This is a genomic window from Streptomyces sp. JJ66 (genome assembly GCF_019303495.1).
Taxonomy (GTDB): Bacteria; Actinomycetota; Actinomycetes; order Streptomycetales; family Streptomycetaceae; genus Streptomyces.
Genome location: NZ_JAEVFI010000002.1, coordinates 33,898 through 89,648, shown reverse-complemented (window position 1 = coordinate 89,648; position 55,751 = coordinate 33,898). Strand labels below are relative to the sequence as shown.

The 55,751-nt window shown below is 73.1% G+C and carries 54 protein-coding genes and 1 tRNA gene (1 of these 55 running past the window's edge); 24 read left to right on the top strand and 31 right to left on the bottom strand.

Features of this window, described 5'->3' with window-relative positions:
• The 13 genes from JJV70_RS02415 to JJV70_RS02355 form a co-directional block, all read right to left on the bottom strand.
• Positions 1-212 carry the 5' portion of an RNA polymerase sigma factor gene (locus JJV70_RS02415; protein ID WP_219046169.1) on the bottom strand. Its footprint begins 925 nt before the window's first position, so only the first 212 of its 1,137 coding nucleotides appear in the window; its start codon is at positions 210-212; the stop codon falls past the left edge of the window.
• 201 nt (positions 213-413) lie between these two features.
• Positions 414-2,336, bottom strand: coding sequence for a DNA primase (gene dnaG, locus JJV70_RS02410; RefSeq protein WP_219045855.1), 1,923 nt, complete (start codon positions 2,334-2,336; stop codon positions 414-416).
• Positions 2,337-2,375: 39 nt separating this feature from the next.
• Entirely contained in the window at positions 2,376-2,969 is a 594-nt protein-coding gene (locus JJV70_RS02405) for a Uma2 family endonuclease (RefSeq protein ID WP_257573219.1), read from the bottom strand.
• Between the two features lie 106 nt (positions 2,970-3,075).
• Positions 3,076-3,618 (bottom strand): GNAT family N-acetyltransferase, encoded by a 543-nt coding sequence (locus JJV70_RS02400; RefSeq protein WP_219045852.1) that lies wholly within the window; start codon positions 3,616-3,618, stop codon positions 3,076-3,078.
• 78 nt (positions 3,619-3,696) lie between these two features.
• Positions 3,697-4,554, bottom strand: coding sequence for an FkbM family methyltransferase (locus JJV70_RS02395; protein WP_219045850.1), 858 nt, complete (start codon positions 4,552-4,554; stop codon positions 3,697-3,699).
• Positions 4,551-4,763, bottom strand: a complete 213-nt coding sequence (locus JJV70_RS02390) for a Trm112 family protein (RefSeq protein ID WP_219045848.1) — start codon at positions 4,761-4,763, stop codon at positions 4,551-4,553. The genes JJV70_RS02395 and JJV70_RS02390 overlap by 4 nt, the downstream gene beginning before the upstream one ends.
• Positions 4,753-5,763 (bottom strand): DMT family transporter, encoded by a 1,011-nt coding sequence (locus JJV70_RS02385; RefSeq protein ID WP_219045847.1) that lies wholly within the window; start codon positions 5,761-5,763, stop codon positions 4,753-4,755. Before JJV70_RS02385 ends, JJV70_RS02390 begins: the two co-directional genes overlap by 11 nt.
• A 2-nt stretch (positions 5,764-5,765) precedes the next feature.
• Positions 5,766-6,509, bottom strand: a complete 744-nt coding sequence (locus JJV70_RS02380; RefSeq protein WP_219045845.1) for a bifunctional 2-polyprenyl-6-hydroxyphenol methylase/3-demethylubiquinol 3-O-methyltransferase UbiG — start codon at positions 6,507-6,509, stop codon at positions 5,766-5,768.
• A gap of 112 nt (positions 6,510-6,621) precedes the next feature.
• On the bottom strand, positions 6,622-7,923 hold the full coding sequence (locus JJV70_RS02375) for a condensation protein (RefSeq protein WP_219045844.1): 1,302 nt from the start codon (positions 7,921-7,923) through the stop codon (positions 6,622-6,624).
• The gene (locus JJV70_RS02370) at positions 7,920-12,368 is read right to left on the bottom strand and encodes an alpha-(1->3)-arabinofuranosyltransferase family protein (RefSeq protein WP_219045842.1); all 4,449 of its coding nucleotides are present in this window, start codon (positions 12,366-12,368) and stop codon (positions 7,920-7,922) included. Before JJV70_RS02370 ends, JJV70_RS02375 begins: the two co-directional genes overlap by 4 nt.
• Positions 12,352-13,092: a bifunctional 2-polyprenyl-6-hydroxyphenol methylase/3-demethylubiquinol 3-O-methyltransferase UbiG gene (locus tag JJV70_RS02365; RefSeq protein ID WP_219046168.1), complete on the bottom strand. Its 741-nt coding sequence runs from the start codon at positions 13,090-13,092 to the stop codon at positions 12,352-12,354. The genes JJV70_RS02370 and JJV70_RS02365 overlap by 17 nt, the downstream gene beginning before the upstream one ends.
• A gap of 5 nt (positions 13,093-13,097) precedes the next feature.
• Entirely contained in the window at positions 13,098-14,357 is a 1,260-nt protein-coding gene (locus JJV70_RS02360; RefSeq protein WP_219045840.1) for a glycosyltransferase family 4 protein, read from the bottom strand.
• Between the two features lie 320 nt (positions 14,358-14,677).
• Complete coding sequence (locus JJV70_RS02355) at positions 14,678-15,625, bottom strand: DUF3068 domain-containing protein (protein WP_219045838.1); 948 nt, start codon at positions 15,623-15,625, stop codon at positions 14,678-14,680.
• A gap of 310 nt (positions 15,626-15,935) precedes the next feature.
• Between JJV70_RS02355 and JJV70_RS02350 the strand changes: the two genes are divergently transcribed.
• Positions 15,936-16,610, top strand: coding sequence for a hypothetical protein (locus JJV70_RS02350; protein WP_219046195.1), 675 nt, complete (start codon positions 15,936-15,938; stop codon positions 16,608-16,610).
• Positions 16,607-17,821, top strand: a complete 1,215-nt coding sequence (locus JJV70_RS02345) for a helix-turn-helix domain-containing protein (protein WP_219045836.1) — start codon at positions 16,607-16,609, stop codon at positions 17,819-17,821. The genes JJV70_RS02350 and JJV70_RS02345 overlap by 4 nt, the downstream gene beginning before the upstream one ends.
• Positions 17,822-17,913: 92 nt before the next feature.
• Here the strand turns inward: JJV70_RS02345 and JJV70_RS02340 are convergent, their stop codons facing one another.
• On the bottom strand, positions 17,914-18,369 hold the full coding sequence (locus tag JJV70_RS02340; protein ID WP_257573218.1) for a MarR family winged helix-turn-helix transcriptional regulator: 456 nt from the start codon (positions 18,367-18,369) through the stop codon (positions 17,914-17,916).
• A gap of 106 nt (positions 18,370-18,475) precedes the next feature.
• Here JJV70_RS02340 and JJV70_RS02335 point away from each other — a divergent pair, with 106 nt between their 5' ends.
• Both JJV70_RS02335 and JJV70_RS02330 read left to right on the top strand, forming a co-directional pair.
• Complete coding sequence (locus tag JJV70_RS02335) at positions 18,476-19,486, top strand: NADP-dependent oxidoreductase (RefSeq protein ID WP_219045834.1); 1,011 nt, start codon at positions 18,476-18,478, stop codon at positions 19,484-19,486.
• Positions 19,487-19,590: 104 nt separating this feature from the next.
• The gene (locus tag JJV70_RS02330) at positions 19,591-20,016 is read left to right on the top strand and encodes an organic hydroperoxide resistance protein (RefSeq protein WP_219045832.1); all 426 of its coding nucleotides are present in this window, start codon (positions 19,591-19,593) and stop codon (positions 20,014-20,016) included.
• A gap of 145 nt (positions 20,017-20,161) precedes the next feature.
• Here the strand turns inward: JJV70_RS02330 and JJV70_RS02325 are convergent, their stop codons facing one another.
• On the bottom strand, positions 20,162-21,049 hold the full coding sequence (locus tag JJV70_RS02325) for a GDSL-type esterase/lipase family protein (protein ID WP_219045830.1): 888 nt from the start codon (positions 21,047-21,049) through the stop codon (positions 20,162-20,164).
• Positions 21,050-21,391: 342 nt separating this feature from the next.
• On the opposite strand from JJV70_RS02325, the gene JJV70_RS02320 reads away from it, so the two are divergent.
• Complete coding sequence (locus tag JJV70_RS02320) at positions 21,392-21,886, top strand: DUF3145 domain-containing protein (protein WP_219045829.1); 495 nt, start codon at positions 21,392-21,394, stop codon at positions 21,884-21,886.
• A 90-nt stretch (positions 21,887-21,976) separates the two neighbouring features.
• On the opposite strand, the gene fabF is transcribed toward JJV70_RS02320, so the two are convergent.
• From fabF to JJV70_RS02295, 5 genes are all read right to left on the bottom strand, one after another.
• Entirely contained in the window at positions 21,977-23,242 is a 1,266-nt protein-coding gene (gene fabF, locus JJV70_RS02315; protein WP_219045827.1) for a beta-ketoacyl-ACP synthase II, read from the bottom strand.
• An 81-nt stretch (positions 23,243-23,323) separates the two neighbouring features.
• Positions 23,324-23,572, bottom strand: a complete 249-nt coding sequence (locus JJV70_RS02310; RefSeq protein ID WP_219045825.1) for an acyl carrier protein — start codon at positions 23,570-23,572, stop codon at positions 23,324-23,326.
• Between the two features lie 79 nt (positions 23,573-23,651).
• Positions 23,652-24,665, bottom strand: coding sequence for a ketoacyl-ACP synthase III (locus tag JJV70_RS02305; RefSeq protein WP_219045823.1), 1,014 nt, complete (start codon positions 24,663-24,665; stop codon positions 23,652-23,654).
• Between the two features lie 14 nt (positions 24,666-24,679).
• Positions 24,680-25,612: an ACP S-malonyltransferase gene (locus tag JJV70_RS02300; RefSeq protein WP_219045821.1), complete on the bottom strand. Its 933-nt coding sequence runs from the start codon at positions 25,610-25,612 to the stop codon at positions 24,680-24,682.
• A gap of 94 nt (positions 25,613-25,706) precedes the next feature.
• A complete protein-coding gene (locus tag JJV70_RS02295; protein ID WP_374227230.1) occupies positions 25,707-26,936 on the bottom strand; it encodes a PucR family transcriptional regulator in 1,230 nt (409 codons plus the stop codon).
• Between the two features lie 71 nt (positions 26,937-27,007).
• Between JJV70_RS02295 and JJV70_RS02290 the strand changes: the two genes are divergently transcribed.
• Positions 27,008-27,682: a pirin family protein gene (locus JJV70_RS02290; protein ID WP_219045819.1), complete on the top strand. Its 675-nt coding sequence runs from the start codon at positions 27,008-27,010 to the stop codon at positions 27,680-27,682.
• 50 nt (positions 27,683-27,732) lie between these two features.
• Here JJV70_RS02290 and JJV70_RS02285 read toward each other — a convergent pair whose 3' ends face one another.
• The gene (locus JJV70_RS02285) at positions 27,733-28,545 is read right to left on the bottom strand and encodes a serine hydrolase (protein ID WP_219045818.1); all 813 of its coding nucleotides are present in this window, start codon (positions 28,543-28,545) and stop codon (positions 27,733-27,735) included.
• A 70-nt stretch (positions 28,546-28,615) separates the two neighbouring features.
• Here JJV70_RS02285 and JJV70_RS02280 point away from each other — a divergent pair, with 70 nt between their 5' ends.
• Together JJV70_RS02280 and JJV70_RS02275 are read left to right on the top strand one after the other, a co-directional pair.
• Complete coding sequence (locus tag JJV70_RS02280; RefSeq protein ID WP_219045816.1) at positions 28,616-29,089, top strand: MerR family transcriptional regulator; 474 nt, start codon at positions 28,616-28,618, stop codon at positions 29,087-29,089.
• Positions 29,090-29,097: 8 nt separating this feature from the next.
• On the top strand, positions 29,098-30,144 hold the full coding sequence (locus tag JJV70_RS02275; protein WP_219045815.1) for an aldo/keto reductase: 1,047 nt from the start codon (positions 29,098-29,100) through the stop codon (positions 30,142-30,144).
• Positions 30,145-30,381: 237 nt separating this feature from the next.
• On the opposite strand, the gene JJV70_RS02270 is transcribed toward JJV70_RS02275, so the two are convergent.
• The 3 genes from JJV70_RS02270 to JJV70_RS02260 all read right to left on the bottom strand — a co-directional run bounded on the left by JJV70_RS02270 (position 30,382) and on the right by JJV70_RS02260 (position 33,344).
• Complete coding sequence (locus tag JJV70_RS02270; RefSeq protein WP_219045814.1) at positions 30,382-31,287, bottom strand: DUF4429 domain-containing protein; 906 nt, start codon at positions 31,285-31,287, stop codon at positions 30,382-30,384.
• A 475-nt stretch (positions 31,288-31,762) separates the two neighbouring features.
• Complete coding sequence (locus JJV70_RS02265) at positions 31,763-32,395, bottom strand: hypothetical protein (protein ID WP_219045813.1); 633 nt, start codon at positions 32,393-32,395, stop codon at positions 31,763-31,765.
• A gap of 25 nt (positions 32,396-32,420) precedes the next feature.
• On the bottom strand, positions 32,421-33,344 hold the full coding sequence (locus JJV70_RS02260) for an NAD(P)/FAD-dependent oxidoreductase (protein ID WP_219045812.1): 924 nt from the start codon (positions 33,342-33,344) through the stop codon (positions 32,421-32,423).
• Positions 33,345-33,441: 97 nt separating this feature from the next.
• Between JJV70_RS02260 and JJV70_RS02255 the strand changes: the two genes are divergently transcribed.
• The 3 genes from JJV70_RS02255 to JJV70_RS23450 all read left to right on the top strand — a co-directional run bounded on the left by JJV70_RS02255 (position 33,442) and on the right by JJV70_RS23450 (position 35,591).
• A complete protein-coding gene (locus tag JJV70_RS02255) occupies positions 33,442-34,140 on the top strand; it encodes a cyclopropane-fatty-acyl-phospholipid synthase family protein (protein ID WP_219045811.1) in 699 nt (232 codons plus the stop codon).
• A 43-nt stretch (positions 34,141-34,183) separates the two neighbouring features.
• Positions 34,184-34,792, top strand: coding sequence for a TetR/AcrR family transcriptional regulator (locus JJV70_RS02250; protein WP_219045810.1), 609 nt, complete (start codon positions 34,184-34,186; stop codon positions 34,790-34,792).
• Between the two features lie 247 nt (positions 34,793-35,039).
• Entirely contained in the window at positions 35,040-35,591 is a 552-nt protein-coding gene (locus JJV70_RS23450; RefSeq protein WP_374227229.1) for a peptidase inhibitor family I36 protein, read from the top strand.
• A 56-nt stretch (positions 35,592-35,647) separates the two neighbouring features.
• Here the strand turns inward: JJV70_RS23450 and aceE are convergent, their stop codons facing one another.
• A complete protein-coding gene (gene aceE, locus JJV70_RS02240; RefSeq protein WP_219045809.1) occupies positions 35,648-38,380 on the bottom strand; it encodes a pyruvate dehydrogenase (acetyl-transferring), homodimeric type in 2,733 nt (910 codons plus the stop codon).
• Positions 38,381-38,823: 443 nt separating this feature from the next.
• Between aceE and JJV70_RS02235 the strand changes: the two genes are divergently transcribed.
• The 5 genes from JJV70_RS02235 to JJV70_RS02215 all read left to right on the top strand — a co-directional run bounded on the left by JJV70_RS02235 (position 38,824) and on the right by JJV70_RS02215 (position 42,851).
• Entirely contained in the window at positions 38,824-39,264 is a 441-nt protein-coding gene (locus JJV70_RS02235; protein ID WP_219045808.1) for a DUF3052 domain-containing protein, read from the top strand.
• Between the two features lie 125 nt (positions 39,265-39,389).
• Entirely contained in the window at positions 39,390-39,848 is a 459-nt protein-coding gene (locus JJV70_RS02230) for a peroxiredoxin (protein ID WP_219045807.1), read from the top strand.
• Between the two features lie 124 nt (positions 39,849-39,972).
• Positions 39,973-40,548, top strand: coding sequence for a TerD family protein (locus tag JJV70_RS02225; protein ID WP_219045806.1), 576 nt, complete (start codon positions 39,973-39,975; stop codon positions 40,546-40,548).
• Positions 40,549-40,817: 269 nt separating this feature from the next.
• Positions 40,818-41,969 carry a DUF475 domain-containing protein gene (locus JJV70_RS02220; RefSeq protein WP_219045805.1) on the top strand — a complete coding sequence of 384 codons (1,152 nt, stop codon included), beginning with the start codon at positions 40,818-40,820 and terminating at the stop codon, positions 41,967-41,969.
• A 120-nt stretch (positions 41,970-42,089) separates the two neighbouring features.
• Positions 42,090-42,851, top strand: a complete 762-nt coding sequence (locus tag JJV70_RS02215; RefSeq protein WP_219045804.1) for a Tellurium resistance — start codon at positions 42,090-42,092, stop codon at positions 42,849-42,851.
• Positions 42,852-42,971: 120 nt separating this feature from the next.
• Here JJV70_RS02215 and JJV70_RS02210 read toward each other — a convergent pair whose 3' ends face one another.
• Positions 42,972-43,937 (bottom strand): TerD family protein, encoded by a 966-nt coding sequence (locus JJV70_RS02210; protein WP_219045803.1) that lies wholly within the window; start codon positions 43,935-43,937, stop codon positions 42,972-42,974.
• Positions 43,938-44,162: 225 nt separating this feature from the next.
• On the opposite strand from JJV70_RS02210, the gene JJV70_RS02205 reads away from it, so the two are divergent.
• Genes JJV70_RS02205 through JJV70_RS02195 form a run of 3 tightly spaced genes read left to right on the top strand, consistent with a single transcriptional unit; the run spans position 44,163 to position 48,678 of the window.
• Entirely contained in the window at positions 44,163-45,413 is a 1,251-nt protein-coding gene (locus JJV70_RS02205) for an HpcH/HpaI aldolase/citrate lyase family protein (protein ID WP_219045802.1), read from the top strand.
• Between the two features lie 56 nt (positions 45,414-45,469).
• A complete protein-coding gene (locus tag JJV70_RS02200) occupies positions 45,470-47,863 on the top strand; it encodes a phosphoribosyltransferase (RefSeq protein WP_219045801.1) in 2,394 nt (797 codons plus the stop codon).
• Positions 47,860-48,678: an HAD family hydrolase gene (locus JJV70_RS02195; protein WP_219045800.1), complete on the top strand. Its 819-nt coding sequence runs from the start codon at positions 47,860-47,862 to the stop codon at positions 48,676-48,678. The genes JJV70_RS02200 and JJV70_RS02195 overlap by 4 nt, the downstream gene beginning before the upstream one ends.
• A gap of 67 nt (positions 48,679-48,745) precedes the next feature.
• Here JJV70_RS02195 and JJV70_RS02190 read toward each other — a convergent pair whose 3' ends face one another.
• The 3 genes from JJV70_RS02190 to JJV70_RS02180 all read right to left on the bottom strand — a co-directional run bounded on the left by JJV70_RS02190 (position 48,746) and on the right by JJV70_RS02180 (position 51,153).
• A complete protein-coding gene (locus JJV70_RS02190; protein WP_308294646.1) occupies positions 48,746-49,324 on the bottom strand; it encodes a DUF4383 domain-containing protein in 579 nt (192 codons plus the stop codon).
• A 121-nt stretch (positions 49,325-49,445) separates the two neighbouring features.
• The gene (locus JJV70_RS02185; protein WP_219045798.1) at positions 49,446-49,673 is read right to left on the bottom strand and encodes a zinc ribbon domain-containing protein; all 228 of its coding nucleotides are present in this window, start codon (positions 49,671-49,673) and stop codon (positions 49,446-49,448) included.
• Between the two features lie 208 nt (positions 49,674-49,881).
• The gene (locus tag JJV70_RS02180; RefSeq protein WP_219045797.1) at positions 49,882-51,153 is read right to left on the bottom strand and encodes a hypothetical protein; all 1,272 of its coding nucleotides are present in this window, start codon (positions 51,151-51,153) and stop codon (positions 49,882-49,884) included.
• Positions 51,154-51,267: 114 nt separating this feature from the next.
• On the opposite strand from JJV70_RS02180, the gene JJV70_RS02175 reads away from it, so the two are divergent.
• Positions 51,268-51,510: a hypothetical protein gene (locus JJV70_RS02175; protein WP_219045796.1), complete on the top strand. Its 243-nt coding sequence runs from the start codon at positions 51,268-51,270 to the stop codon at positions 51,508-51,510.
• Positions 51,511-51,520: 10 nt separating this feature from the next.
• Here the strand turns inward: JJV70_RS02175 and JJV70_RS02170 are convergent, their stop codons facing one another.
• Together JJV70_RS02170 and JJV70_RS02165 are read right to left on the bottom strand one after the other, a co-directional pair.
• Complete coding sequence (locus tag JJV70_RS02170) at positions 51,521-52,009, bottom strand: hypothetical protein (protein ID WP_219045795.1); 489 nt, start codon at positions 52,007-52,009, stop codon at positions 51,521-51,523.
• A 13-nt stretch (positions 52,010-52,022) separates the two neighbouring features.
• Entirely contained in the window at positions 52,023-53,474 is a 1,452-nt protein-coding gene (locus tag JJV70_RS02165) for a helix-turn-helix domain-containing protein (protein WP_219045794.1), read from the bottom strand.
• Between the two features lie 161 nt (positions 53,475-53,635).
• Here JJV70_RS02165 and JJV70_RS02160 point away from each other — a divergent pair, with 161 nt between their 5' ends.
• The 4 genes from JJV70_RS02160 to JJV70_RS02145 all read left to right on the top strand — a co-directional run bounded on the left by JJV70_RS02160 (position 53,636) and on the right by JJV70_RS02145 (position 55,417).
• Entirely contained in the window at positions 53,636-54,202 is a 567-nt protein-coding gene (locus tag JJV70_RS02160) for a hypothetical protein (protein ID WP_219045793.1), read from the top strand.
• Positions 54,203-54,354: 152 nt separating this feature from the next.
• Positions 54,355-54,537 carry a hypothetical protein gene (locus tag JJV70_RS02155; protein ID WP_219045792.1) on the top strand — a complete coding sequence of 61 codons (183 nt, stop codon included), beginning with the start codon at positions 54,355-54,357 and terminating at the stop codon, positions 54,535-54,537.
• 160 nt (positions 54,538-54,697) lie between these two features.
• A tRNA-Val gene (locus JJV70_RS02150) sits at positions 54,698-54,769 on the top strand.
• Between the two features lie 390 nt (positions 54,770-55,159).
• Positions 55,160-55,417, top strand: coding sequence for a helix-turn-helix domain-containing protein (locus JJV70_RS02145; protein ID WP_219045791.1), 258 nt, complete (start codon positions 55,160-55,162; stop codon positions 55,415-55,417).
• The last annotated feature ends 334 nt before the right edge of the window (positions 55,418-55,751 follow it).

Here is a 55,751-nt window from a genome sequence, read left to right as displayed (position 1 = left end):
ACGCCCCCGCCGGAGGGCGCGGCGGGGGGTGGCCCGGCTGGTGCTTCCAGCCGCAGCGGCGGGGACAGGTCGAGCGGTGCGGGCGCTCCTTGCTCGGGGCGTGCGGCGGGCACCGGCACGTCACCGGAGAGGTCTGCCGTGGCCGGTGCGGGGGAGGGCGCGTTGATGAGAGACACAGTTCGGGTCTGCACGAGGGCGACCTCCAGGGTGATCGCTGCGGGTTCGCTCCGTGGTTGCGCCGTGCTCGTGAGTGTCCAGGGGACACCGGTCCCAGTGTGGGGTACGACACATGGCGCTCAGTAGGGGTGTGCGGCGAGTTTTTACCGCTCCGGCTACCCAACGCCTCAGCAGGACTACGGAAAGGAAGGAAACCGGTCGCTTGGCAGGGGCGGCAAGCGGGTGCGGGTGGCCGCCTACAGGGCGGCGGCGCCCTTCGCGCGCAGGGCCGTGGCGTACTGGTTCAGCACCCACAACTCCTGCCACACCGTGGCCGACTGCTCGTGCCGCCCCTGCGCGTCCAGCCGCCGTGCGCTGCCCTCCAGCTCCGCCACCCGGGCCCGCACCGCCGCCAGCCGGACGGCGACCAGCTGCTCGCCCGCGTAACTCGCGTCCGGCTCGCCGCCGCCCGGGTTGCGCGGCGACTCCACCGCCAGCTCCCGGATCAGCCTGCGCACACCGTCGTCCGGCGCCGCCTCCTGGACGCGGGTGAGGTACGCGCCGTCGGCGCCCTCGGTCCCGCCCGCGCGCTCGATGACGGTACGCACGACCGCGTACGGCTCGGCGGTGAACTCGTCCGCCCCGTAGGCGTCGAACACGGGGGCCACCAGGTCCGGGAACTGTAGCGCGAGCTTCAGCAGTTCCCGCTCCACCAGGTGGGCGGGGCTGCGCAGGTGTAGCGCCGGGCCGCGACGCCCCGGTGCGGCCGATGCGGGCGGCGTGGCGCCGCGACCGGCGGACGCGGGGGGCGGAGCCTGGGGCCGCCGGGTGCTGTCGCGGCCGCCGCTCCGCCGCTTCCACTGGGCCAGCTGCCCCACCCGGCGCACCACGAACTGGGTGTCCATGATCCCGAGCAGCCCCGCGAGCCGGACGGCGTACTCGTGCTGGAGCGAGCCGTCCTTCAGCTGGCCGACGATCGGTGCCGCCGCCTCCAGCGCGGCGGAGCGGCCCTCGGCGGTGTCCAGATCGTGCGCGTCCACCACCGAGCGCAGCGCGAACTCGAACAGGCGCGAGCGGCTGTCGATCAGCTCGCGCACCGCCGCGTCACCCTTGCTGATGCGCAGCTCGCACGGGTCCATCCCGCCGGGGCTGATCGCGATCGAGGTGCGCGCGGCGAACTTCTGGTCGTCCTCGAACGCCCGCAGCGCGGCCTTCTGCCCGGCCGCGTCCCCGTCGAAGGTGAAGATCACCTCGGTGCGGGAGTTGTCCATCAGCAGGCGGCGCAGGATCTTGATGTGGCCCTCGCCGAACGCGGTGCCGGACGTCGCGATGGCCGTCGTCACCCCGGCCAGGTGGCAGGCCATGACGTCCGTGTAGCCCTCGACGACGACGGCCCGGCCCTCCTTGGCGATGTCCCGCTTGGCCAGGTCGATCCCGTACAGCACCTGCGACTTGCGGTAGACCGGCGTCTCGGGGGTGTTCAGGTACTTCGGCCCGTTGTCGTCCTCGCGCAGCTTGCGGGCGCCGAAGCCGACGACCTCGCCGGTGATGTCGCGGATCGGCCACATCAGGCGGCCCCGGAACCGGTCGATCGGGCCGCGCCGCCCGTCCTGCGACAGCCCGGAGAGCACCAGCTCCTTGTCGGTGAAGCCGCGCCCGCGCAGGAACCGCGTCAGGTGGTCCCAGCCGGCCGGGGAGTAGCCGACGCCGAAGTGGTGGGCGGCGGCCTGGTCGAAGCCGCGCTCGTGCAGGAACCGCCGGGCGACCTCGGCCTCCGGCGCGTCCAGCTGCTCGGCGTAGAACTGCGCGGCCACCTTGTGCGCCTCCACCAGCCGCGTCCGCTCACCCTGCTGGCTGGCCCGCCCGTAGCCGCCCTCCTCGTACCGCAGGGTGATCCCGGCCTGCCCGGCGAGGCGTTCGATCGCCTCGGAGAACGAGAGGTGGTCCACCTTCCGCAGGAAGGCGATCGTGTCCCCGCCCTCCTGGCACCCGAAGCAGTGGAAGAGCCCCTTGCTGGGGCTCACGTGGAAGGACGGCGACTTCTCGTCGTGGAACGGGCACAGCCCCTTCAGGTTCCCGCCCCCGGCCGGGCGGAGCTGGAGGTATTCGGAGATGACGGCGTCGATGGGGACCGCGTCCCGCACCGCCTGCACGTCGTCGTCGTTGATCCTCCCAGCCACGCCCGCCAGTCTACGGCGCGCCGCCGCCCGCCCCGCCGCTCACCGTGCCCCCTCGGCCCGCGCGAAACCCGTGGTCTCCAGCTCGAACCCGAACGGCTCGGGCACGTACAGCGGCTCGCCGAACGAGACGGTGTGCCGCGAGCGGTACCCGTGCTCGGAGGGCTCCCAGAACGCGGTCGCCTGCCTCACCTGCATGTCCACCAGCAGGTAGACCGGAACGTGACGGCCGTAGGTCACCAGCTTGTCCCGCCAGTCCGCATCGCGAGTGGACCTGGACGTCAGTTCGGCCACCAGGGACAGGGCCTCACCATCGACGTGGCGCACCTCTTCGTCGAAGGCGTGCTCCTCCGCCACATACACGTCCGGGCCATAGGCCCTGCGGGCCGTGGGGAACGTGAACAGGAAAGGGGAGGTGTCGGCGATGTGCCCCTGCGGCGCGTGCTCTTGAAACCGCTGCCGGAGCAGTCGCATGGCGCGCATATAGGAGGGATGGGTCCAGGGTGACACGACGATCTTCCCCCCGATGAGCTCAGCCTTGAAACCCTCTGGAGTGTCAAGCTCCTCAGCGGTGCGAAGTAGCAGTGTGTACTCTTCCGCGCTGAGTTCTTCTGTGGCCGTCGGCTGATCAAGCATGATCGTCACGCTTTCCTCCGATGCTCACTCGCTTGACCTTTCTCTGGTCACCGTAGGGGTGCCGGAGGGCCTCAAAACCGCACCGTTAGCCCAAACGGGGGAGGCGTTAACCGGACAGTTCCCGGGCGAAGACGTGGTGGGGGCCTACGCCTTCGATGGTGAACTCCTCGCCGTGCACGCGGTAGCCGTGGCGTTCGTAGAAGCCGCGCGCTTCGGTGCGGCCGTTGCACCACAGCACCCTCGCGCCGCGCGCCCGGGCCTCGGCCGTCCCGGCCGCCAGCACCGCCGCGCCGTAACCCCGGCCGCGCGCGGCTGCCGCGCTGGCCATGCCGCGCATGCGGTACGCCGGGCCGGGGAGGCCGCCGGGGCCGGGGAAGGGCTCGGGGTAGAAGCTGCCGCAGCCCAGCACTCTGCCGTCACCGGCATCGGCGCCGTCACCGGCATCGGCGCCGTCACCGGCATCGGCGCCGTCACCGGCGTCGGCGCCGTCACCGGCGTCGGCATCCGTGGCGTAGGCCGCGATGTGGAAGGCGCCCTCCCGCGCGTCCTCCGCGAACCGCGCAGACTCGCGCGGCAGGCCGGGCCGCAGCACGCTCCAGCGCAGCTCGAAGACCGTCTCCAACGGCACGACGGCGGTTCTGATCGGCATGCGGGCAGCGTACTGCTCCGCCGCGCCACAGGGGCAGCCCACCGCGACGGCGAGGTTCCGGCGGAGTGGTGGACGGCGTCAGGGGCGCGACGGGGGTCCGGCAGAACCGCGCGGCAGGGGTCCGGCAGGCCCGCGTGGTGGGGGTGGCGCCCGGCGGGCCGCGCGGGGGACCTCGATCGCCGGGGTGCGCCCGGTGGGGAGGAACAGCACGGAGTTGACGTAGCGGCGGTGGGGAAGCAGCGTGCGCCGCAGCAGGCCGTGTTCGGCGACGTGCGCGGTGTGTTCCTGGTGCTCGGCGAGGTTGAACGCCGCGAGCGGAATCCAGTGGGCGGCGGGCAGCACCCAGCCCTCATAGCCGTGCGCGGTGAGCAGTTCCAGCACGGGGGCGAGCGGCTGGATGCGGGTCTCCAGCTCGACGAACAGCGCTGGCCGCCAGCGTCGCAGGGTGGCCTCGGCGCCGCGCAGCACCGCCGCCTCGTGGCCGTCCACGTCGATCTTCACCAGCCGCACGTCCGTGAGCCCCAGCCCGTCCACGCTGACGCAGGGGACCTCCAGCCCGGTCGCGTGCACCTGGTCACGGCGCACCAGGGAGGAGACGCCGCGCTCACCGGTGCCGCCGGGGGGCAGCCAGAGCGTGGCGGTGCCGTCGTGCTCGCCGGCCGCCGCCCCCACCACGCGCACGTTGCCCGGGGTGGTGGCGCGCAGCGCCCGCGCGAGGCCCGGCACCGGTTCCACGGTGACCACCCGGTCCGCGCGCCGGGCCAGGCGCCGTGTCCACGGCCCGTACCAGCCGCCGATGTCCACGGCGGTGCCGCCGCGCGGGCAGAAGTCGGCCAGGCGGCGCAGCTCCGGCTCGAAGCGCGGGTAGACGCGGTGGGCCGTGGCGGCGATCACCCGGTCGGGCAGGTGGGGCGCGAGGCGGGCGGCGAGGGTCACCGTGGCTCGGTGGCCGTGCCGTAGCGGGCGTGCTCCGCGTCGCTCACCGGCTCGCCGGAGGACGGGAGCAGGCGCGGCACCCCCTCGACGACCGGGTAGCGGCGGCGCAGCCGGGGGTTGTAGAGGCTGGTGCCGTCCGGCAGCAGGACGAGCGGACCCTTGTCGAGGGGGCAGGCGAGGATGGCCAGCAGGGGGTCGTCAGGGGACATGGCGAATTCCTTCCGTGCGGGGGTCGGGGATCAGGCTCGCGGTGGGCTGCCCGGCGGCCGGTGCCAGCCCGGCGGCCGGTGCCAGTGGCGCTGCCGCTGGTGGGGGCGGGGGAAGGGTGGGGGCGGGTTCGTCGTGCCGGGGCAGGCTCAGCAGCACGGTGACGGCCAGCGCCGCGCCGCCCAGGCGCAGCGCGAGCCGCAGCGGCTCCTCGGGGAGCGGCTCGTCGAAGGCGATCGTCCCGGCGGCGACGGTGAACAGGAACGTCACCGTGGTGCACACCGGGACGATGAGCGAGGCTCGGCACCGCTGGAGTGCCGTCTGTGAGAGCACCAGCCCGCTGGAGCCGGTGCACAGCAGCAGGTAGGGGTAGGGGGAGGTGAGGACGGCCAGCGCCCAGTCCAGCAGGCCACGGCCCTCCAGCAGTCCGGCGACGCCCTTGATGGCCAGCGAGCTGACCCCGTACAGGAAGCCGACGGCCACCCCGTAGGGCACCCCGGCCGTGGGCATCCGGTGCCGCCGCTTGCCGCGCCGCTCGGCGGTGACGAAGATGCCCAGGCCCAGCAGCAGGGAGGGCACCGTGAGGGCCAGCAGCAGCGGTGTGGGCGCGGTGTGGCTGATCAGCTCCGGGCCGCCGCGCAGGGACAGCACGATCATCACCAGCGCGAGCAGGATCGCCACCATGGCCAGGCGCTCCCGCCCGCTGGACTTCTCGCCCAGGAAGACCGGCGACAGCAACAGCAGCATCACCAGGCCGGTGACGAACAGACCTTGCGCGGCCACCAGCGGCAGCGTGCGGTAGACGGCGAGCTGGGCGACGAAGCCCGCGCCCAGCGACGCGGCGCCGACCAGCCACAGCGGGCTGCGCAGCAGGTGCAGCACGACGTGGGCGGGGCGGGCGGCGGACAGCGCGGGCAGGCCGGACAGCGCCCGCTTCTCCACCACGAAGCCGACGCTGAACAGCAGGTTGGCCAGGAGCGCCGCTCCGACGCCGACCCACACGGCTAGCCGCCCTCCCGGTGGCCGGGGAACGCCGCGCGGTCGGCGCGGCGGGCGTGCACGAGCAGGATCGAGGCGAGCGAGGGGGCGTGGCAGGCGAGCCGGTCCAGGGGACGCAGCGGGCGCGGCACATCGTGGTAGGGGGCGCCGGTGATGCGCACGATCTCGAACCCGGCGGCCGGTAGCAGCGAGCGCAGCGCCCGGGCGGTGTACAGCCGCAGGTGGCCGACGACCTGGGCGCCGGGGCGGCCGTGGATGCCGCGCAGGGACACCTCGGAGAACACCGGCTGCACTCCGGCCAGCAGCAGCCCCCGGTTGTACCAGGCGGCCAGGTTGGGCGTGGACAGCAGCAGGTGGCCGCCGGGCCGCAGTACGCGGTGCAGCTCGTCCAGCGCGGCGTCCGGGTCCACCAGGTGCTCGATGACCTCGCTGAACAGCACCGCGTCGGCCGCCCCGGTGGCGAACGGCAACGCCTGCAACTCCCCGCGCACGGCGGTCAGGTGGGCGCTGGCGCGGCGCAGCGCGTCGTGCGACCAGTCGCTGCCGACGATCCGCTTGCCGGGCAGCAGCGGCGCGGCGGTAGCGGCGGCCGTGCCGTCCCCGCAGCCGATGTCCAGCACCGTGCCGGGGCCGGGGCCGAGTGCGCGGGCGAGGATGGCGGCCTGGCGGCGCGAGCGGTCGGCGCCGGAGGCGACCGGCGTGGCCGGGTTCTCGTACAGCTCCTGGAGCGTGTCGGTCCGTGCGGTCATGGCCGCGCCCCCTTTCCGGTGGCCGGTGCGGTCACGCCGGCACGCCCCCTTCTCCCGGTGGCCCCGGTGGTCCTAGTGGCCCCGGTAGTCCCGGTGATCCTGGTCGGTGCGGTCACCTCGTCGCCTCCTGCCCGGTGGTCGGCGCGGTCTGGGCGGTCTGGGCCAGGGTGCGGACGAACAGTTCGCCCAGCCGGTGCCCGGCGGCGTCGTCCAGCCGGGTGCGCGACCAGCGCAGCGCCAGCTGGAGCCGCTTGTTGGTGGAGATCGTGGTGACGGCCACGCCGCGCGGCAGCCGGGCGGGCGCGGAGAACCAGGCGGAGGTGGCCCGCCCCGCGTCGCCGAAGTCCATCGGGTAGGGCAGCCGCCCGAGGTTGGACAGCAGGGTGGTGGACGCCCAGGGGCCCGCCGCGTTGCGCAGGGCGCGGGCGGCGGCCGCGCGGACGCCGACCGGCAGCACCGGGGTGGTCAGCAGCGCGCCGCTGCGGCCCAGTTGCGGACGCCGTACCGCTTTGAGCGCGCGGGTGCGCAGGGCGGTGGCGCGCAGCAGGGTCTCGACGGCGCCGGGGTCGCCGTTCAGGGCCGCGTCCGGCGTGCCGAAGGGCACCTCCACCAGCCGGGTGCCGTTACCGATGGGCATGTCCGGGGTGCGGGGGCGGTCGTCCACGGGCATGGTCAGCCGTACCGGGCGGGCGGGCCGGCCGTGCTCGCGGTTCCAGCGGGCGGCCATCAGGCAGGTGGCCACCAGCAGCTGGTCGTTGACGGTGTAGGGGGAGCCCGGCGGGCGGGTGGGCAGCGGCAGTTCGGCGAGGTACATGCCGTTGCCCAGGCCGCGTGCGCCGCTGCTGTGGTCGGCGGCGATGCGCGCCGGACGGGCCCAGGCCCGGTCCGCCGTGGGCGGCGCCTGGGCCGCGCCCGCCGGGGCGGGCCGCACGGGGGCCGGGGCGGGCGCGTTGTCCCGGCCCCCGTACCGCTGCGCGGCCGTCGCCAGGACGCGCAGGCAGGCGGGGCCGTCCAGCGCGGTGTGGTGCAGCGTGGCGACCAGGACGCAGCCGCCCCCCTCGTCCGCGTCCACCACCTCGATACGGACCGGCGGCGAGGAGTCCAGCGGCGGGGCGTCGGTCAGTGCCCGGCGGCGGGCGTCGGCGAGGGTGTCGCCGGGGAAGCGGACCGGGTCGGTGTCGGGCTCGTCGGTCAGCTCCCAGGTGTAGCCCCGGTGCCACCAGCGCACCGGGGCCTGCCGCATCAGGATGCGGGGGTGGTCCGCGAGCGCGTCCCGCACCGCGCCGCGCAGCCGGTCCGGGTCGAGCCGTCCGGGCAGGTGGATCTCGATGTGGACGGTGTCCGGCTCGTACTGCGCCAGGCAGTGCCGGGATATCTCGTCCACGGTCGGGAACGGGATGCGCTCTGTGGTCATCGGGCCGGATCCTCCCGCGTGGTGCCGTGAGCGGTGTCGCCGTGCCCGGCGGCGCCGGGACGGGTGGTGCCGGGCACGGCTGGGCCGGGGGGTGCGGCGTCCGCGCCGGGAGTCCCCTGGGCGGGCACGGCGGGCCGCTGGGCCGGGGCCTGCGTGCGGTGGCCGGGCTGCCCGGGTGCGGGCGGGCTGGCGGCCACGGCGCCCGGTGACGCGGGGAGCCGGGCGGTGTCGTCGAGACCGCCCGCGGTGGCGCCGGGCCGGTGCCGTCCCGGCTCGCGGCGCACGGGCACGGTGACGACGGCGGCCACCAGCGCCAGCAGCGCGAGCGCCTGGGCCACCGGCCCGAAGGCACCCCGGTCCTCGGCGAACCCGGAACCGGCGAACAGCACCGCCACCGCACCGGCGAGCACCATCGCGCCCACCGCGAGCGGCGACAGCAGCGCCGGACGGGCCCAGGCGAGCAGCCCGAGCACCGGCACCACCAGCGCGTACGGCCCGGCCACCAGGGCGAGGACGACGGTGAGCACGACCCCGCCGAGCACCCAGCCCGGGGCGGGCGGCCCGGTGGCCCCAGCCTGCTCGTCCACCTCCCGCCTGCGCAGGAGCGCCAGCGCGGCGAGCACCAGGATGCCGATCACGGCGGCGATCAGGCCGCCGGTGTACCAGGTGGACGGGGTGTACGTCAGCGTGACGGTGCCGCCCGCGCCCTCGGGGACGAGGAAGCCCTGCTGCCAGCCGTCGAGCCGGACCGGGGTCAGCTCCTCGCCGTCCAGCGTCGCCGACCAGCCCTCGTTGACCGCCATGCGGGTGGCCAGGTAGGAGGCCGGTCCGGAGCCGACGGCCACGGTGCGCTCGTCGCCGTCCCACTCCTCGGTGCTGGCCGTGCGGGTGGCGCCGCCGGTCTGGGTGTCACCGTGGGTGAGGGAGAGGCGGACGATCGCGAGCCCGCTCTCGGCGTCGGTGGTCAGGGTGTGCTCACCGGCGTCGAGCTGGAGTCCGCCGTCGCGCACGCCCTCGCCGCACAGCTCGACCGTCACCGGCCGCCGCTCGGTCAGGTCGCGGACGGTGCCGCTCACGCGGGTGTCGTAGGTGCGCTCGCCGACGGTGACGGCGGGACCGTCCCCGCAGCCGAGGGCGAACTCGGTGTCCTTGGCCGGCGGGCCGACGCGGAACTCGTCCAGACCGGGGATGTAGACCTCGTTCAGGCCGACCGGGAGCTGGAGGTCGCCGCCCGCGACGGGGTTGGCGATGGTCAGCGGGGCCGTCTCCAGGACGGTGATCTCCAGCCGGTCGGTCACCATCTCCTCGAACCGGGCCCAGCCGTTGCTGTCCACGGACGTGGTGACCGCGCCGTCCGGGGAGGTGATCTGCACCTTCGCCGGACGGGCCGAGACGCCGCCGGCGGCGGACAGCACCACGGAGTCCACCGGGCGGGCGGCGGGCCAGGCCACCTCCACGACCGGATCGTCACCCGCGATCCACGCCGTGGTCAGGTCGCCGTCCACCAGGTTGCGCGGGCTCAGCGTGATCCCGGTGGGGCTGGTGGACTTCGCCGTCGCGGTGATCCGGTCCAGCCGGCCCGGGGCCACCTCGTTCAGCAGCCGGTCGAACGCCTCGCCCGGCACCGGCAGCGCACTCGCCTCGAAGCGGTACGCGCCGCCCTCGGTGGTGGAGAACTGGCGGGCCAGGCCGCGCTCGCTGCCGACCGGGTTCAGGCCGCCCGGGTCGGCGTTGCGGTGCAGCGAGATGGTCTGTGCCGCCGCCGGTTCGGCACCCTCGGCACCCTCGGCGTCGGCGGGCAGCGACAGCATGCGGGTGACGTCCACTCCCGGCACGGAGATCTCCGCGAAGCCCGCTCCGGTCAGGCCGGGTCGGCGCTCCTCGGTCTCCAGGATCGTCAGCTTCAGCCACTTCGCCGCACCGGCCGGGGCGGCGACGCTCTGCGTGCCGCCGCCCGCCTGGAGCGAGGAGGTCTTCGTGCCCCGGTCGGTGGCGATCTCCACCCGGACCGGGGCCGGGCGCAGCCCGTCGTCCGGCAGCGGGGTCAGCTCGATCGTCTCCGGGATGTCGGTGTCCTCGATGAACTCGGCCCTGATCCACTGTCCGGTGCTGTCCTCCGCGCTGCCCTCGGCCCAGCCCGTTCGCGGGTCGTTGTCGAAGGCGTGGACGGGGTCGAACTGCGGCAGGTGGAACAGCCAGCTGCCGTAGGAGGAGGCGGTGACGGACTTCGCGCCCCGGAAGGTGGCGACCGTCTGGTGCTCCACGCCGTCCACCGGGAGGATCTGCCCCGGCTCCTCGCCCGGGTCCTGGAGGCTGCCGGGCAGGTTGCGGCCCTCGGCGGTGTACGGGAACGAGGTGTTGTTGTTGACTAGGCCGAACCGGGTGTCGGCGCGGCGCAGGCCGTCGGCGGTCACCTGGAGGCCGGGCGCGTCCACGCCGGGGTGGGCGTCACCGGTCAGCACCGCGGGCCGGTCGCGGAACGCGGGGTCGGCCGACAGCGGCAGCAGCGACTCCGGGCCGCCGCTGACGCGGACGGTCCCCTCCACGGGCTGCGCCTCCACCTGCCCGTCCTCCCCGGGCGCGTCTCCGCCCGGCGGCGCGTAGATCTCCACCGCCTGCTGGCGCGGGTAGAAGCCCTGGATCTCGATCGGGGTGTCTGGCGGGATGCGTCCGCCGGTGGTCAGCGGCCCGAAGCCTTCGACCTTCTCGTAACCGGAGGACTCCAGCGCCCGCTTGACCATCTGCGGCGGGACGTAGCCGATCTGGTCCGGGTCCAGGTCGTTGCGCACGACGACGTAGTGCAGCCCGGCGCGGCCGAGGTAGTCGGCCAGGCCCGGCACCTCGCCGCCGCCCATGAGCGCCTGCTCGACGGCGTCCAGCATGCGCCGCTCGCCCGGCGGGCCGAACGGCACGTAGTCGCGCTGCGCCCACGGCGACTCGGCCAGCACGTGCAGCGGCTGGTCGATCGGCGAGCCCCAGGTGTAGACGCCGTGCGCGGTGGCCGGGACGACCAGGGCCCGCGTCTGCGGCGAGTTCTCCTCCAGCCAGCCGGCGGTGTCCTGCCAGTGCTCGGGCAGCTTGTCGAACGCGCCCGGCTGGAGCACCGCACCGGTCAGGTACGGCAGCGCCAGACCCGGCAGGACCAGCAGCGCCGCGAGCGCGGGAACCAGCCGCCCGCCGCCCGCGCGACCGGCGCGGCGGGCACCGCCCTCGCCGGGCTGACCCGAGCGCGCGGTCCGGCGCGCCGCGAGCACACCGGTCAGGTGGGCCAGCCCGAACGCGAGGGCGAGCGCCATGCCGGGCTGGAACTTGTAGATGTTGCGGAAGGGCCGCAGCCAGCCGTCCAGCCAGCTCTGGAAGCCCTCGGCGAAGGGGGCGCCCAGCGCGCCGCCGTACCCGGCGAGCATGACGAGGGTGACGGTGACCAGCGTCAGCAGCAGCCAGCGCCGCTCGGGCATGTCGCGGCGGGCGACGCCGCCGAGGCCGAACGCGGCGGCCAGCGCGGACGCGGCGATGGCCAGCGCCCCGGTGGCCAGCAGCCAGCCGGCCGGCAGCCACGCCTCACCGAAGTTGAGGTAGGCCACCCAGTTGCCCGCGCCGCGCAGCATCTCGAAGGCGGACATGGTGGAGGTGGTGGCCGTCGCCTGCTCGACGTACGGCATGAAGTCCTCGCCGTAGGCGCCGAGCAGCAGCAGCGGCACCACCCACCACAGGGTCGCCAGGATCACGCCCGGTATCCACCACAGCAGCAGCGAGACGCGGCGCCGGCCGGTACGGGTGAGCAGGTACAGGCCCACCGGCAGCAGCGCCGCCAGCGTGGACGCCGCGTTGACGCCGCCCATGAACGGGATCAGCAGCGCCGAGCGGGCCGCGGCGACGCGCGCGGTGGGGGCGGTGCCGTCCAGCCGGGGCACCAGCGGCAGCAGCACCCACGGCAGCACCGCGCCGGGCAGCGCACCGGCGGAGGTGGAGCCGACGATGATGGTGAACGTCGGCCACAGCGCGTAGGCGGCCGCGCCCAGCAGCCGGGTGCGGGAGGTGCCGACGCCGAAGCGCTCGGCCAGCCGCAGCGCGCCCCAGAACGCGGTGGTCACCACGAGCGACAGCCACAGCCGCTCGGCCAGCCACACCGGTACGCCGACGACGTCCATCAGCGCGTAGAACGGCAGCATCGGGAAGAGGTAGCCGATGTACTGGTCGGCGATGCCGCCGAAGCTGGAGGTGTCCGACCACAGGCTGCCCAGCTCGGACAGGAACCGCAGCGGATCGGTGGCCACGCCCAGCTTCGTCTCGAACGTCATCTCACCGGGCGCTGCCACCACGAAGGCGACCAGGACCAGCACGTAGGCGCCCAGCAGCCAGCGGCGGCTGCGGGGCGGCTGCGCGGGCTCCGCCGCCGGACCCACCGGGTCCAGCGGGAGCGTGCGGTCAGTGGTCGTCGTCATCAGGGCACCGCCGGAGGATGAGGAGGAGGTTCCAGGTGGCGATCTCGCGCAGGACCGGGACCCGGGTGATGGCATGCGCCCAGAAGGGCCAGTAACGCGACCGGGCCGCGACGACCTCGACGTCGTCGCGGGAGCGGACGTGGCGCAAGGTGGAGCCGATGTGCACGGCGAACAGGTTGTCGCCCAGGGTGTGCTTGGCCGCGCGGCCGTGGCGCCGCGCGTAACGGGCCCGGGCCCGCTCGTGGCCGAGGTAGTGCCAGGGCGCGGTCTCGTGTCCGCCCCAGGGGGAGTACCAGTTGGTGAAGGAGACGTACAGCAGCCCGCCGGGGCGGGTGACGCGCACCAGCTCGCTGACGAAGGTCTGCGGGTCCGCGACGTGTTCGAGCACGTTGGAGGAGAAGGTGACGTCGGCGACGCCGTCGGCCACCGGCAGCAGGTAGCCGTCGGCCAGCGCCGCGCCCTCGGGCCGCCGCCCGTGCGCCAGCAGCTCGGCCGGGTCGGGCTCGAACAGGAAGGCGCGGGCGCCGCGCCGCCGGAACTCCTCGGTGAAGTGGCCGTTGCCGCCGCCGACGTCGATGACGGTCGCGCCCTTGAGCGGCACGTACTTCTCGACCTGCGCGGCGGCGTCGCGTGCGAGCAGCTCGTAGCAGGTGTAGGGGTCGCTCTGTTCCCTCATGAACGCCCGGAAGAGGGCGGCCGACCGCCGGATGGACGGGTCTTTCACCAGCGTCACCTCGCGGCTCCGCCGACCGGCCGCAGGGCGGCTTCGGCACGCACGGCTCCGGCGCGCGGCGCGACCCCGGTACGCCGCGCGGCCCAGGCTTCGGCGGCCACCTCGCGGAACGCCGCGACGGTCCGGGACCAGCCGAACTCCCCGGCCCACGCCCGCGCGGCGTGCCCCATGGCGGTGCGGCGCGCGGTGGACAGCCCGAGCGTGCACCAGGCGGCGGCGAAGGAGCTCTCACCCCGGGCCAGCACGCCGGTGGTGCCGTCGGCGATCGAGTCGCGCAGCCCGGGGATGTCGAAGCCGACGGCCGGGGTGCCGCGGGCGGCGGCCTCCATGACCACCAGGCCCCAGCCCTCCATCAGCGAGGGGTGCAGCAGCAGCCACGCCGAGCACAGCAGCCGGTGCTTCTCCGCCTCCGGCACATGCCCGGCGAAGGTGACGCCCGGCCCGGCCATCGCCTCCAGCCGCGCCCGCTCGGGACCGTCACCGACGATGACCAGCTGGCCGCCGGTCACCGGCCGCACCCGCTCCCACAGCCGCAGCAGCAGGTCGATGCGCTTGTACTCCACCAGCCGCCCCACCGCCAGAAACAGCGGCTCGGGCGACTTCGGCGCCAGCGGACCGGCGTCCGCCACGCCGTTGTGCACCAGGCGGATGCGGTCGGCCTGGACGCCGATGCCGCGCAGCGCGTCGGCGGTGGAACCGGAGACGGCGACCATGAGGTTGTCCCGGTGCGTGCGGGCCAGCGCCCAGTGCTCCAGCCGCTGGCCGAGCCGGGCGGCGGGCGCGGGGTAGCGCATGCCCCACAGATCGGTGTGGACGTGGTTGACGAAGCCCAGCGTGGGCCCGCGGTGCCACAGCGGCGCCAGGTACGGCATGCCGTTGCAGACCTCGACCAGCAGGTCGGCGTCCCCGACCTGGCGGGCGACGGTGCGCGGTGCGCGCAGGAAGTGCGCGGCGTCACCGCCGGCGGAGACCACACGGTAGTCCCGGCGGGCAGCCGGACCGCCGCAGACCAGGGTCACCTCGTGCCCGTGGGCGGTGAGTCCGGCGGCGATCTTGTCGATGAGCAGTTCGGAGCCGCCGGCGGCCGGGTTGTCCAGGTCACGGCGGGCGAGGAAGACGATGCGACGGGGGAAGCGGTTCGCGGAGACGGCGAACGCGTCAGCCTGAGGGGTGGCGGCCGCCATATCCGTGGCGGCGGACCGCTGCGGGGGGACGGAGGCGGCGTGGGGGGCCACCGAGGGCACCTGCTGGGGCATGGGCGCTCCACTCGTGTGAGGGGTGCGGTGGTGGACGGTGCTACTGCGGGGTGGGCGGTGCTGCGATGCTTCCGGGCGGGTGTGCGCGGGGAGGTGGCCGCGTGTCGCGGCGGGGACCGAGTGCCGTGAGCCGGGGGCGGTGGCTGGCGTTCGGGAGGCTTCAGTGTTCGCCGCCGCGTTCGATCGGGCTACTCACGCGGATGACAATTTCGGCCCGAACTTACCGGCGGGTCCTGTCACGACCGCCCGCGCGCCCCGGCTCCCGGCTCGCGACGCTGTGCGCCGCGTCACACGTGGGTCACGTCTCCATCACGCATGCGTCACGGCTGGGGTTCCCGGCGTCCCCGCACGACCAAGAACCCGCCGGCGCCGGTGAGGACCACCCCGGCGATGGCCGCGCCGACCGGCGCCGTCGTGCCGACCAGGCGCAGCTTGCGGCTGTCCGCCGAGGCCAGGTCGATCTGGCTCTCGATCGTCTCGTCGGTGAAGGTGAGCGCGTCGCTGTACAGGAGCGTGACCTGGGGCTCCTCGCCGCCGGGCGCGCGCAGGGTGATGTCGGGGGCGCTGGTGGCCTTCAGGATGCGTCCGGTGGTCTCATCGACGACGAGTTCGATGTTCTCGTTGGCGTACCACTCCTCGGCCATGACCTGCGGCGCGTCCACGCCGACGAGGACGCCGGGCACCTGCCGCGTGTCCACCTGCGTGGGCGCCACCTCGCCGGTGAAGCGCAGGCCCTCGTAGCCGTCGAGCTTCACCCGCTTGTCGAACTCCATCGTCACGGTGTCGCCGAGCGTGTTGTCCCACCAGCGGTAGCTCCGCTCCCGCACATCGAAGGGGAACTTCAGGTACGCGTCACCGCTGAACTGGGTCGGCGCCTCGTCGCAGCAGTGCACCGGCTTGTTGGTCTCCCGGTCGGTCACCCAGCGCTCGGTGGTCCACTGGAACGACTTGCGCGGATCGTCCAGCTTGAGAGTGTCCGGGGTGTCGATGGTGACGGAGACGTCCCAGACCGCGACGTCGTTCTCCGTGCTGACCGCGACGTTGCCCAGCACCCGCCGGGTGACGGTGAGCTCCTGGTCCTCCCTGGCCGAGACCGAGCCCCGGTCGAAGTACGTGCCGGTGCCGGTCATGACGGTGGTCGTGTTCACATCCACCGGGGTGCGCTTCGCGCGCGGCTCCACGTAGAACGCCAGCATCGGCGCGAGGACCAGCAGAAACACGCCGAGCCCCAGCAGGGTCAGCGACAGGGGTGAAGCGGAACGGCGCATGTCAGGTGCTCCCGGAAGAGGTGGGTGGTGCGCGTTCGATCGACGTGCTAGCGAGCGCGACAGGGTGCCGATGGGTGCCGAGGACGTGCTCAGTGCGTGCGGTGCTGTGGGACGCGCTGCGCGCGGAGCAGGTGGCGCTCCACCGCGCGGAACGGACCTGACCCGCGCTTGATGTCGCGGCAGGCCCTCTGGGCCGGTGACGGTAAGCGAACCCTTGACAGCGAGTCAATGCCTATCCAAACTCGCAAGTAACCGGTGTCGGGGGCGACAGCTGGTGCCTTGGCAGCTCTGCAGAGAGGTCCCCCGCGCCATGCACAGACTCCTCACAGCCGGTCTGACCTGTGCCGCTTCCGCGCTGCTCGCGGTCGGGGCCGGTGTGGGCATCGTGGCGATGCTGCAGGCCACCCCGGAGCAGCCCAACGTGCCGCTGGTGCACTTCTCCGAACACGAGCCCCGGGAGTCGCAGGCCCCGTCACCCTCCGGAAGCGCCGGACCGTCCGACCCGGACGCCGAGCCGTCCGGGGAGGCTGAGCCGTCCGGGGAGGCTGAGCCGTCCGCAGGGGCCGAGAGCGCCGGTGCCGGAGAGGGCGCGCCCGCCGACGACGACGCCGGAGCGGGCCAGCAGCCGGGCGCCGACGCGCCCGGTGCGGACGCCGCACCCGGCCCCGGTGACGACGCGCATGCCGCCGGTGACTCCCGCGACGGCGACGGCGACGGCGACGGCGACGGCGACACCAGCGTGCTGGCCGCCGCTCCGGCCGCCAGGCCGTCCGCCGACCGCCCGGAAACACCGTCCGGCGGCGACTCCACCGGTGACGGCGGCTCCGGCGGCGACCCCGCGGCCGGTTCCGGTGACGGCGACCGCGCGGGGGACTCGCCGGATGCCAGCGGTCCGTCCGGTGACGACAGCGTCGGCCCCGCCGAGTTCGTCGTACGCGGCCTGCTCGGCCCGGCCTTCGGCCTGCTGGGTGGCGAGCGGACATGACGGCCACGGTGCGCTCGGCGTGGAGTGTGGTCCCGGCCGCCCAGGTGGAGGCGTTCACCGAGCGGGCCCGGGCCGACCTGCCCGGGCTGGCCACCGAGATCCTCCGGGAGATCCGCCGCGAGCATCCGGAGCTGCCGGTCATCCTGGACGAGAGCACCGGCGAACCCATGTCGCTCATCGGTATCCGCCGGGCGCTGGAGCACTTCGTGGAGCATCTGGCCACCGGCCTGGGCACGCCGCACGTGCATCCCGAGGTCTTCCAGCAGTTCGGCCGTGGTGAGCTGCTGGGCGGCCGGAGCCTGGACTCGCTACAGGCGATCTACCGGCTCGGCGTGCGCATCGCCTGGCGCCGGCTGACCGAGATCGGCCAGGAAGCGGAGATCCCGGCCCCGGCCATGTACGAGCTGGCTGACTCGGGGTTCCAGTACCTGGACGGCCTGGTCGCCGAGTCCGTGCGCGGGTATGCCGAGGCCGCCGCCCGCCAGGCGGGGGAGCGGCTGCGGTTGCAGCGTCGCCTGCTGGACCTGCTGCTGGACGAGGGCGCGCACGACGGCCAGCTGGAGACGGTGCTGGCCGAGCGCGCCGCCCGCATCGGCTGGCCGGTGCCGCAGTCGGTCGCGGTCGCGGTACTCGTTCCGCCCGCCCGGGAGGCCGTGCCCCCGGCGGTCGGCCCCGAGGTGCTGCTCGACATGGAGCGGGAACAACCGCTCATGGTCGTGCCCGAGCCGGACGCGGCGGGTCGTGGCGAGCTGCTGCGCCGCGCCACGGCTGGCTGGTCGGGCGCGATCGGCCCGCCGGTTCCGGTGGCCGGGGCGGCGAGTTCGCTGCGCTGGGCGCAGGCGGCGGTGGCGCTGATGGAGCGGGGCCTGCTGCCCGCTGGCGGCCTGCTGGACTGCACCGAGCACACCGAGGCGCTGGTGCTGCTGCCGCCCGAGGAGCTGATCGACGACCTCGGCCGCAGGCTGCTCGCGCCGCTGGAGGAGTGCGGTCCCACCCATGCCCGGCGGCTGGCCGAGACGCTGCTGGCCTGGCTGCAGACGCGGGGCGGCGCGCCGGAGGTGGCCACCCGCCTGGGGGTGCATCCGCAGACCGTGCGCTACCGGCTGCGCCAGATTCGCGAGATGTGGGGCGAGGCCATTGACGACCCGGACCAGCGCTTCGAGCTGGAACTGGTGCTGCGCTCCCGCCGCCTGCGCGGCGACCTGACCTGAGGGCGGTACGCCACCGCCCGCCCGGGCGCGTGCCGCGCCGTACGGGGCCTGTCCGTGCGGCGCCCCGTCGTCCGGCGCCCCGTCGTCCGGCGTCAGAGCGCGGCGGGTTCGGTGCCGCCGTCCAGCATCCGGTGCAGCAGGTCGCGCAGGGCGCGCCGGTCGGTCTCGGCCAGGCGGCCCAGCGGTTCCCGGGCGAAGTCGCCGAGGGAGTCGCGCAGCTCGGTGGCCGTCCGCAGCCCTTCCGCCGTCGCCGCCGCCAGCTTCACGCGCCGGTCGGCCTCGTCCGCGCGGCGCTCCACCAGGCCGCGCGCGACCAGCCGGTCCACGATCCCGGTCACGTTGGACGGCTCGCATTTCAGCCGGTCCGCCAGGCGCCGCATTGGCGTCGGGCCGTAGGCGAGCAGCGCGAGCACCCGTGCCTGGGCGCCGGTCAGTGCGTAGTCGGCGGCGGCGCGGTCGTAGTCGTCGTGGTACCGGCGCACGACCTCGCCCAGCAGCTCCACCACCTCGCAGGTGAGTGCGTCGGCCCGGGGCGTTCGGCGTGTCATGGCCGCCAGCATAGCCAGCGCGGGCACGTATTTGACAACATGAAACATCTAGGTGCAGTGTTGTTTCAGTTCATGAAGTAAATCTTTGAGAGTCCGAGGAGCTGAGATGAGCCTGCCCACCACCGGCCGCGCCTGGCACCTGACCGCCCGCCCGGACGGCTGGCCGACGCCGGAGGACTTCGCCCTGCGCGAGGAGCCCGTCCAGGCTCCCGGGGACGGCCAGATCCTGGTGCGCAACCTGGCCATGTCCGTGGACCCCTACATGCGGGGCCGGATGAACGACGTGAAGTCCTACGTCCCGCCGTTCCAGCTCGACCGCCCCATGGACGGCGGCGCGGTCGGCGTCGTCGTCGCCTCTGAGGCCGACGGCTTCGCGCCCGGCGATCACGTGCTGCACTTCCTCGGCTGGCGCGAGTACGCCACGCTGGAGGCGCGGCACGCGGAGAAGGTGTCCGCCGACCTCGCACCGCTGACCAGCTACCTCGGCGTCCTCGGCATGCCGGGCCTGACCGCCTACGCCGGGCTGCTGGAGGTGGCGTCCTTCCGTGAGGGCGACGCCGTCTTCGTCTCCGGCGCGGCCGGTGCCGTGGGCAGCCAGGTGGGCCAGATCGCCCGCCTGAAGGGCGCCTCGCGCGTCATCGGCAGTGCGGGATCGGCGCAGAAGGTCAAGCTGCTCACCGAGGAGTACGGCTTCGACGCCGCCTTCAACTACAAGGACGGCCCCGTCGCCGAGCAACTGGCCGCCGCCGCGCCCGAGGGTATCGACGTCTACTTCGACAACGTCGGCGGCGACCACCTGGAGGCCGCGATCGAGCGCCTCAACGTGCACGGCCGCGCCACCCTGTGCGGCATGATCTCCGGCTACAACGAGCCCGTGCCCGGCCCGGCCAACCTCATGCTCGCCATCGGCAAGCGGCTGCGCCTGCAGGGCATGCTGGTGGGTGACCACGACGCGCTGAAGCCGCGCTTCGTCGAGGAGACGGCTGCCTGGATTGCCTCGGGCGAGCTGAAGTACCAGGAGACGGTCACCGACGGCATCGACAACGCCGTGGACGCCTTCCTCAGCATGCTGCGCGGCGCCAACACCGGCAAGATGATCGTCCGCCTCGCGCACTGACGCCTTCCTTTACGGCCGATTCACCGGACAGGCCCTAGACTCGTGCCCGCCGGAGGGTCGTGGGCGCGAGCTCCCGGTAACGCTTCCCATCAGGAGGAAACCGTATGTCCATCCAGCCCATCGACGTCCTCTACACCGCCGTGGCCACTGCGGAGAACGGCCGGGACGGCAAGGTCGCCAGCGACGACGGCAAGCTCGATGTCGTCGTCAACCCGCCCAAGGAGATGGGCGGCAGTGGCGCGGGCACCAACCCGGAACAGCTGTTCGCAGCCGGTTACAGCGCCTGCTTCCAGGGTGCGCTCGGCGTCGTCTCCCGCAAGGAGAACGCCGACATCTCCGGCTCGACCGTCACCGCCGAGGTCGGCATCGGCAAGACGCCCGAGGGCGGCTTCGGCCTGAAGGTCGTCATCAAGGCGGCCATCCCGAACGTTGACGAGGCCACCGCCCGGGACCTGGTGGAGAAGGCGCACCAGGTGTGCCCCTACTCCAACGCCACCCGGGGGAACATCGAGGTCACCCTCTCCGTCTGACGCGGTCAGACGGAGACCGGCCCAGATCACCGGAAGGCCGCCCGCACCCGCGGGCGGCCTTCCGCCGTTCCCGGCCCCCCGGCTCCCGCGCTCCCACGGCCTTCGCCCAGGCAGCGGGTGGCCACCCGGCGCAACGTTCACGCCACTACGGGCGCTGAGCCGACGTCACCTGAGCGTGCGCCAGGTCGGCGAGCGCGGCCTGGCCCTGCTCGCTGGGGTGGAACCAGTCGTACGGGCTCACCTCGGCGGCGGTGAACGCGTAGTCGTGCACCGCGCCGCCGTCGTACCGGCACAGCGCGTCGGCCGTGCACGCCTCGCGCAGCACCGTGTTGTAGGCGTCCACCCGCTCGGCCACCTGCGCACGCCGTTCGGTGGCGGCATCGTCGGTGGCGGCGGGGTCGCGCAGCATGGTCGGGCAGACGCCGAACTCCCACACCCGGGTGGCCAGCACGTTGTCCCGGCCGATCGTCCACAGGCGTTCCAGGTCCGGCACGCTGGCCACGTAGACCTGGGTGTCGGGCGACTGTTCACGCAGCGTGGTCAGCGCCTTGGTGAAGTCCGCCCGGAACTCGTCCACCGGCGTCATCGCCTCCAGCTGTGGCGCGCAGGCGTCGTTGGCGCCGACGAGCACGGTGACCAGCTCCGGGTCGTGTGCCGCCGCCCGCGCCGCCTGCCCCGGCAGGTCAGCCATCGTGGCCCCGGCCACCGCGTAGTTCCAGGCGTTGCCCTCGCGCTGGGGGAGCAGCCGGTCCGCCAGACTGCTCACCCCCGCCCGGGTGCCGGTGGCCCAGGACGCCTCGGGGCAGTCGGCGAGCAGGGAGCAGGAGTCGTAACCGGTCGTGATCGAGTCCCCAAGTGCCGCGATGCTCTCCGGGCTGGTGTCCCAGGCGAGCGCGGGCGAGGGGAGGCCGGGACCGTAGGACGCGCGGGCATCGGGCTCGCTGGGGTCCGCGCCGCACGCGGTGACCGTGCAGGCCAGCGCGAGCAGCGCCGCCGGCAGGATGCGGCTTCGCACTCCTCCACCACGCGCCATCGCCAGTCCTCCTCGTTCGTCCCGCTCCCGCACCGGGCGGCGCCGCGCGGCCCGGTGCGTCCGACGGTACGGGATCGCGCCGGGGATCGGCGTCCCCGGGGCGAGGCGGTGAGGTCCGAGCGGGCGGCGGGGAACAGGAGTCGTCACTTACGGCACGTCATATGACGCCCATTATGAGGAGAATGACCATGAATGGTGTTTACTGTTCGTAACCCAAGAGCTGGTGGTCACGTTGGTGATGGGGAAGAATGTCAGGCGCCGGGCCGGTGCGCGAGCGCCCCTGGCCGCAAGCGACACGAGGCCGCCGGCCGTGGCGGGTCTCGAACCGCACGGGAGGTCCCGGTGACGACACGTGGCGTTCTGTTCGTGCACTCCGCGCCGCGCGCGCTGTGTCCGCACGTCGAGTGGGCGGTAGCGGGGGTGCTGGGCACCCGCGTCAACCTCGACTGGATCAAGCAGCCCGCCTCGCCGGGCACCTGGCGCGCCGAGCTGTCCTGGCAGGGCGCGCCGAGCACGGCGTCCCAGGTGGCCTCCGCGCTGCGGGGCTGGCACCTGCTGCGCTTCGAGGTGACGGCCGAGCCGTGCGCCACCGCCGAGGGCGAGCGCTACAGCTCTACCCCGCGCCTGGGCATCTTCCACGCCGTCACCGGCCTGCACGGTGACATCCTCATCCCCGAGGACCGGCTGCGCGCCGCGATGGACCGCGCCGCCCGCGGGGAAAGCGAGCTGGCCGCCGAGCTGGACCGGCTGCTGGGCAAGCCGTGGGACGACGAGCTGGAACCCTTCCGCTACGCCGGCGAGGGTGCCCCCGTCCGCTGGCTGCACCAGGTCGTCTGAGCGCCACCTGAGGCCGCACCCGGCGAAGGCCGCACCCCTGTCGCGGGGTGCGGCCTTCGCCGGGTGCGCCGGGTGCCGCCCGGGTCTGCCTCAGACCGTGCGGAACGCCAGGACGACGTTGTGTCCGCCGAACCCGAACGAGTTGTTCACCGCCGCGATCGTGCCCTCGGGCAGCGTCCGCGCGGAATCCCGCACGATGTCGGCGTCCACCTCCGGGTCGAGCTCCTCGACGTTGATCGTCGGCGGGGCGAGGCGGTGGTGCAGCGCCAGGACGGTGGCCACCGTCTCGATGCCGCCCGCGCCGCCCAGCAGGTGGCCGGTCATGGACTTGGTGGCGGAGACCGCCACGTGGTCCAGGTGGTCGCCGAGAACCTTGCGCAGCGCCTTCACCTCGGCCACGTCGCCCAGCGGCGTCGAGGTGGCGTGCGCGTTGAGGTGCACGAGCTGCTCGGCCTTGGTGTCGGTGGTCTCCAGCAAGTGCTGCAGGGCCGCCGAGATGCCGCGTCCGGTGGGCTCGGGCTGCGCGATGTGGTGACTGTCGGCGGACAAGCCCTGGCCCAGCACCTCGCAGTACACCCGCGCGCCGCGCCGCTGGGCGTGCTCGGCCGACTCCAGCACCACCACGCCCGCGCCCTCACCGAGCACGAACCCGTCGCGCGCGGTGTCGTAGGGGCGGGACGCCCGCTCGGGGGCGTCGTTGTTCTTGGACATCGCCATCATGTTGGCGAACGCCACCACCGGCAGCGGGTGGATCGCCGCCTCGGTGCCACCGGCCACCACGACGTCCGCCCGGCCGGAGCGGATCATCTCGACGGCGTACCCGATGGCCTCGGCGCCCGAGGCGCAAGCGCTGACCGGCGTGTGCACACCGGCCTGCGCGTTGACCTCCAGGCCCACGTTGGCCGAGGGACTGTTGGGCATGAGCATCGGCACGGTGTGCGGGGAGACGCGGCGGACGCCCTTCTCCTTCAGCACGTCGTACTGGTCCAGCAGCGTGGTGACGCCACCGATGCCGGAGGCGACGACGGTGCCGAGCCGGGCCGGGTCAAGACCGGTGTCCGGCTCCCCGGCGGCGGCGGGGAAACCGGCGTCGGCCCACGCCTCCCGGGCCGCGATCAGCGCGAACTGCGCCGAGCGGTCCATCTTGCGGGCCTGCGGCCGGGGCAGCACCTCGGTGGGCTCGACCGCCACGCGGGCGGCGATCCGGACGGGCAGCTCGGCCGCCCAGTCCTCCGTCAGTGCCGCGATGCCCGACCGTCCGGCGGTCAGGGCCTCCCACGTCGATGCGCTGTCGCCACCCAGCGGTGTGGTTGCGCCGATACCGGTGACGACCACGGTGCGATTGGTCGTGTTCACGGAATTCCTGTCTCCACGGGTTGAGGGTTGCGAGGTGCCACCCGGGGGCCGGGTGGCGACAGACGCGTCACCGAACGGGCGTCAGCCCTGGTGCTGCACGATGTAGTTGACGGCGTCGCCAACGGTCTTGAGGTTCTTGACGTCGTCGTCGGGGATCTTGACGTCGAAGCGCTCCTCGGCGGCGACGACGACCTCGACCATGGACAGCGAGTCAACGTCCAGGTCGTCGGTGAAGGACTTCTCCAGCTTGACGTCCTCCTCGGGGATGCCGGCGATCTCGTTGACGATCTCGGCGAGACCCTTGACGATCTCTTCCTGCGTGGCGGCCATGGTGGCGCTCCTTTTGGTGTATTGCGCTTTACGTGGGTTGCGGTGCGAGAACCGGCCGCGTGACCGGCTGCGATACCGACTAGGGGAGAGTAACGACCGTCGCCGCGTACACGAGACCCGCCCCAAAGCCGATGACCAGCGCGGTGTCACCGCTCCTGGCCTGACCGGTCGCCAGCATCCGCTCCATGGCGAGCGGGATGGAGGCGGCGGAGGTGTTACCGGTGGTCTCCACGTCCCGCGCGACGGTGACGTGCTCCGGCAGCCCCAGGGTCTTGACCATCGAGTCGATGATCCGCAGGTTGGCCTGGTGCGGAATGAAGACGTCCAGGTCCGCCGCGCTGATCCCGGCGGCGTCCAGCGCCTGCTGAGCCACCTTGGCCATCTCGTACACGGCCCAGCGGAAGACCGTCTGGCCCTCCTGCCGGATCGCCGGGAACTTCCCGACCTGCTCGGCCGGGGTGAAGCGGTAGACGTCCCAGGGAAGCGTCTGCGTGATCGTCTCGTGCTTGTCGCCCTCCGAGCCCCACACCGTCGGGCCGATCTCCGGCGTATCGGACGGGCCGACGATGGCGGCGCCCGCGCCGTCCCCGAACAGGAACGCGGTGGAGCGGTCGGTGAGGTCGGTCAGGTCCGACAGGCGCTCGACGCCGACGACCAGCACATGGCGGGCGCTGCCCTCCACGACCAGGCCCTTGGCGATCGTCAGGCCGTAGCCGAAACCGGCGCAGGCGGCCGAGATGTCGAACGCGGCGGCCTTGCCCGCCCCGAGCCGGTGGGCGATCTCGGCGGCCACCGAGGGGGTCTGCTTGAAGTGCGAGACGGTCGAGATGACCACCGCGTCAACGTCCTGCGGGGTGAGGCCGGCGGCGGCCAGCGCCTTCCCGGACGCCTCCAGAGACATCTGTGTGACCGTCTCCTGGGAACCGGCCCAGTGCCGGGTGGCGATGCCGGAGCGCGAGCGAATCCACTCGTCGGAGGAGTCGATGTGCTGGAGGATCTCCTCGTTCGGCACCACCCGGTGTGGGCGGTAACCGCCCACACCGACAATACGCGCGTACGGGGAGCCCTGGGCGGGCTTGATCTTCGCGGGCATGGGCTCGGGCTCCTTTACCGGGCGGTGCCGTGCTCGGCGATCAGCTCTCGGGCCGCGTCGAGCTGGTCGGGGGTCTTGAGCGCCAGCGTTCGCACTCCGGGCAGCGCGCGCTTGGCCAGCCCGGTGAGCGTGCCGCCCGGGCAGAGCTCGATCAGCGCCGTCGCGCCCAGCCGCCCGAACGTCTCCATGCACAGGTCCCAGCGCACGGGGCTGGCGACCTGGCCCACCAGGCGGTCCACGAACTCGGCGCCACGGGGGACGAGCTCGCCGTCCTTGTTCGACACCAGCCGGTGCCGCGGCTCGCCCACGGCGACGCCCTCCACCGCGTCCCGCAGCGCGCCCACGGCCGGAGCCATGTGCGCGGTGTGGAAGGCCCCGGCGACCTTCAGCGCCCGTACCGCCCGGGCACCCTCGGGCTTGTTCTCGCCCAGCGCGGCCAGCTGCTCGGCCGTGCCCGCCGCGACGATCTGCCCGGCGCCGTTGATGTTGGCCGGGGTCAGGCCCAGCGAGTGCAGGTGGGTGACGACGGCGTCGGCGTCGCCGCCCAGCACGGCCGACATGCCGGTGTCAGCTTCGGCGGCGGCCTGGGCCATCGCCTGCCCGCGCCGGGTCACGACGGCCATCGCGTCCCGCTCGCTGAGCACGCCGGTGACCGCGGCGGCCGTCAGCTCGCCGACACTGTGCCCCGCGACCGCGCCGAGGAGGCCCGCGTCCGTGCCCTCCAGCAGGGCGCGGGCGGAGAGCAGGCCCGCTGCCACCAGCAGCGGCTGTGCCACCGCCGTGTCGGTGATCTCCTCGGCACTGGCCTCGGTGCCGTAGTGCACGAGGTCGAGACCCGTGACCTGCGACCACTCCTTGAGCAGGTCGGCGACACCGGGGAGTTCGAGCCAGGGGTTCAGGAAGCCGGGCGTCTGAGCGCCTTGGCCTGGGGCGACGAGTACGAGCACCGTTCCACCTTCTCGTGAGCTGGGAGGTCCGCGCCGGTGGGGACCGAGACGAAGAACATAGGGGGGAATTGTGGACCCTGCACAAAGACGCGCGTCAAGGGCGGCTGAGCGGCGCCCCGTCGGTGAGACGGCCCAGAATCAGCGCGATACGCAGGGTGAACGCCGAACGCACGTCTGATGGCGACCAGCCGGTGACGTCAGTCACACGACGCAGCCGGTAGCGCACGGTGTTGGGGTGAACGAACAGCATCCGCGCGGCCCCTTCCAGACTGCTCGCCTGCTCCAGGTAGACGCTCAGCGTCTCCAGCAGCGCGGAGCCCGCCTCCTCCAGCGGTCTGTAGATCTCCTCCACCAGCAGGGCACGCGCCGTCGGGTCTGAGGCCATGGCGCGCTCGGGCAGCAGATCGTCCGCGAGCACCGGACGCGGCGCGTCCGGCCACGCCGCGCACGCGCGCAGCCCCGCCGCGGCGGCCTGCGCCGAGCGGGTCGCCGACAGCAGGTCGCCGACCACCGGACCCGCCACGACCGGACCCGGCGCGAACGGCCCGATCAGCGACTTCGCCGCCTTGAGCGGGTCCTCCGCGCCGCCCGCCACCACGACCAGGCGGTTGCCCAGCACCCCCGTGAGCACCTGGAGCTTGGCGTACCGCGCGGCACGGCGTATGGCCTCCACCGTCAGCTCGCTGTCGCCCTCCGGGGCGTTGCCCAGCACCACGCACACGTGGTCCGGGGCGTTCCAGCCCAGCGCGGCGGCCCGGGAGACCGCGCCCTCGTCCGCCTCGCCGGACAGCACCGCATTGACCACCAGCGACTCCAGCCGCGCGTCCCACGCGCCACGCGCCTCGGCCGCCTGCGCGTACACCTGCGCGGTGGCGAACGCGATCTCCCGCGCGTAGACCAGCAGTGCCTCCCGCAGCACCGCCTCGTCGCCCGGCGCCGCCACCTCGTCGATGGCCGACTCCACCACCTCGATCGTGGTGCGCACCATCTCTACGGTCTGCCGCAGCGTGATCGCCCGGGTCAGCTCGCGCGGGGCGGTGCCGAAGACGTCCGTGCTGATCGCGCGCGGCGCCTCCGGGCGCCGGAACCACTCGGTGAACGCCGCGATGCCCGCCTGTGCGACCAGGCCGATCCACGACCGGTTCTCCGGCGGCATGGCGCGATACCAGGACAGCTGCTCGTCCATGCGCGCGATCGCGGCCGCCGCGAGCTTGCCGGAGTGCTGCTGCAAGCGGCGCAGCGTGGCCGCGTGCGGGTGGTCCGGCACGGGGTTCGGGTTCGGGTTCGCGTTCGGGTCCGGGGAGGTCTCAGCGGGTTCGGGCACGGCACAAGCCTGCCTCATGTCCGCCCCGCCCCGGGACCTGCCCCCGCGCGGACCACCGCTACCGTTACCGCATGCTGGACGTGCGCAGGGCTGAGGACCGGTACCGGGGCGGTGAGGCGGACGCGGGCATCGACACCCGGCACGCCTTCTCCTTCTCCGGCCACTACGACCCGGACAACACCGGGTTCGGCCTCCTCGTCGCCTGCAACGAGGAACGCCTCGCGCCGGGAGCGGGCTTCGCCACCCACCCCCACCGGGACCTGGAGATCGTCACCTGGGTGGTGGACGGCGCCCTGACCCACACCGACTCCGCCAAAAACGCCACCGTCGTGCGCCCCGGTGACCTGCAGCACCTCAGCGCGGGCTCCGGCGTCCAACACAGCGAGCGCAACGCCGGTCCGGGGCCGCTGCGGTTCTGGCAGATGTGGCTGGTCCCCGGCACCTTCGGCGCGCCGCCGCGCTACGACGTGGTGCGCGGCATCGCCGACGGCACGCCCTACCCGCTGGCCCGGACGCGGGCGGTGCTGCACGTGCGCCGTCTGGTGGCCGGTGCCCGCACGGCGCTGCCGGACGCACCGTGGGTGTACGTCCAGGCCGTCCGTGGCGAGCTGTCCCTTAACGGCGCGCCGCTGCACCCCGGCGACGCCGCCCGGGTGCCCGCCGCCGTCGGCCTCACCGCCACCGCGGGCACCGCCGGAGCGGAGTTCCTGACCTGGGAGATGCACGCCGAACCCACCTACGGCTGACCCCGGCCGCCGCGCCCGGATTCGTCCGGCGTCACCCCGGGCAGGTGGCGTCAGCCCAGCTCGGAGAGGACCGCGTCGGTGAACGGGGGCCAGCACTCGATGGCCCAGTCACCGAAGGGCCGGTCGGCCAGGGCCACGCAGGCCGCGCCCGCGACCGGGTCCACCCACAGGAACGTGCCCGCCTGGCCGAAGTGTCCGAACGTCTGCGGCGAGGACGCCGAACCCGTCCAGTGCGGGGACTTCGTGCCCCGGATCTCCAGACCGAGCCCCCAGTCGTTGGGCGACTGGTTGCCGTACCCCGGGAGCACCCCGCGCAGACCGGGGAACTGCACGGAAGCGGCCTCGGCCACCGTGCGCGGGTGGAGGAGCCGCGGGTTCAGCAGCTCCGTGGCGAACCGGGTCAGATCGGCCAGCGTGGCAAAGGCGTCCTTGGCGGGCGAGCCGTCCAGCTCCGTCGCCGTCATGCCCAGGGGGTCGAGCACCGCCTGGCGCAGATACTCGGTGAACGGCATCTCGCATGCCTTGGCCACGTGGTCGCCCAGCGCCTCGAACCCGGTGTTGGAGTAGATACGGCGGGAGCCGGGCTCGGCCATCACCCGGTCCTCGTCGAACGCGAGCCCGGAGGTGTGCGCGAGCAGGTGGCGAATCGTCGCGCCCGGCGGCCCGGCCGGATCGTCCAGCTCCACCGCGCCCTCCTCGACGGCGACGAGCACCGCGCAGGCGGCCAGCGGCTTGGTCACCGAAGCGAGGGCGAAGCGCCGGCCGGCCGGACCGTGGCTGCCCGCCACCGTGCCGTCCGCCCGGACGACGGCGGCGGCCGCCGCCTGAACCGGCCAGTTGTCGATCATCCGCAGGCTCTCCATGGCCCCGAGCGTACGGGACGGCCGAAGCCGCCTTGCCTGGAGCGCACTCCAGCGTTCTAGCGTTCCCCTCATGAGCGTGCTCGACGAGACAGCCCCCGGAGCCCGGCCCGGCACCCGCCACGAGGCGTGCCGGACGGCGGAGGTGCCCCACCGCCGCCCGGACGGCGCCGACGGCTACGCCATCAGCGAGGTGTCCCAGCTCACCGGGCTGAGCGCGGACACCCTGCGCTGGTATGAGCGCATCGGCCTGATGCCGCACATCAACCGCTCCCACACCGGCCAGCGCCGCTTCACCAACCGGGACCTGGACTGGCTGGAGTTCGTCGGCAAGCTGCGCCTGACCGGGATGCCGGTGGCCAGCATGGTCCGCTACGCCGAACTGGTCCGCGCGGGGGAGCAGACCTTCCCCGAGCGGCTGGAGCTGCTGCGGGCCACGCGCGCGGACGTGCTCAGCCGCATCGCCGAACTCCAGGACACCCTCTCCGTGCTCGACTTCAAGATCGACCTCTACGCGAACGGCGCCCCCGCGCCGGAAGGACAGTGAAGAACCAGATGAGCCCCCACACGAACACCCCCGCCGAGGCAACCCCCGCCCCGCTGCCCCAGGTCCCGCTGGGCGCGAGCGGGCTGCGGGCCGGGGTACAGGGCCTTGGCTGCATGGGCATGAACTTCGCCTACGGCCCCACCGACGCCGACGAGGCGCGCGCCACCCTCCAGCGCGCGCTGGAGCTGGGCGTCACCCTCTTCGACACCGCCGACATGTACGGCTTCGGCGCCAACGAGGAGTTTCTCGCCCCCTTCGTCCGTGCCCACCGCGACGAGCTGGTGCTGGCCACCAAGTTCGGCATCGTCCTGGACCGTGACGACCCCTCGGTGCGCGGCATCAACAACGACCCGGCGTATCTGCGGCGGTGCGTCGAGGGCAGCCTGCGGCGCCTGGGCGTCGAGACCATCGACTTGTACTACCTGCACCGCCACGACCCCCAGGTGCCGATCGAGGAGACGGTCGGCGCCATGGCGGAACTGGTCGCCGAGGGCAAGGTGCGGGCGCTGGGCCTGAGCGAAGTGACCGGCGACGAGCTGCGCGCGGCGCACGCCGTGCACCCGATCGCGGCGGTGCAGTCGGAGTGGTCGGTCTTCAGCCGCGATGTGGAGCGCACCGCCGTGCCCGCCGCCCGCGAGCTGGGCGTCACCTTCGTGCCCTACTCGCCGCTCGGCCGTGGCTTCCTCACCGGCTCCTTCACCCAGGCCGAGCGGGAACTGAGCGAGGACGACTTCCGGCGCACCCAGCCCCGCTTCACCGGGGACAACGCCCGCGCCAACGCCGCGCTGCTGGCACCGCTGCACGCGATCGCCGAGCGGCGCGGGCTGACCCCGGGACAGGTCGCGCTGGCCTGGGTGCACCAGCGGTCTGACGTGCACGGGCTCACCGTCGTGCCGATCCCGGGCACCCGGCGCCGGGCCCGGGTCGAGGAGAACACCGCGGCCACGGGCGTCCAGCTGGCCGACGCCGACCTCGCCGAGCTGGACCAGCTGGCCGCGCGGGTGGCGGGTGACCGGTACGCCAACATGGCGCTCACCAGCGCCGGACGCGAGTAACCGCGTCGCACCCCGGGGTCACGCCGGGCACACCGCTCACGCCGGGGCGGCGTCGCGGCACGCCGTCCCCGCGTCGGCGCAGGGAACGGCGTCGAGACGGCCAAGGGTGATCGCGGCGAAGGCCGCCAGCGCCACGCCTGTGACAGCCCCCCGGGCGACTCCACCAGGTGGAGCGTGGTGGGCACTGCGGCACACCCTGTCGCCGCGACCAGCTCCGGCAGCTGTGCCAGGCCCGGGCTACAGCTCGGCGAGCAGGTCGGCCTTCTTGGCGGAGAACTCCTCGTCCGTCAGCAGCCCGGAGTCGTGCAGGTGCCCGAGGTGACGGATGCGCTCGGCGATGTCGGCCGGGTCGGCGCGCAGCGTGCCGCGCGAGGCGGTGGCGGCCAGTGAGGCCGTGCCGCCCGGGCCCGGCGTTCCGGGCGCGCCCCGCTTGCGGTGGACGGCCGCCAGCACGGACGCGGCCAGCGGCAGCGACTCGTGCACCAGGCCGTACCCGAGCCCGAACACCACCGCCGCCGGGTCCTGGTCCGCCTCGCCGGGCCGCTCGTCCGGGGTGTCGGCACCGCGCCGGATGAGCCGCAGGTGACCGTTGAACACCTCCGGCGAACGCCATTCGACGCCGTCCAGCTCCTCGACGTCGAAGAACTGGTCACCGGCCTTCCACTTGGCCGAGGAGGCGCCCGTCCAGAACCAGCGGAACGCGACCTTATCGCCGTCGAAGGACGCCTTGCCGTCGTACGCCTTGAACTGCAGCGGCGGTTCCGGCGCGGACACCAGGTGCTCGTCGGCCGGGCGGTCGGCGTCGGGGCCGAGCACACCGCGCAGCTCGGTGGCGTAGTACTCCGCGAGCGTCCCGCGTTCGGCGGGCAGGACCAGCCGGTACGGGTCGCAGGCGGGCTTCAGCTGCCCGGCGGCGGCGTCCAGCAGCGGGTCGGCGCCCGCCCGGGGCACCGCGCGCAGGGCCACCGTGCCCCGGCGCAGCCCGGGCCCCAGCTCGATCCCGGCCAGCGCCGCGTACGGCACCGTTCTCTCCCGCAGGACGTGGAACAGCTTGGGTGTGCGTATCCCCCGTTCGAAGCGGATGCGCACGGAGTCGGTGTCGAACTCCCAGGCGGAGTGGATTCCGGCCAGCACATCACCCATGCGGCCCATCGTATGCGGCAAGCGCCCGCGCGTCCCCCCGCCGCGGCTCACGAGCGTTATCGCAGTTCAGCGGAACCGTAGGTACCGGTTCCGCTTGCGGCCAGGTTCGTCAGGCTCCGGGTGCCGGGGGCGAAGGAGCCGGTGTGCCCCACGGCGTCCCCGGTGGTCAGACGGCCAGCGCCGAAAGCCCCGGGCACCGGATCGGCTCCATGGCCGAGATCGCCCCGGCGGAGGAAGCGCACCTCAGCGGTCCAGTCACCCGGGGCGCGCATTGCCCACACCCGGGCGCCGGTTCCCCCGCCGGTCACCGTCCGGGCGCGGCGCCCTGGGGCGGGGCGTCACTCTCCCCGCCCCGGGCGCTTGGTGCGTGCGGGTCCGGTCAGGGGCGCTGGCCTGCCGGTTCCCGGGAAGCGGCTACCGTCCGCGCGGGTGGGGGTGGAGGGGTTTACGCGGTCATCCCCGTGGCCGACCACTCCTACCGTCCGCGCGGGTGGGGGTGGAGGCGGAAGAGGTAGGCGGCAGCCGGGTGGGTGTAGGTGGTGCCTCGGCCTGCGGCATGGAGTTGTTCGCGGGTGGGGTGAGGTGGGCGTTTGGGCTGGAGGTAGCGGTCGAGGTCGTCAGTGGTGAGGTGGTAGTGGCCAGAGCGGTGGTGGAGGACGGCGGCGAGCCGATAGCGGGGGTCGAGGTGGGCGAGTCCGGCGTCGGCGTGGCTGTTGTTGGCCAGGAGCCAGCCCCCGGGGCGCAGGCAGCGGGTGGCGTGTTCGGAGACGGGGCCCGCGTACAGGGAGATCACCAGATCCCACTCGGCTGCGGGCAGTTCCGCGAGGGTGCGGGTGTAGTCGCCGGGCAGAAACGCGATGCGGGGATGTTCGGGGTACTGCTGGTGCCGGGTGGCCAGCGTGGTGGCGTCAGGGCCCTGGAAGGCCCTGCGGGCGCGGGCGTCGGCGTCAAGGTAGGTGACGTCGGGCCAGATGTGGGAGGGGGCGAGGTCGAGGTAGCTGCCGGGGTAGAGGACGCGGCGGGCTCCGGTGTGGGCGGCGACGGCCTGGTAGAGGGCGGTGCGGTTGCCGATGCGCTCGATGTAGTCGGTGAAGTCCTGCTCGGTCACGGCGGGCTCCGGTTGTTCGGGTCGGTCAGACCAGGTGGGCGAAGTGGATGGCGTCGGCGGCGGTGCTTCCGGCGGTGACGGCGGGGACGGCCCCCTGTTCCCAGGTGGGGCTGGTCAGGTCGCCGGCGGCGTAGAGGCCGGGGATGCTGGTCTGGCGGGCGTCGTCCACCATGACGTAACCGTCGCTCAGGGTGAGCCCGTGCTCCGTGGCCAGGCGCTCGACGAGGGAAACCTGGCGCTGAGGCTGGGGCCACAGCAGGGTCTGGCGCTGGAGGAGGGTGCCATCGGCCAGCTCGACGGCGTACAGGTCGCCGTCGGTGTGGTGCAGACGGGTGATCTCGCCCTGGATGAGGTCGCTGCCCCGCTCGCGCAGGCCGCGGCGCAGTTCGTCGGCGCCGGGCAGCGAGGGCGGGGCGATGGCGATGGTGTCGCCGGTCCAGGCCCGGAAGGCGGTGGCGGCCATGGCGAGGTAGCGGGGATCGTCGGCGACCAGGGCCCAGGTGCGGTCGGCGTTCTCCTCGCCGATGCAGAACGGGCAGTGGATCACCGTGCGGCCCCAGCATGCGGCGAAGCCCTCGACACCCTCGGGTCGCTGGTCGATGACGCCGGTGGCCAGGATCACGTTCCGGGCCCAGGCGCTCGTCCCTTCGTCCGTGCGCACGGTGAATCCGTCGCCGGTCAGCGGGGTGACCTCGGTGACCGTGGCATCGAGCCGCGTGGCCAGTCCGTAGCGGTCCAGCTCTTTCCAGGCATGGGAGCGCAGCTCCTGGGGGGTGGCGCCCTCCAGGCCGATCAGGCCGTGCACGCCTCGGGAGGCGGCGTTGCGGGGCGGGGCGGGGGACTCGATCACCAGGGTGCGGCAGCGGTAGCGGGTGAGGGTCAGCGCGGCGGTCAGACCCGCGGGCCCGCCACCGATGATCACAGTGTCGTACTGGGCGGTGCTGTCCATGAGATGCCTCCGAAGGGACTTGACGGAATCGAATGACCATCGGTCATACTACTGACCAACGGTCATTCGATCGACCTCATTCCCCTCAGGAGGAACTGTGACCCACCACACCCACCACACCCACCACAGCCACGACACCCACCGCAGCCACGGCAGCGATCACACGCACGGGCCCGGGGCCGCCTCGTACCCGGACTTCGAGTGGGACGACCTCTACACCGGCGACGGCAGTGACACCGCCGACCCCGACCCGACGCTCCTCGCTCCCGCCGGCGGCCTTCCCCCGGGCCGAGCCCTGGACCTGGGCTGCGGCGCCGGCGGCAACGCCCTCGCCCTCGCCGAGCGCGGCTGGCGCGTCACCGGAGTAGACCTCGCACCCCGCGCCATCGCCTCCACCCGCGCCAGCGCATGCGCCCGTGGCCTGGACGACCGGGTCGAACTCGCCGTCGCCGACAGCGCCGTCTGGCAGCCCGAGACCACCCACGACTTCGCCCTCAGCTCCTACGCGCTGCCGACCCGTGGCCCCGCCCGCACCGCCACCCTCGCCACGCTGGCCGCAGCCCTCACCCCGGGCGGCATCCTGGCCCTCGGCGAATGGGACGAGGAAGCCTGCGACTGGGGTGCACCCGGCGACCTGGCCACGCTCAGCGAGCTGACCGACGCCCTCACCACACTTGGCCTGGACATCGTCCGCGCCGAACGGAAGGCCGTACCCCGCGTCCAGCACCCCGGCGAGGACCACGCGGTCATCGTCGTCGCACGCAAACCGCATGACACCCTGGACTCCGCCCACTGACCAACCACCGGTCCGTCAGTCACCTGACGACGAAGGAGGGACCGTGCCCGCGGACCAGTCCGCCCCCGCCCAGCCCACCGGCCGTTTCCAGCCCCCGGACGTCCGCCGCCGCCAGATCCTCGACGCGACGGCCGCCCTGCTCCTGGACGACGGCTACGAGGCGCTGACCGTCAGCAAGGTCGCCGCCCGCGCCGGGGTCGCCAAGGGCACGGTCTACCTCTACTTCGACGCCAAGCAGGAACTCCTGGCCGCCCTCCAGGCGGAGATGTGGGACCGCATGCTCCAACAGCCCGCCGCTCTCCTGGAGCAGCCCGGCCTGACCTGGACCGAACGCCTCGACCGCCTCGTCGCCGCCTGGATCACCGCGGAACAGGACCACCACGAGCTCTACCACCGGCTCTTCCACGAACCCGGCGGCACCGCCGGGGAGGAACCCATGACCGCCGCCCGCGACCTGCTCGTCACCCTCCTCACGGAAGGCCATGCGGCAGGTGAGTTCGACGTCCCCGACCCCGAACTCACCGCCGACTTCCTCACCCACGCCTACACCGGACCCTGTCACCACACCCAGACCGACAGGGACATCACCGCGGCTGTGCAGACGCTCTTCCGTCGCGTCGTCACCGCCCACCCGCCGGTCCAGCCGGGTTGAAAGCCGGAGCGCTGCGGCAGAGCGTCGTGCTCGCGGCTCCGATCGATTCTCGGTTGTTCTCCGGACCGCCGCTGCGGGCTGTGGATTACTGACGGGTTGTGGACAACTCGGCCACCCATGACGGTGAAACGGGCGGTCTGCTCTTGGCAGGCCGCCCGGTGCGCGTCGAGCCTGGTCTCAGCGCGGTCCGCCGCGCATCCGTCGCACCGCGCGACACGACCACCAACGCGTCATCCCGGGGGTACCCATGCGTCAGCACACTCACCTCACCGCCGTCCGCTCCCTCCCGGCTGCCGGGGCCGACGGCTCCCTCCCGGCCTCTGGGGCCGCCCGCGCCGCCTGCTCCCTCCCGGCCTCCGGCCGGGACGTCCCGGCCGCCTGCCGGGCCGTCCCGGCCGGAGGCACCGGTCGCCCGCGCAGGTGCCTGGGCCGGGCGCTCGCCGTGGCCGCGGCCACCCTCGCACTGGCCACCACCCCGGCCCTCGCCGCCCCGCCCGCCGAGCCGGAGGCCGCACCCCGGCTCGGGGCGTGCGGCCCGGGACAGCTGTGCCTGTGGCAGGGCGGAGGGTTCTCTGGGGAGCGGCACGTCTACGAACTGACGGACACCGGCATCGAAAGCTGCGTCGCGCTGCCCGACGGGGTCAGCGCCGGTGCCCTGGCCAACCGCACCGGCCGGCCGGTGACGGCCTACCAGAGCCGTGTCTGTGCCGAGGAGGGTGAGTTCCACACCCACCCGTCCGGCTCCTGGTCCCCACGGACGCCGTACGCGGTGCGCGCGGTCAAGGTGTGGGAGCGATGAGCACGCGAAATGCGGCCCGCACCGCGGGCCGCCTCCGCGCTCGCGCCAGGAGCTGCCTACGCGTCGCCGCCCGCGGGGCCCGGGTCGGCTGCCTTCACGTCCAGCAGCTGGTAACGCTCGATGGCCTGCTTGGGCGCCGAGCGGTCCACCTTCCCCTCCCTGGCCAGCTCGGTCAGCACGCCCAGCACGATCGACTGCGCGTCGATGTGGAAGAAGCGCCGCGCGGCGCCACGGGTGTCGGCGAAGCCGAAGCCGTCCGCCCCGAGCGACTGGTAGCGGCCCGGCACCCAGCGGGCGATCTGGTCCGGCACGGCGCGCATCCAGTCGGACACCGCCAGCACGGGTCCTTCGGCGCCCTCCAGCGCCTGGGTCACGTACGGCACCCGCTGGTCCTCCTCGGGGTGCAGCAGGTTGTGCTCCTCGGCCTCCACCGCGTCGCGCCGCAGCTCGTTCCAGGACGTCGCCGACCACACGTCGGCCTTCACCCCCCAGTCGTCGGCGAGGATCTGCTGCGCCTCCAGGGCCCAGCCCATGGCCACGCCCGAGGCGAGGATCTGGGCCCGCTGCTCGCCGCGCTCCCCGGCCCGGTAGCGGTACAGGCCGCGCACGATGCCCTCGGCGTCCACGTTCTCGGGCTCGGCGGGCTGCTGGATCGGCTCGTTGTAGACGGTCAGGTAGTAGAAGACGTCCTCGGCGTTCTCCCCGTACATCCGCCGCAGACCGTCCTTGACGATGTGGGCGATCTCGAAGCCGTAGGCCGGGTCGTAGGAGACGCACGCCGGGTTCGTGGAGGCGAGCAGCTGCGAGTGGCCGTCGGCGTGCTGGAGCCCCTCGCCCGTCAGCGTGGTGCGCCCGGCCGTCGCACCGAGCACGAAGCCGCGCGCCAGCTGGTCAGCCATCTGCCAGAACTGGTCGCCGGTGCGCTGGAACCCGAACATCGAGTAGAAGACGTACACCGGGATCATCGGCTCACTGTGCGTGGCGTACGCCGAACCGGCCGCGATCAGCGACGCCGCGCAACCGGCCTCGGAGATGCCGTCGTGCAGCATCTGCCCGGTCGGCGACTCCTTGTAGGCGAGCAGAAGTTCCCGGTCCACGGCTTCGTAGCTCTGGCCCAGCGGGTTGTAGATCTTGGCCGTCGGGAAGAGCGAGTCCATACCGAAGGTGCGGTACTCGTCCGGGGCGATCGGCACGAAGCGCTTGCCGATCTCCTTGTCCTTCATCAGGTCACGCAGCAGGCGCACAAACGCCATCGTGGTGGCGACCTGCTGGTTGCCCGAGCCCTTCTTCAGCGCCGCGTACGTGCTGTCGTCCGGCAGCCGCAGCGGCTTGGCCCGCACCACCCGCGTCGGCACGTAGCCGCCCAGGCCCTGGCGGCGGTCGTGCATGTACTGGATCTCCTCGGAATCCCGCCCGGGGTGGTAGTACGGCGGCGGGCCGGACTCCAGCTGCTGGTCGGAGATCGGGAGGTGCAGCCGGTCGCGGAAGCGCTTGAGGTCGTCCACCGTCAGCTTCTTCATCTGGTGCGTGGCGTTGCGGCCCTCGAAGTTCGGGCCCAGCGTCCAGCCCTTGACCGTCTGGGCCAGGATGACCGTGGGCTGGCCCTTGTGCTCCCGGGCGGCCTTGTAGGCGGCGTAGACCTTGCGGTGGTCGTGCCCGCCACGGCCCAGGTGCAGCAGCTGCTCGTCGGTCATGTCCTCGACCATGGCGCGCAGCCGGTGGTCGTCGCCGAAGAAGTGCTCACGGATGTAGGCGCCGGTCTCCGTGGCATAGGTCTGGAACTGGCCGTCGGGGGTGGTGTTGAGCCGGTTCACCAGAACGCCGTCGCGGTCCTGGGCCAGCAGCGGGTCCCAGGAGCGGTCCCAGATCAGCTTGATCACGTTCCAGCCGGCCCCCCGGAACTGCGACTCCAGCTCCTGGATGATCTTGCCGTTGCCGCGCACCGGGCCGTCGAGCCGCTGGAGGTTGCAGTTGACGACGAACGTCAGGTTGTCCAGCCCCTCGCGGGCGGCCAGCGACAGCTGTCCGAGCGACTCGGGCTCGTCCATCTCGCCGTCGCCGAGGAAGGCGTACACGTGCGAGCGGGAGGTGTCGGCGATGCCGCGTGCCTCCATGTAACGGTTCATCCGGGCCTGGTAGATGGCACCGATCGGGCCCAGCCCCATGGAGACCGTGGGGAACTCCCAGAAGTCCGGCATGGACCGCGGGTGCGGATAGCTGGAGAGCCCGTTGGGGTGGGCCGACTTCTCCTGCCGGAAGCCGTCGAGCTGCTCCTCGGTCAGCCGGTCCAGCAGGTAGGCCCGGGCATAGATGCCGGGGGAGGCGTGGCCCTGGAAGAAGACCTGGTCACCGCCGTCACCCTCGTCCTTGCCCCGGAAGAAGTGGTTGAAGCCGACATCGTAGAGGGAGGCCGAAGAGGCGAAGGTCGCGATGTGGCCGCCCACGCCGATGCCGGGCCGCTGGGCCCGCGAGACCATGACGGCCGCGTTCCACCGGGTGGCGTTGAGGACCTTGCGCTCGATCTCCTCGTTGCCGGGGAAGAAGGGCTCGTCTCTGGTGGCGATGGTGTTGACGTAATCCGTGCTGCGCATCTCCGGAACGGCCACCCGCTTGGCGCGGGCCCGCTCGATCAGGCGGAGCATGAGATAGCGGGCACGTTCCCTGCCGCGCTCGTCGACGGCCGCGTCGAGCGAGTCGAGCCACTCCTGGGTCTCTTCAGGATCGAAGTCGGGGACCTGGCTGGGAAGGCCGCCAATGATGATCGGGTTGCGATCGGATGCGGAAGCCACGCTGTTCCTTCGCTGCTCGGTAAGTGCTCTGGTGGTGTCGCGCCGACTCCATCGTCCACCGCTGGACCCCGCGCGTCACCTCTACCGGGAGGTAACCGCCGCAGGGCCGTGGCGTGACGTGCAGGGGCACGCGCGGGCCGGCCGCACCGGTCGGCCAAATCGCAACCTTACGCCCACCTCGCCCATGGTTCGCTGGCGGACGGGTAGCGGACCGACACGTGGCCCGTCCCCGCACCGGCGGCCTTGCGGCCGCGCTACCAGGGGTTTCGGGCGGCTGGCCGCAGGGGTCGGCGGGCGTGGCGACACGTCACCGTTTGGGCTTCCCCGGAAGGCCGGGTACTTGCGCGATTCGCCCGGCACGTGTGGACTACGGCCAAGTACCTCACGTACCTCGCGCACCCGCGAGGACCCCGATACGTTCGAACCATGACAGGAGGCAATCCGTGAGCGCGACCGCGGACCACGCGGAGGAGCGGACCAACCCCGCCGCAAGGCTGGGTTTCCAGCCCGGACAGGTGGTCCAGGAGCTCGGCTTCGACGACGACACCGAGCAGTCACTTCGCGAGGGCATCGAGGCCATCACGGGCACGGAGCTGGTCGACGAGGAGTACGACGACCTGGCTGACGCCGTGGTGCTGTGGTTCCGCGAGGACGACGGCGACCTGACGGACGCGCTGGTGGACGCCGTCTCGCTGGTTGACGACGGAGCACCGATCTGGCTGATGACGCCCAAGACGGGCCGGGATGGCTACGTCGAGGCGAGTGACATCGGCGAGGCCGCCCAGACGGCGGGCCTGCAGCAGACCAAGCCCATGAACATCGGCAAGGACTGGACCGGCAGCCGTCTGGTCACCCCCAAGACCAGCCGCGCGGGCAAGAGCTGATCGCGGCGCCGGGACGAAACCGGGCCGGGCGGTCGCGGACCGCCCGGCCCGGCGGCGCACGGTGAGGCCATGGGCATAAGGTGGGCGCACGATCAGCAGCTCCTACCACGGAGGATCACACCACCATGGCGCTCGCCGTCGGAACCAAGGCCCCGGACTTCCAGCTGAAGAACCAGCACGGCGAGAGCGTCTCGCTCGCCGACTACCGCGGCCGTAAGAACGTCGTCCTGCTCTTCTACCCGTTCGCCTTCACCGGCGTGTGCACGGGCGAGCTGTGCGCGCTGCGGGACGAGCTGCCGCGCTTCGTCAACGACGACGTGCAGCTGCTGGCCGTCTCCAACGACTCCCCCTTCGCGCTGCGCGTCTTCGCCGAGCAGGAGCAGCTCGGATACCCGCTGCTGTCGGACTTCTGGCCGCACGGTGCGGTCTCCCGCGCCTACGAGGTCTTCGACGAGGAGAAGGGCTGCGCGGTGCGCGGCACCTTCATCATCGACAAGGAGGGCGTGGTGCGCTGGACCGTCGTCAACGGTCTGCCCGACGCCCGTGACCTGCGCGAGTACACCGAGGCGCTGGCGGCGCTGTGACGCGTGCCGGGAACCGTCACCGGCGCCCCGAGCGTTGAGCAGGGCGGCACCCGACACCGACTGATTCGCACCCGGCATCGAGGGGCGGCGGAGCTGCTCCTCCCGTGATCTATCTGGAGGACTCGTGGGAGTCAGCCTCAGCAAGGGCGGCAACGTCTCGCTGACCAAGGAAGCCCCGAACCTGACCGCCGTCCTGGTGGGCCTGGGCTGGGACGCCCGCACCACCACCGGCGCGGACTTCGACCTGGACGCCAGCGCCCTGCTGACCACCAGCCAGGGCAAGGTGCTCAGCGACGAGCACTTCGTCTTCTTCAACAACCTCACCAGCCCCGACGGCTCGGTGGAGCACACCGGGGACAACCTCACCGGTGAGGGCGAGGGGGACGACGAGGCGATCAAGGTCAACCTCGTCTCGGTCCCGGCGGACGTCGAAAAGATCGTCTTCCCCGTCTCCATCTACGAGGCGGAGACGCGGCAGCAGAGCTTCGGCCAGGTCCGCAACGCCTACATCCGCGTCGTCGATCAGTCCGACGGCCGCGAGCTGGCCCGTTACGACCTCACCGAGGACGCCTCCACCGAGACCGCGATGGTCTTCGGCGAGCTGTACCGGCACGGCGGCGAGTGGAAGTTCCGGGCTATCGGCCAGGGCTACGCCTCCGGGCTCCGGGGCATCGCGCAGGACTTCGGCGTCAACGTCTGATGACACCGGGCACCGTGCGCCGCCCGAGTCCGGCGGTGCGCGGTGCCGTTCTGCGGGAGCGCGTCTGCCGAAACCGCCATGGTCTTCCGGTGAGCGGTACTGGCCCGGTGCCGGGTGCCAGTTCCGGGCCTCAGCCAGGGGGCAGGCGTCCGGCGTGCGGGGGACCGCCCTAGACTTCGGCGGCGACGTCAAGTGACCAGGTCCGTCGCTTGCGGACCGGCCGCACGCCGGGCGCACGGAGGGCTCCGTGCGAGGAGACGAGGTAAGCAGTGATTCTGAGAACGTTCGGGTGGTCCTTCGGCGTCACCATCGCGGGGCTCGCCACGGCGGCGCTCCTGTGGGGGTGGGAGGGCTTCGCCATCGTGGCGATCCTCTCGATCCTGGAGATCTCGCTGTCGTTCGACAACGCCGTGGTCAACGCCGGTGTGCTGAAGCGGATGAACGCCTTCTGGCAGAAGATCTTCCTCACCATCGGCATTCTCATCGCCGTCTTCGGTATGCGGTTGATCTTCCCCGTGGCCATCGTCGCCGTCACCGCGGGTGTGGGCCCCATCGAGGCGGTCGATCTCGCGATGAGCGAGCCGGAGACCTACGAGCAGATGGTCACCGACGCGCACCCCTCGATCGCGGCCTTCGGCGGCATGTTCCTGCTCATGATCTTCCTCAACTTCCTCTTCGCGGAGCGCGAGCACCAGTGGGTCCCGTGGCTGGAACGGCCCCTGGCCAAGCTGAGGGGGGTGGACGGCGCCGCGGTGGCCCTCGCGCTGATCACCCTGCTGCTGACGGCGAGCTTCCTCGCGCCCCACGCCCACCAGTACGACGGGCACGCGGACAAGACCTCGACGGTGCTGCTGGCCGGAGTGGCCGGTCTGATCACCTACCTCGTCGTGGGCGGGCTCTCCGGGTTCTTCGAGAACAAGCTGGAGCAGGAAGAGGAGCGCGAGGACGAGCGCGAGGAGGCGGCGCGCCGGTCCGGCAAGCAGGTGAGCGCGGTCGGCGTCGGCGGCAAAGCGGCCTTCTTCCTCTTCCTCTACCTGGAGGTGCTGGACGCCTCGTTCTCCTTCGACGGCGTGATCGGCGCGTTCGCCATCACCAACCACATCTTCTGGATGGCGCTGGGGCTGGGCATCGGTGCGATGTACGTGCGTTCGCTGACCGTCTACCTGGTCCGCCAGGGCACGCTGGACGAGTACGTCTTCCTGGAGCACGGGGCGCACTACGCGATCGGCGCCCTGGCCACCATCCTGCTGATCACCGTGCGCTATGAGATCAACGAGGTGATCACCGGCCTGCTGGGCGTCACGCTGATCGGCCTGTCGTTCTACTCGTCGCTGCGCTGGAACAAGCTCCACCGGGACCCCAGTGACAGGGGTGAAGAGGGAGGTTCGCAGGAGAAGACCGCGGTCACCTCGGGAGTGTGAACAGCGGATGAACCGGGGTGTCACGGCACCCTGATTGCGGAAGTCTCAGTGCGGGGCAGCCGTCCGACGGCGGGCGGCCGCCCCGCACAGGTGTGTCCGGACACGGATTGGGGGCAGCTGATGGTCTCGCTGTGGGAGCACTGGTGGACCGCCGGGCGGGGCCGCAGGGACCCGAGATTCGCCACGGTGGGCGGCCCCTCCACGTACGCGGTTGAGCTGACCCGCCGCTACCCGAAGATCTCGCTCACCCAGCAGGGAGCCGACAGCGGCACGATGCGCGTCAACCTGTCCTGGCAGATGCGCAGCTCGGACCTGAACGACCGCCCGCCCCGCCCCAGTCTGCTGCGCAACCCCGGCCAGCTGCTCAAACCGCAGCCGGTGAACGGCCATCGCCAGGGCATGGTCAACGTGGACCTGGACCTGGCGTGCATGTACGAGCTGAAGGACGGCAGCAAGGGCGTCGTCCAGCCGCTGGGTGACTTCCTCGGTGACCTGCACGACCCCCCGTACCTCAAGCTCAGCGGCGACGACCGCTTCGGTTCCGGCTCCGGCGAGACGATCTACGTCAACCTCGACCACGCCGACGAGATCGGCCGCCTGCTGTTCTTCGTCTACATCTACGACGGCACGCCCGCCTTCGACCGTACGCAGGCGGTGGTGACGCTCGTCCCGGGCAACGGGCCGCACATCGAGGTCGGGCTATCCGAGCGGGCACCGGAGGCCCGCTCCTGCGCCGTGCTGATGATCGAGCGCGACAAGAACGGCGACCTGATCGCCCGCCGTGAGGCCCGCTACGTCTACGGCTTCCAGGCGGATCTTGACCGGCTCTACGGCTGGGGCCTGACCTGGGGGCGCGGCTACAAGCCGACGTCGCGGCGCTGACCGGCCCGGCGGCCGCACGGTTTCGGCGCCGACCGGAGGAGCGGCCTGGGCGCCTGGGCGGGAAGCGGCCCGGCGCCCGGGGCGGGAGCGGCCCCGGCGCGCGGCGGGCGAACGCCCGCCTCAGCGCCCGGCGAACTGCGGCCCCTGTGGCGGCAGCGTGAACGCCGGGTCGGCCTGGGGGTAGCCGTACCCCGCGTGGGCGGGCGCGGGCGGTGGCACCGGCTGCGGATAGCCGTAGCCCGGCTGCTGTGCCGGTACCGGAGGGTGCGCCGGGGGCTGCGGGTAGCCGTACGGCCCGCGTCCGCCCGGCTGCGGCTCGGCCGGGGGCGGAGGCTGCGGCACGGGACCCGGGCCCGGCGGCGGACCGGGCTGCGGGCCGGGTTCCGGTGGCGGGCCGGGTTCCGGCGGCGGGGTGGGCTCCGGGCCGGGGTGGGGCACCGGCTCCGGGTCGGGCACGCCCGGCTCGCCCGGCGGGGGCGGCACGGTGCCCTGCTCCGGCGCGCCGGTATCGGCGTGCGCGGTGGCCTCGCCCGCAGCGTCCTCAGGGTCATCGTCCACCAAGACGCCGAACGCCGTCGCCAGGCCCACCAGGCCGGTGCTGTAGCCCTGGCCCAGGGCACGGAACTTCCAGCCGCCGCCCCGGCGGTACAGCTCGCCGCACAGCAGTGCCGTCTCCTCGCCGGTCTCCGGGTGGAGGTCGAAGTGCGCCACGCCCGCGCCGCTCGCGGCGTCCCGCAGCAGCAGCCGCAGGCCGCCGCTGAGCTGGGCGAACGTTCCGCCGTCGGCGGAGGCGGTGAGCATGACGCGGTCCACGGTGGCGTCCAGCGAGGTGAGGTCGGCTTCGAGAGTGTCCGTCAGGCCCTCCGGTTCGCGCCTCTTGGCCAGGTGCCGGATCAGCCCGGAGGGGTGCCGGGGCTGGTTGTAGAAGACGAAGTCGTCATCGGACCGGACGCGTCCGTCCGCGCCCAGCAGAAGTGCGGAGACGTCGATGTCCGGTCCGCCGTGGGCGTCGGACCAGCGCAGGACCGCTTGCACGGTCGCTGACCGCAACTCGATGTTGGAGCCCTTCGCCATCACCTGCGTCATACGGCCATCCTCCGCCGGGGTACGCGTGCCGGGCAAGCCGGGGGCGGTCACCGCGCGGCGCCGCCCGCGACGGGGGCGATCCCTCCACCGCACGGGAGCCGGAAGGGAGCATTCCGGTAACGTGGACTTCGGGCGCGGGCGAACTGATGGTCGGGTTCCGCACGTACGATGACCCGGCCGGGCGACGCCGCGAAGGCCCGGTGACGCACCTGAGACGGGGGTTTGATGCGCCACTTCGGGCACTTGACGCCAGCCGTGCGAAGTGCGCTGTTCCACCGGGAACCCGTGGAGTTCACCCCCGACGCGCCCGCCCGCTTCCTGGCCGTCGCCCTCGGTGCGACGCTCTACAGCCCCGCGACGCGCCCCCGCCTGGCCCGGGATGTGCTGAAGCTGGCCGCTCGTGGCGTCGTCTCCATGGTGTTGTGCCTGGAGGACTCCATCGCGGACGACGACGTGCCGCACGCCGAGGAGAACCTGATCCGCCAGCTCGCCGAGCTGGACCAGGCGGACACGCCGCACGGCTCCCGCGCGCTGCCGCTGCTGTTCGTACGGGTGCGCCAACCGGAGCAGATCACCCGCATCGTTAGCCGGCTCGGGCCCCGCACGCGCCACCTGTCCGGGTTCGTGCTGCCCAAGTTCACCGAGGACCGCGGCATGCCGTTCCTGGAGGCGCTGGCCCGCGCCGAAGCCGACTGCGGCAGGCGGCTGTTCGCGATGCCGGTGCTGGAGTCGCCGGAGCTGCTGTACCTGGAGTCACGCCCGGAGACGCTGGCCGGAATCGCGCGCGCCGTGGCCAAGTACCGGGACCGGATATTGGCGTTGCGCCTGGGCGTCACCGACTTCTGCTCCGTGTACGGCCTGCGCCGCACGCCGCACATCACCGCCTACGACGTCGGCCTGGTCGCCACCGTCATCGCCGACGTCGTCAACGTGCTGGGCCGCAGCGACAGCACCGGTTGCACCGTGACCGGGCCGGTGTGGGAGTACTTCCGGTTCTCCGAGCGCATGTTCAAGCCGCAGCTGCGCAGTTCCCCGTTCACCTTCCGTGGGGCCGAGGAGCTGCGCCGCGAGCTGATCGCGCACGACATGGACGGGCTGCTGCGCGAGATCCAGCTCGACCGGGCCAACGGGCTCCAGGGCAAGACGTGCATCCACCCCTCGCACGTGACGCTGGTGCACGCGCTGTCGGTCGTCAGCCACGAGGAGTTCAGCGACGCCACCGACATCCTCCGCCCGGAGCGCACCGGAGGCGGAGTGCTGCGTTCGGCGTATACGAACAAGATGAACGAGGTCAAACCGCACCGGGCGTGGGCGGAGCGCACCCAGCTGCGGGCGGAGGTGTTCGGCGTCACCCGCGAGGGTGTTGACTTCGTGGATCTCCTGGCAGCCGAAGCGAGCAGCGACAGCCGGTGCCACGGAGACGACAGCCACGGCGACGACAGCCACGGCGACGCCTGCCACGGCGACGACCGGTGACGCGGCGACGCGTGACGCGGCAGCGACCGGTGACAAAGCGACAGGAAGAACGTGTGATGTGGACGGGTGCGTGGACGGCTGACCGGCTCGGCGTCGAGCTGGCCGGGGACGGCGTACGGGAGCTGCTGGGGCTGGCCGTGCGCCGCAACCCCAAGCGGGCGCACCTGCTGGTGTCGAACGTGCTGGGCAAGCACGTGCCGCAGCACCCGGCGGTGGTGTACGGCACCGCGCTGGGCCTGGGACACCGCGTGCGGGAACTGCTGGGCGAGGACGCCGCCGCCCGGGCCGTCGTGCTCGGGTACGCCGAGACGGCCACCGGGCTCGGGCACTGCGTGGCCGACGGCATCGGCCACGCCCCCTACCTGCACTCCACCCGGCGTCCGGTCCCCGGCTACACCCAGGCCGCCGGGTTCGAGGAGGAGCACTCGCACCACACCTCGCACCTGCTGCTGCCCGAGGACCCGGGACTCCTGGCGACGGACGGCCCGCTGGTGCTGGTGGACGACGAGTTCTCCACCGGCCGCACCGTGCGCAACACCATCGCCGCGCTGCACCACGCCTTCCCCCGCGACCGGTACGCCGTCGTCGCCCTCACCGACATGCGCGCACCCCGGGACGCCGCCGCGCTGGAGGAGTTCGCCACCGAACTCGGCGCCCGCATCGACGTCGTCGCCCTCGCCCACGGCACCCTGACCCTGCCGCCCGACGTGCTCGACCGCGCCGCAGCGCTGATCTCCGCCCAGCCCGACCCCGGGCAGACCCCCACCGAGCGCACCGCACCCCACCAGGCCCGCGAGGTCATCCGCGTCGCGCTCGGCTGGCCCGCCGGGCTGCCCGACGGCGGGCGGCACGGCTTCACCCCCGAGCACCGCGCCCGGCTGGACGCCGCGCTGCCCGCCATGGCCGACCGCCTCGCCGCCGCGCTGCCCCACGGCGCCGCCCGCGTCCTCGTCCTGGGCACCGAGGAGCTGATCTACACCCCGCTGCGGCTCGCCGACGCGCTGACCGGCGCGACCGGCGCCGAGGTGCGGTTCTCCACCACCACCCGCTCCCCGGTGCTGGCCGTGGACGACCCCGGGTACGCCATCCGGCACCGCCTGGTCTTCCCCGCCCACGACACCCCCGCCGACGGCCCCGGCCCCCGCTACGCCTACAACATCCCGCCCAGCGCGGACGCCGACGCCTTCGACGCGGTCGTCGTCGTCACCGACACCCCCGCCGACACCCCGGCCCTGCACGCCCCCGGCGGATTGCTCGCGCGGCTGGCCGAGCGCACGCCGCGCGTCGTGGTGGTCACCGTGCCCGCCCCCGCCCCGCTGCCCCGCCCGCTGCACGGCCCGCACTTCTCCTCCTACCCCGCCGAGGACTGCGGCTGGCTGCTTCAGGACCTCTCCGACGCCGCACTCGAAGCGCCCACCGAGGAGCGCGAGGAGGCGATCCAGCGCGGCGGCGCCCACTACGCCGAGTCGCTGCCCGTGGAGTACCAGCCGAGCCCGGAGTACCAGCGCCTGTTCCACTCGGCGCTCACGGTATCCGCCGCCCGGGTCGCCCGCGCCGTCGGCGCCGTCACCGAGACCGTGCTCGCCGAACGCGGCCCGCGCCCGGTCCTCGTCTCGCTCGCCCGCGCCGGTACGCCCGTCGGCGTCCTGATGCGCCGCTACGCCGCCCACACCCACGGGCTGGACCTGCCGCACTACGCGATCTCCATCGTGCGCGGCCGGGGCATCGACACCACCGCCGTGCGCTGGCTGGCCGCCCACCACGACCCGGCCGACGTGGTATTCGTCGATGGCTGGACGGGCAAGGGCGCCATCACCCGCGAACTGGCCGACGCCCTGCGCCCGTACCCCGGCTTCGACCCCGACCTCGCCGTCCTGGCCGACCCCGGCGGCTGTGTGCGCACCTACGGCACCCGCGAGGACTACCTGATCCCCTCCGCGTGCCTGAACTCCACCGTCTCCGGGCTCGTCTCCCGCACGGTGCTGCGCGCCGACCTCGTGGGCCCCGGCGACTTCCACGGCGCGAAGTTCTACCGCGACCTGGCCGGTGCCGACCTCTCCGCGCACTTCCTGGACGCCGTCGCCGCGCACTTCCCCGCCGTCACCGCCGACGCCAAGGCCGACTCCGCCGCCCTGCGCGCCGCCGACCGCGCCCCCACCTGGGCGGGCTGGCACGCGGTGGAACGCATCAGCGAGGGGTACGGCATCGGCGACGTCAACCTCGTCAAACCCGGCGTCGGGGAGACCACGCGGGTGCTGCTGCGCCGCGTCCCCTGGCGCGTGCTGGCCCGCCGGGGCGCGGGTGCCGACCTCGACCACGTCCGGCTGCTGGCCGAGCAGCGCGGCGTGCCCGTCGAGGAGACCGACGACCTGCCCTACACCTGCGTCGGCCTCATCCACCCCCGCTACACCCGGGGCGCCACCGGCGCCGACGGAAAGGCCGCCTCGTGACCCCCACCCCCACCGTGCTCGTCGCCAGCGACCTGGACCGCACCCTCATCTACTCGGCCGCCGCCCTGCGCCTGAGCATGCCGGACGCCGACGCCCCGCGCCTGCTGTGCGTGGAGGTCTACGACGCGCGGCCCCTGTCGTACGTCACCGAGCGGGCCGCGCAGCTGCTGCCACGGCTGGCCGGGCACAGCGTCTTCGTACCGGCCACCACGCGCACCCGCGAGCAGTATCGCCGCGTCCACCTGCCCGGGCCGCCCGCGCCCTACGCGATCTGCGCCAACGGCGGCCACCTGCTGGTGGACGGCCGCACCGACCACGACTGGAACCGCGCGGTGCGCGACCGGCTGGCCGGGGAGTGCGCCCCGCTGGCCCAGGTGCAAGACCACCTGCGGCGCACCGCCGATGCGGCGTGGCTGCTCAAGGAGCGCACCGCCGAGGACCTGTTCGCCTACCTCGTCGTGGACCGCGCGCTGCTGCCCGGGGCGTGGATCAAGGAGCTGGCCGCCTGGGCGGAGCCGCTGGGCTGGACCGTCTCGGTGCAGGGCCGCAAGGTGTACGCGGTGCCGCGTCCGCTGACCAAGAGCGCCGCCCTCGCCGAGGTCGTACGCCGCGCCGGGACCACGCGCACGCTCGCCGCCGGGGACTCCCTGCTGGACACCGACCTGCTGCTGGCCGCCGACGCGGGCTGGCGCCCCGGCCACGGCGAGCTGGCCGACACCGGCTGGAGCGCGCCGCACGTCACCGCCCTCACCGAGTGCGGCGTCAGCGCGGGCGAACGCATCCTCGCCGAAGCGCTGCACTCCGTCACCGGGTAGGCCCGGCGAGCCAGCCACGTCCGGCCGTCCGCGCGTGCGGCTCCGGCTCCGCGCGGCGTCTCAGCGCTCAGCGCGGGGGAACGTCCCGCCGTGGCAGCACGGCGAGCCGCTGCCGCCGCAGTTCCGCGCGGCGGCGCTCCTCGTACGCGACGCGGTCCGGGTGCCGCGCCCGGTGGTACGGGTTGTCGTACGGCAGCTTGCTGGAGACCCGCCCGTACATGCCGAAGACGGCGAGCACCAGGCCGTATACGAAGCTGAAGATGACGTTGGAGATCCCGAACGCCAGCACGTTGAACCGCGTCTCCAGCAGTGCCAGGTTGACGAAGCCGGACAGCACGAACGCGACGCCGAGCACCGTGTTCAGCACTGAGGCGAAGTTCCCGCCGCGCACCGCCCCGTAGCCGAGCAGCAGGCCGACGGCGATCGACAGCACGCTGAGCGCGCCATTGGTGCTCAGCCCGAGCGCCGGGTTGCCTTCGGCGCCGAAGAAGCTCTCCCAGTCAATGAGGCCGAGGACGCCGAATACGATCAGCGCCAGGCCCATCAGCCCGGCACCGAAGCGGTACACCTGGCTGAGCCGGTGATCCACCGGCAGGTGCTCGGCGAGGGTGACGTGGGGCGCGAGGGTGAACGGGCGCAGGGTCACGGGGGCCTCCGGGCGTCCTCGACGAGCACCGTCACCCACCAGCATCCGCCCGCCCCGCGCGGGTCTCAACCGGGACCCGGGCGGCGCGGGCGGCCCGTGGGCTCAGTCGCGGCCCGCGCGTTCAGCCGCAGCAGCCGCCCCCGCAGCAACCCCCACCGCCACCGCCGCCCGCCGCCGGGGCCGCGCTGCCCGTGGCCGTCGTGGTGCCGCCCACCGCGACCGCGGACAGCAGCTTCACGGTGTCCGCATGGCCCTGAGGGCAGGACGCGGGTGCGCTGGACTGCGCCATCGGACGACTGACCTCGAAAGACGTACCGCACGCGCGGCACCGGAACTCGTATCTGGGCATACCGCGCAGGATAGCGGCCTCCCGGACGCCGGTCCCGTGCGGGAACCGGGCTGCCGGAGCCGACTGGGGACGCGCCCTGGCCCTGCCCCTGCGGTGGGAGAGACACCGAGCCGACGTACGGAGCCAACGCCGGAGCCATCCGGGTGACCGCTGGGCCGCGCTGCTGAACTCCCGGGGCAGAGCCGGACCGGTGCGACGGGGGGAGAGGTCAGCGGGCCGCGCCGCGCTGTTCGCGGATGTCCCGCACGACGCCCGCCACGGTCTCGCGGATCGCGTCCAGCTCGGTGAGGAAGTGCCAGTAGTCCGGGTGTCGGCCGCCGTCCTCCAGGGCGCCGACCGCACGCTCCAGCCGTGCCACCGCGTCGTCCAGCGGGCGCGCGTGCCGGGGGTCGGGGGTGTGGCGCCCGGCCATCGCCAGCCGCTGCGCGTCCCGCAGGGCGAAACGCACCCGCTCGGTCTCCTGCGCGTGGCTGAAAGCGACCTCGTTGAGCCGGTCCAGCCGCTCCCCGGCCGCCGCGACCGCGCTGTCCCCGGCGTTCAGCAGCGCCCGCACCGAACCCAGCAGGGCCGTGGCATCGGCCCAGCGCTGGCCGTCCCGGGCCGCCTGCGCCTCGCGCAGCTTGGCCTCCGCCTGCCGGGAGGCATCCTGCGCCTGTGCCGGAACGCGCTGGAGGTCCTGCCAACAGGCGGCGCTGAAGCGTCGGCGCAGCTCACTCAGCACCGGTTCCACCTTGTCCGCACGGGTGGCGAGCGCCTGCGCGCGGGTCCGCAGCGAGGCGAGCCGCCGGTCGATCTCCGCAGCCTGCTCCGGGAGCCGCCGCGCCTCCTCGCGCACCGCCTCCGCGCGGCGCTGCACGTCCTCCGCGCGCCGGATCGTCGCGCGTACGCCGTGCTGCCCCGCGCCCTGGTTGAGCCTGGTCAGCTCCGGGGAGAGCGCCGCCAGCCGCGCGGCGAGCTCGTCGGCGCCGAAACCGGACTCGCGCACCCCGTCCAGCGCCCGCGTCGCCCCCAACAGCGCCTGCCGCGCCCGTTCCACCGCTGGCGCCACCTGGGCGAGCTGGTCCTCGGCGTGCGTGAGCTGCGGCGCGATGGCGCGGACGAACCGTTCCAGCTCGCCCCTTGTCCGGTCCAGCTGTTCCTTGGCGTGCCGCAGCTCGCGCGCCGCCTGCTGGGCGACGGCGGTCTCCAGCTCGTCGCGATCCAGGTCGTGGGAGTCCACGGCGGTGATGTAGGCGTGACTGACCTCGTCGATGCGCTGCCCGAGCGCCCGGAAGTCCGCCGCCACCTTCCGGCCTGCGGGGGAGGCGTCCACGGCGGTGATCGTCTCCACGGAGATCCGCGCCTCGCGCTGCGCGGTGTCCAGCTCGTAGAAGGCCGTCGCCGCCGCGTCCTTGGCGGCCTGCGCCTCGGCCCGCGCGCTCTCCGCCCGTCCGCCGCCCCGGCCCCACCAGCGCGTGCCGCCCCCGCTCAACGCTGCCACGCAATCCTCTCCCGAGTTCTCGCGACCGTCCGTGACCCGCCGCCCATTGTTCCACTCCCGCCGTCCCGCGAGCAGGGGCCCGGCACCCCGCCCGCCTGCCCTGCCCGCACCGGGGTGCCGCTGGACGGCTACGCGCTCCAGCACCTCGCGCTGCGCACCGCCTGGGAGGCGGCGACACCGGCGCAGGTGGGCGCGTACTTCGGCGTGCGCGGCACGCCCCTGGCGCGGGGCACGGCCGACTACGGCATCCCGCCGCGATGGACGCGGCGTTCGGCGACGCGTGTGATGGACACCGGCTCGCCCAGGGCCACCTCGCCGCGGCAGGTTCAGCGCTCGCGGCCCCGCTCCATCCCGTAGCGGGGTCGCATCAGCCCTTGCGCGCCGCGCCGTCAGGCCACACCACCTCCACGGGCATACCCGCCTCGCGGGCGGCCATCACCACCTCTGCCGTGCCGCCGCCCTTGCCGCCGGGCGGTTGGCCGTTCCACACCGCGACCAGCCGGTCGGCGCGCTCCAGCAGCGCCTTGTTCGCCGACTCGTAGGCGGAGCGGCTCGCCGTCTCGTGCGGCATCACCAGCACCTCGACGGCGGCCTCCACCAACCGGTCGAAGGTCGGCGCGTGGTCCGGCTTCACCTTCCGCTGCCGGTAGTCCTCTGACGGGATCACCGCGATCAACCGGCCGCCAGCATCGAGCAGCGCCTCGGCGAACAGCGAATCTGAACCCTTGGCGATGCACGACAAGCCCACCAGTTCGCCGCCCTGGTGGTCAGCGAGGAGCTTGCGCAGTGCCTCCTTCACCAGGGGCACGGTGTCGTCGGTCAGGTCCATGTGGCCAGTCACCGCAAGCGTGGTCACCGGGCTCACCTCCTCAGCTCGACAGCAGGTCGCGGATACTATCTCGCGCCTGGGCAACACCACGCGAGACCTCCCGGCCGACCGTGTACGGGTAGAGCTGTCCCATCTGCGCGCGGACCCGCCCGGACGGCGTCGCGCGCGCGACCTCCACGGCCCGCCCTGTGTGTTCGACTGCACCAGCCATGTCGCCGGAGAGGAAGGCGCATTCAGCGAGCCCGATCCAGTCCAGCGCGTGACTGCGCGCCGCTTCGCTGCCGCGCTGCTGTACCGCTTTCCTGATCTCCCCGGCGGCGGCTTCCGCGTGCGCGGCCGGGTCCTGTCTCGCGAGGTCCAGGAGTCGCCCCCCGGTGACCCCGGCGAGTTCGGCCTCATCAAAGTAGGCGATCCAGTACGGCTCGTCGCCGGGCGTCGCATCGACCAGGGCTTCGCGGGCCTGCTCGGTTGCCCGGCGGAACGCGGCAGCGCGGCCCATCGCGGCGTAGGCCCACGCTTCCCGGGTGTGAAGCATGGCCCGCACCCGCGGACTCCCGGCGTGGCGGGCACCGTCCTGCGCGAGGCGTACCAGCTCCAGCGCGTCCTGCGGACGGTCCCGGTACAGCATCTGCCGGGCCATGCCCGCGAGCACATTGGCACCGAAGAGGGTGTCCGCACCGGCGTGCGCTGCCCGCAGGGCGAGACGGTAGTAGTCCTGCGCGCGGCGTTGCAGCCCGGAGTCCCAGGCCATGGTGGCGGTGGTCCCAGCAAGTTGGGCCATGACCCCGTACAGTCGCCGCTCCACGGGCTCCTGTTGATGTTCGTCCAAGTGCGCGGCGACCTCGGAGAGCTGCCCGAGGACAGCCTTGCGACGCAGGCCGCCGCCGTACTTGTGGTCCCAGCGCCGGAAGGCTTGGGCAGTTGCCTCCAGCTCTTCTATGTCACGGACGCCGAGCTTGCCGCGGCGGCGCGGAGCTGCGTGAGAGGCGGGAGGCTGGAGCCAGCCTTCGAGAGGGTCGAGCAGGGCTGCGCCGGTGATGGCGGCGCTGGTCAGGGCGCGTGCTGCGGCGCGGCGGTCCATCACGAGATCGCTCCTCGTCAGGTGTGCGGCCAGGTGCACCGTCGCGTCGGTGCGCCACGGTGCCTCCTCTGTAGGCCAGTCACCTGGCGGTTCTGGCGGTTGCTGCTGGTCGTGTTCTGGCTGCTGCTCCCACGACCGTGGCGCGAGCCCGAGGAGGTGACCAGGGATGCGCAGTCCGTCCGCGATGCGGCGGATCACCTCGAAGCTGGTGATCTGCTGCTGCCCGGCGATGATGGTGGACACCTTGCCCGGGGTGAGCTGGCAGGCAGCGGCGATGCGGTTCTGGGAGAGGCCGCCCCACTTTTTGATCAGGGTGAAGACAGCGGCGAAGTCGTGCTCTGCGAGGGCTCGGCGTAGGTCGTCTCGGTCGAGGATTTCAGCAGCGAGCGGGCCTGGGGTAGAGGCGTCCATGGGGCCAACTTCCTGGCGATCCTAGGCACGGGGTTTCCCCGTTTCGCAACGTCCAACGACTGTATTACCGAGGCGGTAACCCGCGCTGGTCATCCCGGGTATGGGCGGCGGCGGCGATGCTCAAGTAGACGCAAGTCACCCACCGTGAGCTGAGGGATACCGTGCAGACGCATATCCGAGCCATCCCGCCCTGGGCGCCGCCGCCCGGCCCCACCATCGAGTACCAGCGTGCGGGGGTGTGGTGGGACGCGGTGCGCGTCCCCGCCGCCCTCGCCCCCGCCGTGTTCGACGCGCTCGACGGCCGTTCCGGCGCCGTCATCGAGGACACCCCGGGCCGTCTGCTGACGTGGTTCGTCCAGCCCGGGGCCACCGCAGGGTGGCCCCGTCTGGACAGGGTGGGGGTGCTGGGCCGCGACGGCATCGCCATCCCCGTGCCCCCCGCCGGTTGCCGCTGGGGGGAACTGCGCTGGCTGGTGCTGCCCGGCAGTGAGGGTCCGTGGACGGATGCGGCCGTGCTGGAGCAGGCTCTCACGGTCGGCGTCGCCCAGCGCGTCGGCCCCCGCCGCCCGGTCACCGTGCTGTGCACGGGGTGCGGTCGGCCCACCGGCGAGGCCGTGCTCGTCGCGACCGCGCCCGCCGCCTTTGGCCCCGACCACGGCGCCTGGGCCTGCCGTGCCTGTGCCCCGCACCTGCCGGACGGCCCCGGCGCCGCCGGGGTGGTCCGGTGACCCGCCCCGACCGGCCCGTGCCGCCGAGCGCCTGCATGCGCTGCCAGCGNGCCGGGCGAGTCCCGGGGCGGGTGCACCGTGTGGTGGTGCGCCCACTGCCGCACACCCCTGCCCCCGCCCGAGCCGCGACCGCACGGCAAGGAGGGGGCGCGGTGAAGCGTGCCACCTACATCGCGCCGGAATGCCGCGTCGCCGCAGACGAAGAGGACCCTAAGGCGGCGGCTCAGATGCACGGCTGGTGCCCGGGACCGTTCGAGAAGCGCATCGGCGGGAGGGTCGCGGTGCGGGGCTGGTGCGACTGCCTGTGCCACGAGTCACAGGGCGAACACGCCTGACTCAGCCACGCTGAGCGGCGCCCCTTCGGGAGGGGGCCGTGCTGCTTCTGGGGGAGACATCAGCCCGCACTCGCTCCGTAGCGGGGGTGCAGGCGCGGGAGTAGGCGGGCAGGTAGGGCGGTCGGCGCCGCGCCCGCTATCCTTTACCCTCGTTGCACCCGGGCGCATAGCTCAGCGGTAGAGCGCCGCCCTTACAAGGCGGATGTCGGCGGTTCGACCCCGTCTGCGCCCACCGGTGGTGGCCTGGNCCTGGTCGTACAGCGGCTTAGGCCCAGCTCAGCGGAGGGGCGAGTCGAAATTCTCGGCTCGCCCCTCCGCCTTGTCTACGCCTCGCCTACGTCTCCACTACGGGACAAGTACGGGCTGGCGTCTCCCAAATATCTCCCAAATGATCATGGGGTTCCCGCAGGTCGCATGCCTACGCAGCAGGGCTCCCCTCCCGAGAGCAGGGCGGCCCCCTCCCGTAGGAGGGGACCGCTTCGCGCCGGGGTCGAGGAGGGAAGCCACCCGACCTGAACCCCGGCACGTCTTGGGGCGCCGAGTCGCGAGACTCAGCGCATGATCGAAAACTGTCGCCATATGGGTACTGACATAGCGATCATGGGGCCGTTGCGTTTCCGGAGTGCCCGCACCAACAGAACCGCCGTCCGATCGCGTCCTGCGCCGCCGCCGGGAGATCGGCGACAACATCCGCGACGCCCGCCTCCAGGCCAACCTCACCCAGGAACGCCTGGCGGAGCGCGCCGGGCTCTCGCGCGGCTCGGTGATCCGCGCCGAGCTTGGCACCCGCGCCGCGCGGGTGGACTGGCTCATCGCCATCGCCGACGCCCTGCACGTACCCCTGTCTCAGCTGGTGCGCGAGCCACACGAGCGCGAGTAGTTCATCCCCTGTTCACTTAACGCGCTGGCCAGCGTAGCCGTCGTCAGGCGTGTTCGCCCTGTGACTCGTGGCACAGGCAGTCGCACCAGCCCCGCACCGCGACCCTCCNCACCGCGACCCTCCCGCCGATGCGCTTCTCGAACGGTCCCGGGCACCAACCGTGCATCTGCGCCGCTGCCTTGGGGTCCTCTTCGTCTGCGGCGACGCGGCATTCCGGCGCGAGGTAGGTGGCACGCTTCACCGCACCCCCTCCTTGCCGTGCGGGCGCGGCTCGGGTGGGGGCAGGGGTGTGCGGCAGTGGGCGCACCACCACACGGTGCAGCCGCCCCGGGAC

Excerpts from the sequence above, each read along its gene's own strand:
- JJV70_RS02405 (WP_257573219.1), bottom strand. The coding sequence starts at position 2,969 with ATGCTTGATCAGCCGACGGCCACAGAAGAACTCAGCGCGGAAGAGTAC.
- JJV70_RS02400 (WP_219045852.1), bottom strand. The coding sequence starts at position 3,618 with ATGCCGATCAGAACCGCCGTCGTGCCGTTGGAGACGGTCTTCGAGCTG.
- JJV70_RS02390 (WP_219045848.1), bottom strand. The coding sequence starts at position 4,763 with ATGTCCCCTGACGACCCCCTGCTGGCCATCCTCGCCTGCCCCCTCGAC.
- JJV70_RS02380 (WP_219045845.1), bottom strand. The coding sequence starts at position 6,509 with ATGACCGCACGGACCGACACGCTCCAGGAGCTGTACGAGAACCCGGCC.
- JJV70_RS02375 (WP_219045844.1), bottom strand. The coding sequence starts at position 7,923 with ATGACCACAGAGCGCATCCCGTTCCCGACCGTGGACGAGATATCCCGG.
- JJV70_RS02370 (WP_219045842.1), bottom strand. The coding sequence starts at position 12,368 with ATGACGACGACCACTGACCGCACGCTCCCGCTGGACCCGGTGGGTCCG.
- JJV70_RS02360 (WP_219045840.1), bottom strand. The coding sequence starts at position 14,357 with ATGCCCCAGCAGGTGCCCTCGGTGGCCCCCCACGCCGCCTCCGTCCCC.
- JJV70_RS02355 (WP_219045838.1), bottom strand. The coding sequence starts at position 15,625 with ATGCGCCGTTCCGCTTCACCCCTGTCGCTGACCCTGCTGGGGCTCGGC.
- JJV70_RS02350 (WP_219046195.1), top strand. The coding sequence starts at position 15,936 with ATGCACAGACTCCTCACAGCCGGTCTGACCTGTGCCGCTTCCGCGCTG.
- JJV70_RS02345 (WP_219045836.1), top strand. The coding sequence starts at position 16,607 with ATGACGGCCACGGTGCGCTCGGCGTGGAGTGTGGTCCCGGCCGCCCAG.
- JJV70_RS02340 (WP_257573218.1), bottom strand. The coding sequence starts at position 18,369 with ATGACACGCCGAACGCCCCGGGCCGACGCACTCACCTGCGAGGTGGTG.
- JJV70_RS02335 (WP_219045834.1), top strand. The coding sequence starts at position 18,476 with ATGAGCCTGCCCACCACCGGCCGCGCCTGGCACCTGACCGCCCGCCCG.
- JJV70_RS02330 (WP_219045832.1), top strand. The coding sequence starts at position 19,591 with ATGTCCATCCAGCCCATCGACGTCCTCTACACCGCCGTGGCCACTGCG.
- JJV70_RS02325 (WP_219045830.1), bottom strand. The coding sequence starts at position 21,049 with ATGGCGCGTGGTGGAGGAGTGCGAAGCCGCATCCTGCCGGCGGCGCTG.
- JJV70_RS02310 (WP_219045825.1), bottom strand. The coding sequence starts at position 23,572 with ATGGCCGCCACGCAGGAAGAGATCGTCAAGGGTCTCGCCGAGATCGTC.
- JJV70_RS02305 (WP_219045823.1), bottom strand. The coding sequence starts at position 24,665 with ATGCCCGCGAAGATCAAGCCCGCCCAGGGCTCCCCGTACGCGCGTATT.
- JJV70_RS02290 (WP_219045819.1), top strand. The coding sequence starts at position 27,008 with ATGCTGGACGTGCGCAGGGCTGAGGACCGGTACCGGGGCGGTGAGGCG.
- JJV70_RS02285 (WP_219045818.1), bottom strand. The coding sequence starts at position 28,545 with ATGGAGAGCCTGCGGATGATCGACAACTGGCCGGTTCAGGCGGCGGCC.
- JJV70_RS02280 (WP_219045816.1), top strand. The coding sequence starts at position 28,616 with ATGAGCGTGCTCGACGAGACAGCCCCCGGAGCCCGGCCCGGCACCCGC.
- JJV70_RS02275 (WP_219045815.1), top strand. The coding sequence starts at position 29,098 with ATGAGCCCCCACACGAACACCCCCGCCGAGGCAACCCCCGCCCCGCTG.
- JJV70_RS02270 (WP_219045814.1), bottom strand. The coding sequence starts at position 31,287 with ATGGGTGATGTGCTGGCCGGAATCCACTCCGCCTGGGAGTTCGACACC.
- JJV70_RS02260 (WP_219045812.1), bottom strand. The coding sequence starts at position 33,344 with ATGGACAGCACCGCCCAGTACGACACTGTGATCATCGGTGGCGGGCCC.
- JJV70_RS23450 (WP_374227229.1), top strand. The coding sequence starts at position 35,040 with ATGCGTCAGCACACTCACCTCACCGCCGTCCGCTCCCTCCCGGCTGCC.
- JJV70_RS02230 (WP_219045807.1), top strand. The coding sequence starts at position 39,390 with ATGGCGCTCGCCGTCGGAACCAAGGCCCCGGACTTCCAGCTGAAGAAC.
- JJV70_RS02215 (WP_219045804.1), top strand. The coding sequence starts at position 42,090 with ATGGTCTCGCTGTGGGAGCACTGGTGGACCGCCGGGCGGGGCCGCAGG.
- JJV70_RS02210 (WP_219045803.1), bottom strand. The coding sequence starts at position 43,937 with ATGACGCAGGTGATGGCGAAGGGCTCCAACATCGAGTTGCGGTCAGCG.
- JJV70_RS02205 (WP_219045802.1), top strand. The coding sequence starts at position 44,163 with ATGCGCCACTTCGGGCACTTGACGCCAGCCGTGCGAAGTGCGCTGTTC.
- JJV70_RS02200 (WP_219045801.1), top strand. The coding sequence starts at position 45,470 with ATGTGGACGGGTGCGTGGACGGCTGACCGGCTCGGCGTCGAGCTGGCC.
- JJV70_RS02185 (WP_219045798.1), bottom strand. The coding sequence starts at position 49,673 with ATGCCCAGATACGAGTTCCGGTGCCGCGCGTGCGGTACGTCTTTCGAG.
- JJV70_RS02165 (WP_219045794.1), bottom strand. The coding sequence starts at position 53,474 with ATGGACGCCTCTACCCCAGGCCCGCTCGCTGCTGAAATCCTCGACCGA.